The organism is Roseovarius tolerans (assembly GCF_028885395.1).
GTDB lineage: Bacteria > Pseudomonadota > Alphaproteobacteria > Rhodobacterales > Rhodobacteraceae > Roseovarius > Roseovarius tolerans.
The window spans coordinates 2,193,116-2,248,475 of record NZ_CP118494.1 but is presented as its reverse complement, the minus strand read 5'-3'; the positions used below and the strand labels follow the sequence as shown (position 1 = coordinate 2,248,475).

General features: G+C 66.1%; 57 protein-coding genes (2 of these 57 cut by a window edge). 33 read left to right on the top strand and 24 right to left on the bottom strand.

The window, feature by feature from the left end; translation table 11 throughout:
• On the top strand, positions 1–564 hold the 3' portion of the coding sequence (locus PVU19_RS11105; RefSeq protein ID WP_050663231.1) for a quinoprotein relay system zinc metallohydrolase 2. 480 nt of this gene lie to the left of the window's left edge; the window shows 564 of its 1,044 coding nt (coding positions 481–1,044); its start codon lies beyond the left edge, outside the window; it ends in the stop codon at positions 562–564.
• Positions 565–570: 6 nt separating this feature from the next.
• Here PVU19_RS11105 and PVU19_RS11100 read toward each other — a convergent pair whose 3' ends face one another.
• Positions 571–1,203 (bottom strand): hypothetical protein, encoded by a 633-nt coding sequence (locus PVU19_RS11100; protein WP_235575849.1) that lies wholly within the window; start codon positions 1,201–1,203, stop codon positions 571–573.
• Between the two features lie 183 nt (positions 1,204–1,386).
• Between PVU19_RS11100 and PVU19_RS11095 the strand changes: the two genes are divergently transcribed.
• From PVU19_RS11095 to PVU19_RS11065, 7 genes are all read left to right on the top strand, one after another.
• Positions 1,387–2,499 carry an S-(hydroxymethyl)glutathione dehydrogenase/class III alcohol dehydrogenase gene (locus PVU19_RS11095; protein WP_074787772.1) on the top strand — a complete coding sequence of 371 codons (1,113 nt, stop codon included), beginning with the start codon at positions 1,387–1,389 and terminating at the stop codon, positions 2,497–2,499.
• A gap of 1 nt (position 2,500) precedes the next feature.
• Entirely contained in the window at positions 2,501–3,352 is an 852-nt protein-coding gene (gene fghA / locus PVU19_RS11090; protein WP_050662736.1) for an S-formylglutathione hydrolase, read from the top strand.
• Positions 3,353–3,530: 178 nt separating this feature from the next.
• On the top strand, positions 3,531–5,333 hold the full coding sequence (gene xoxF5 / locus PVU19_RS11085) for a lanthanide-dependent methanol dehydrogenase XoxF5 (RefSeq protein ID WP_050662735.1): 1,803 nt from the start codon (positions 3,531–3,533) through the stop codon (positions 5,331–5,333).
• An 82-nt stretch (positions 5,334–5,415) separates the two neighbouring features.
• Positions 5,416–5,919 (top strand): c-type cytochrome, methanol metabolism-related, encoded by a 504-nt coding sequence (locus PVU19_RS11080; RefSeq protein WP_050662734.1) that lies wholly within the window; start codon positions 5,416–5,418, stop codon positions 5,917–5,919.
• Entirely contained in the window at positions 5,903–6,772 is an 870-nt protein-coding gene (locus tag PVU19_RS11075) for a substrate-binding domain-containing protein (RefSeq protein ID WP_050662733.1), read from the top strand. The genes PVU19_RS11080 and PVU19_RS11075 overlap by 17 nt, the downstream gene beginning before the upstream one ends.
• On the top strand, positions 6,769–7,311 hold the full coding sequence (locus PVU19_RS11070; protein ID WP_050662732.1) for a PQQ-dependent catabolism-associated CXXCW motif protein: 543 nt from the start codon (positions 6,769–6,771) through the stop codon (positions 7,309–7,311). The genes PVU19_RS11075 and PVU19_RS11070 overlap by 4 nt, the downstream gene beginning before the upstream one ends.
• A gap of 104 nt (positions 7,312–7,415) precedes the next feature.
• Entirely contained in the window at positions 7,416–8,207 is a 792-nt protein-coding gene (locus tag PVU19_RS11065; protein WP_050662731.1) for an inositol monophosphatase family protein, read from the top strand.
• Positions 8,208–8,222: 15 nt separating this feature from the next.
• Here the strand turns inward: PVU19_RS11065 and PVU19_RS11060 are convergent, their stop codons facing one another.
• The 4 genes from PVU19_RS11060 to PVU19_RS11045 are packed head-to-tail and all read right to left on the bottom strand — an operon-like array spanning position 8,223 to position 10,987.
• A complete protein-coding gene (locus tag PVU19_RS11060) occupies positions 8,223–9,035 on the bottom strand; it encodes a quinoprotein dehydrogenase-associated SoxYZ-like carrier (protein WP_050662730.1) in 813 nt (270 codons plus the stop codon).
• Positions 9,032–9,997, bottom strand: coding sequence for a YncE family protein (locus PVU19_RS11055; protein ID WP_050662729.1), 966 nt, complete (start codon positions 9,995–9,997; stop codon positions 9,032–9,034). Before PVU19_RS11055 ends, PVU19_RS11060 begins: the two co-directional genes overlap by 4 nt.
• Positions 9,960–10,502, bottom strand: a complete 543-nt coding sequence (locus PVU19_RS11050; protein WP_050662728.1) for an SRPBCC family protein — start codon at positions 10,500–10,502, stop codon at positions 9,960–9,962. The genes PVU19_RS11055 and PVU19_RS11050 overlap by 38 nt, the downstream gene beginning before the upstream one ends.
• On the bottom strand, positions 10,499–10,987 hold the full coding sequence (locus tag PVU19_RS11045; RefSeq protein WP_050662727.1) for a DUF3280 domain-containing protein: 489 nt from the start codon (positions 10,985–10,987) through the stop codon (positions 10,499–10,501). The genes PVU19_RS11050 and PVU19_RS11045 overlap by 4 nt, the downstream gene beginning before the upstream one ends.
• A gap of 158 nt (positions 10,988–11,145) precedes the next feature.
• Between PVU19_RS11045 and PVU19_RS11040 the strand changes: the two genes are divergently transcribed.
• From PVU19_RS11040 to PVU19_RS11000, 9 genes are all read left to right on the top strand, one after another.
• A complete protein-coding gene (locus PVU19_RS11040) occupies positions 11,146–12,333 on the top strand; it encodes an ABC transporter substrate-binding protein (protein ID WP_235575799.1) in 1,188 nt (395 codons plus the stop codon).
• Positions 12,334–12,345: 12 nt separating this feature from the next.
• Positions 12,346–13,317 carry a PQQ-dependent catabolism-associated beta-propeller protein gene (locus PVU19_RS11035; protein WP_050662726.1) on the top strand — a complete coding sequence of 324 codons (972 nt, stop codon included), beginning with the start codon at positions 12,346–12,348 and terminating at the stop codon, positions 13,315–13,317.
• Between the two features lie 32 nt (positions 13,318–13,349).
• Positions 13,350–13,787: a cupredoxin domain-containing protein gene (locus tag PVU19_RS11030; RefSeq protein ID WP_050662725.1), complete on the top strand. Its 438-nt coding sequence runs from the start codon at positions 13,350–13,352 to the stop codon at positions 13,785–13,787.
• 15 nt (positions 13,788–13,802) lie between these two features.
• Entirely contained in the window at positions 13,803–14,063 is a 261-nt protein-coding gene (locus PVU19_RS11025) for a PepSY domain-containing protein (protein ID WP_050662724.1), read from the top strand.
• A 56-nt stretch (positions 14,064–14,119) separates the two neighbouring features.
• Positions 14,120–15,070, top strand: a complete 951-nt coding sequence (locus tag PVU19_RS11020) for an ABC transporter substrate-binding protein (protein ID WP_050662723.1) — start codon at positions 14,120–14,122, stop codon at positions 15,068–15,070.
• Complete coding sequence (locus tag PVU19_RS11015) at positions 15,067–15,825, top strand: ABC transporter permease (protein WP_050662722.1); 759 nt, start codon at positions 15,067–15,069, stop codon at positions 15,823–15,825. Before PVU19_RS11020 ends, PVU19_RS11015 begins: the two co-directional genes overlap by 4 nt.
• Positions 15,822–16,427: an ABC transporter ATP-binding protein gene (locus PVU19_RS11010; protein ID WP_050662743.1), complete on the top strand. Its 606-nt coding sequence runs from the start codon at positions 15,822–15,824 to the stop codon at positions 16,425–16,427. Before PVU19_RS11015 ends, PVU19_RS11010 begins: the two co-directional genes overlap by 4 nt.
• 66 nt (positions 16,428–16,493) lie before the next feature.
• Positions 16,494–17,210: an ABC transporter ATP-binding protein gene (locus PVU19_RS11005; protein WP_050662721.1), complete on the top strand. Its 717-nt coding sequence runs from the start codon at positions 16,494–16,496 to the stop codon at positions 17,208–17,210.
• Positions 17,207–17,998, top strand: coding sequence for an ABC transporter permease (locus PVU19_RS11000; protein ID WP_050662720.1), 792 nt, complete (start codon positions 17,207–17,209; stop codon positions 17,996–17,998). The genes PVU19_RS11005 and PVU19_RS11000 overlap by 4 nt, the downstream gene beginning before the upstream one ends.
• 5 nt (positions 17,999–18,003) lie before the next feature.
• Here the strand turns inward: PVU19_RS11000 and PVU19_RS10995 are convergent, their stop codons facing one another.
• Positions 18,004–18,189 carry a hypothetical protein gene (locus PVU19_RS10995; protein WP_050662742.1) on the bottom strand — a complete coding sequence of 62 codons (186 nt, stop codon included), beginning with the start codon at positions 18,187–18,189 and terminating at the stop codon, positions 18,004–18,006.
• Between the two features lie 97 nt (positions 18,190–18,286).
• Here PVU19_RS10995 and PVU19_RS10990 point away from each other — a divergent pair, with 97 nt between their 5' ends.
• The 7 genes from PVU19_RS10990 (at position 18,287) to pqqE (ending at position 23,862) form a co-directional block, all read left to right on the top strand.
• The gene (locus PVU19_RS10990) at positions 18,287–19,924 is read left to right on the top strand and encodes a sensor histidine kinase (protein WP_338049879.1); all 1,638 of its coding nucleotides are present in this window, start codon (positions 18,287–18,289) and stop codon (positions 19,922–19,924) included.
• A gap of 11 nt (positions 19,925–19,935) precedes the next feature.
• Positions 19,936–20,619 (top strand): response regulator transcription factor, encoded by a 684-nt coding sequence (locus tag PVU19_RS10985; protein ID WP_050662719.1) that lies wholly within the window; start codon positions 19,936–19,938, stop codon positions 20,617–20,619.
• Positions 20,620–20,727: 108 nt separating this feature from the next.
• Entirely contained in the window at positions 20,728–20,826 is a 99-nt protein-coding gene (gene pqqA, locus PVU19_RS10980; RefSeq protein ID WP_050662718.1) for a pyrroloquinoline quinone precursor peptide PqqA, read from the top strand.
• Between the two features lie 21 nt (positions 20,827–20,847).
• On the top strand, positions 20,848–21,744 hold the full coding sequence (pqqB, locus tag PVU19_RS10975; RefSeq protein WP_050662717.1) for a pyrroloquinoline quinone biosynthesis protein PqqB: 897 nt from the start codon (positions 20,848–20,850) through the stop codon (positions 21,742–21,744).
• Positions 21,741–22,490 (top strand): pyrroloquinoline-quinone synthase PqqC, encoded by a 750-nt coding sequence (pqqC, locus tag PVU19_RS10970; RefSeq protein WP_050662716.1) that lies wholly within the window; start codon positions 21,741–21,743, stop codon positions 22,488–22,490. Before pqqB ends, pqqC begins: the two co-directional genes overlap by 4 nt.
• Complete coding sequence (gene pqqD, locus PVU19_RS10965; RefSeq protein ID WP_050662715.1) at positions 22,487–22,765, top strand: pyrroloquinoline quinone biosynthesis peptide chaperone PqqD; 279 nt, start codon at positions 22,487–22,489, stop codon at positions 22,763–22,765. The genes pqqC and pqqD overlap by 4 nt, the downstream gene beginning before the upstream one ends.
• A complete protein-coding gene (gene pqqE, locus PVU19_RS10960; protein ID WP_050662714.1) occupies positions 22,762–23,862 on the top strand; it encodes a pyrroloquinoline quinone biosynthesis protein PqqE in 1,101 nt (366 codons plus the stop codon). The genes pqqD and pqqE overlap by 4 nt, the downstream gene beginning before the upstream one ends.
• Before the next feature lie 7 nt (positions 23,863–23,869).
• Here the strand turns inward: pqqE and PVU19_RS10955 are convergent, their stop codons facing one another.
• Positions 23,870–26,338, bottom strand: coding sequence for a penicillin acylase family protein (locus PVU19_RS10955; RefSeq protein WP_420833227.1), 2,469 nt, complete (start codon positions 26,336–26,338; stop codon positions 23,870–23,872).
• A 106-nt stretch (positions 26,339–26,444) separates the two neighbouring features.
• Between PVU19_RS10955 and PVU19_RS10950 the strand changes: the two genes are divergently transcribed.
• On the top strand, positions 26,445–27,317 hold the full coding sequence (locus PVU19_RS10950; protein WP_050662712.1) for an NAD(P)-dependent oxidoreductase: 873 nt from the start codon (positions 26,445–26,447) through the stop codon (positions 27,315–27,317).
• Between the two features lie 10 nt (positions 27,318–27,327).
• On the opposite strand, the gene PVU19_RS10945 is transcribed toward PVU19_RS10950, so the two are convergent.
• Both PVU19_RS10945 and PVU19_RS10940 read right to left on the bottom strand, forming a co-directional pair.
• Positions 27,328–27,714: a hypothetical protein gene (locus tag PVU19_RS10945; protein WP_050662711.1), complete on the bottom strand. Its 387-nt coding sequence runs from the start codon at positions 27,712–27,714 to the stop codon at positions 27,328–27,330.
• A 61-nt stretch (positions 27,715–27,775) separates the two neighbouring features.
• The gene (locus PVU19_RS10940; protein WP_050662710.1) at positions 27,776–28,993 is read right to left on the bottom strand and encodes an MFS transporter; all 1,218 of its coding nucleotides are present in this window, start codon (positions 28,991–28,993) and stop codon (positions 27,776–27,778) included.
• A 92-nt stretch (positions 28,994–29,085) separates the two neighbouring features.
• Between PVU19_RS10940 and PVU19_RS10935 the strand changes: the two genes are divergently transcribed.
• The 3 genes from PVU19_RS10935 to xrtE all read left to right on the top strand — a co-directional run bounded on the left by PVU19_RS10935 (position 29,086) and on the right by xrtE (position 32,051).
• Positions 29,086–29,715 carry a DNA-3-methyladenine glycosylase family protein gene (locus PVU19_RS10935; protein ID WP_050662740.1) on the top strand — a complete coding sequence of 210 codons (630 nt, stop codon included), beginning with the start codon at positions 29,086–29,088 and terminating at the stop codon, positions 29,713–29,715.
• On the top strand, positions 29,712–30,377 hold the full coding sequence (locus PVU19_RS10930; protein ID WP_050662709.1) for an alpha/beta hydrolase: 666 nt from the start codon (positions 29,712–29,714) through the stop codon (positions 30,375–30,377). Before PVU19_RS10935 ends, PVU19_RS10930 begins: the two co-directional genes overlap by 4 nt.
• Before the next feature lie 66 nt (positions 30,378–30,443).
• Positions 30,444–32,051: an exosortase E/protease, VPEID-CTERM system gene (gene xrtE / locus PVU19_RS10925; protein WP_050662708.1), complete on the top strand. Its 1,608-nt coding sequence runs from the start codon at positions 30,444–30,446 to the stop codon at positions 32,049–32,051.
• A gap of 11 nt (positions 32,052–32,062) precedes the next feature.
• On the opposite strand, the gene PVU19_RS10920 is transcribed toward xrtE, so the two are convergent.
• The 3 genes from PVU19_RS10920 to PVU19_RS10910 form a co-directional block, all read right to left on the bottom strand.
• Complete coding sequence (locus PVU19_RS10920) at positions 32,063–32,239, bottom strand: VPEID-CTERM sorting domain-containing protein (RefSeq protein WP_082237580.1); 177 nt, start codon at positions 32,237–32,239, stop codon at positions 32,063–32,065.
• A 211-nt stretch (positions 32,240–32,450) separates the two neighbouring features.
• A complete protein-coding gene (locus PVU19_RS10915; protein WP_050662707.1) occupies positions 32,451–36,242 on the bottom strand; it encodes an efflux RND transporter permease subunit in 3,792 nt (1,263 codons plus the stop codon).
• The gene (locus tag PVU19_RS10910) at positions 36,239–37,477 is read right to left on the bottom strand and encodes an efflux RND transporter periplasmic adaptor subunit (protein ID WP_050662706.1); all 1,239 of its coding nucleotides are present in this window, start codon (positions 37,475–37,477) and stop codon (positions 36,239–36,241) included. Before PVU19_RS10910 ends, PVU19_RS10915 begins: the two co-directional genes overlap by 4 nt.
• 206 nt (positions 37,478–37,683) lie before the next feature.
• Between PVU19_RS10910 and PVU19_RS10905 the strand changes: the two genes are divergently transcribed.
• The 3 genes from PVU19_RS10905 to der are packed head-to-tail and all read left to right on the top strand — an operon-like array spanning position 37,684 to position 41,269.
• Positions 37,684–38,373, top strand: a complete 690-nt coding sequence (locus PVU19_RS10905; protein ID WP_050662705.1) for a tetratricopeptide repeat protein — start codon at positions 37,684–37,686, stop codon at positions 38,371–38,373.
• A 53-nt stretch (positions 38,374–38,426) separates the two neighbouring features.
• Positions 38,427–39,755, top strand: coding sequence for a PQQ-like beta-propeller repeat protein (locus PVU19_RS10900; protein ID WP_082237577.1), 1,329 nt, complete (start codon positions 38,427–38,429; stop codon positions 39,753–39,755).
• Between the two features lie 50 nt (positions 39,756–39,805).
• On the top strand, positions 39,806–41,269 hold the full coding sequence (gene der, locus PVU19_RS10895) for a ribosome biogenesis GTPase Der (RefSeq protein ID WP_050662704.1): 1,464 nt from the start codon (positions 39,806–39,808) through the stop codon (positions 41,267–41,269).
• Between the two features lie 248 nt (positions 41,270–41,517).
• On the opposite strand, the gene PVU19_RS10890 is transcribed toward der, so the two are convergent.
• Positions 41,518–42,237: a hypothetical protein gene (locus tag PVU19_RS10890; protein ID WP_050662703.1), complete on the bottom strand. Its 720-nt coding sequence runs from the start codon at positions 42,235–42,237 to the stop codon at positions 41,518–41,520.
• Positions 42,238–42,377: 140 nt separating this feature from the next.
• Here PVU19_RS10890 and PVU19_RS10885 point away from each other — a divergent pair, with 140 nt between their 5' ends.
• Positions 42,378–43,397, top strand: a complete 1,020-nt coding sequence (locus PVU19_RS10885; protein ID WP_050662702.1) for a fatty acid desaturase — start codon at positions 42,378–42,380, stop codon at positions 43,395–43,397.
• On the opposite strand, the gene PVU19_RS10880 is transcribed toward PVU19_RS10885, so the two are convergent.
• The 9 genes from PVU19_RS10880 to PVU19_RS10840 form a co-directional block, all read right to left on the bottom strand.
• Complete coding sequence (locus tag PVU19_RS10880; RefSeq protein WP_050662701.1) at positions 43,384–44,139, bottom strand: SDR family NAD(P)-dependent oxidoreductase; 756 nt, start codon at positions 44,137–44,139, stop codon at positions 43,384–43,386. The two genes, PVU19_RS10885 and PVU19_RS10880, sit on opposite strands and share 14 nt — an antisense overlap.
• 103 nt (positions 44,140–44,242) lie before the next feature.
• Positions 44,243–45,295, bottom strand: a complete 1,053-nt coding sequence (locus PVU19_RS10875) for an AbrB family transcriptional regulator (RefSeq protein ID WP_050662700.1) — start codon at positions 45,293–45,295, stop codon at positions 44,243–44,245.
• Positions 45,296–45,335: 40 nt separating this feature from the next.
• The gene (locus PVU19_RS10870; RefSeq protein WP_050662699.1) at positions 45,336–47,576 is read right to left on the bottom strand and encodes a xanthine dehydrogenase family protein molybdopterin-binding subunit; all 2,241 of its coding nucleotides are present in this window, start codon (positions 47,574–47,576) and stop codon (positions 45,336–45,338) included.
• Between the two features lies 1 nt (position 47,577).
• Positions 47,578–48,042 carry a (2Fe-2S)-binding protein gene (locus PVU19_RS10865; protein WP_274789760.1) on the bottom strand — a complete coding sequence of 155 codons (465 nt, stop codon included), beginning with the start codon at positions 48,040–48,042 and terminating at the stop codon, positions 47,578–47,580.
• A 339-nt stretch (positions 48,043–48,381) separates the two neighbouring features.
• A complete protein-coding gene (locus tag PVU19_RS10860) occupies positions 48,382–49,554 on the bottom strand; it encodes a molybdopterin molybdotransferase MoeA (protein WP_050662697.1) in 1,173 nt (390 codons plus the stop codon).
• Complete coding sequence (moaC, locus tag PVU19_RS10855; protein ID WP_050662696.1) at positions 49,551–50,027, bottom strand: cyclic pyranopterin monophosphate synthase MoaC; 477 nt, start codon at positions 50,025–50,027, stop codon at positions 49,551–49,553. Before moaC ends, PVU19_RS10860 begins: the two co-directional genes overlap by 4 nt.
• Positions 50,027–50,842, bottom strand: coding sequence for an indole-3-glycerol phosphate synthase TrpC (trpC, locus tag PVU19_RS10850; protein ID WP_050662695.1), 816 nt, complete (start codon positions 50,840–50,842; stop codon positions 50,027–50,029). Before trpC ends, moaC begins: the two co-directional genes overlap by 1 nt.
• Positions 50,839–51,861 (bottom strand): anthranilate phosphoribosyltransferase, encoded by a 1,023-nt coding sequence (gene trpD, locus PVU19_RS10845; protein WP_050662694.1) that lies wholly within the window; start codon positions 51,859–51,861, stop codon positions 50,839–50,841. The genes trpC and trpD overlap by 4 nt, the downstream gene beginning before the upstream one ends.
• The gene (locus PVU19_RS10840) at positions 51,858–52,433 is read right to left on the bottom strand and encodes an anthranilate synthase component II (protein WP_420833269.1); all 576 of its coding nucleotides are present in this window, start codon (positions 52,431–52,433) and stop codon (positions 51,858–51,860) included. The genes trpD and PVU19_RS10840 overlap by 4 nt, the downstream gene beginning before the upstream one ends.
• Before the next feature lie 141 nt (positions 52,434–52,574).
• Between PVU19_RS10840 and PVU19_RS10835 the strand changes: the two genes are divergently transcribed.
• Positions 52,575–54,107 carry a polysaccharide deacteylase family 2 protein gene (locus PVU19_RS10835; protein WP_235575796.1) on the top strand — a complete coding sequence of 511 codons (1,533 nt, stop codon included), beginning with the start codon at positions 52,575–52,577 and terminating at the stop codon, positions 54,105–54,107.
• A 3-nt stretch (positions 54,108–54,110) separates the two neighbouring features.
• On the opposite strand, the gene PVU19_RS10830 is transcribed toward PVU19_RS10835, so the two are convergent.
• Positions 54,111–54,863 carry an SUMF1/EgtB/PvdO family nonheme iron enzyme gene (locus PVU19_RS10830; RefSeq protein ID WP_050662691.1) on the bottom strand — a complete coding sequence of 251 codons (753 nt, stop codon included), beginning with the start codon at positions 54,861–54,863 and terminating at the stop codon, positions 54,111–54,113.
• A 14-nt stretch (positions 54,864–54,877) separates the two neighbouring features.
• A protein-coding gene (nirK, locus tag PVU19_RS10825; RefSeq protein ID WP_050662738.1) for a copper-containing nitrite reductase crosses the window boundary here: on the bottom strand, positions 54,878–55,360 show its final stretch. 735 nt of this gene lie beyond the right edge of the window; only the last 483 of its 1,218 coding nucleotides appear in the window; its start codon lies beyond the right edge, outside the window — the gene reads right to left on this strand; its stop codon occupies positions 54,878–54,880.

Genomic DNA, 55,360 nt, shown 5'->3' with positions numbered 1-55,360 from the left:
GCGGGTCTGGTGCGGGCGCTGGCGGACCGGCAGGCGAATTACCTTGAAAGCCTGCGCGCGCTGGTGGGCGAGGCGGAGTTTGTCGGGGTGCAGGTGCCCGGCGTGACGGACCCGGTGGCGGAGCGTGCCGAGATTGATCTGGGGGGGCGCGTGCTCGATCTGCGGGCCTGGCCTGTGGCGCATACCGGCAATGACCTGACGGTGCTGGACCGGGAGAGTGGCACGCTATTCTCGGGTGATCTGGTGTTTGACCGGCATACGCCCGCGCTTGATGGCAGCCTGCGCGGCTGGCGCGCGGTGCTGGAGGAAATGCAGGCGATGGCGGTGGCGCGGGTCATTCCGGGGCATGGTGGCCCGTCGCTGGAGTGGCCACGGGGCGCGCATCCGCTGGCGCGATATCTGAAGGTGCTGGAGCGCGACACCCGTGCGGCTATCGACGAAGGCGCGCGGCTGTCGGAGGCGGTGGAGACGGTGGCGCAGAGCGAGGCCGGGGCTTGGCAGCTGTTTGATGCCTATAATCCGCGCAACGCCACGGTGGCCTACACGGAACTGGAATGGGAATAGGGCTGGTCAGCCCGGCTCGTTGATCTGCTGTTGCAGGATCTGCGCGAGCGAATAGAGCCGTTTTTCGATCAGCGTCGGGGTTTCGCAGAGATAGGTGATCGTGCTCTGGCGGTCGGTATAGATCACCTGATCCCAGTCAAGCTGTTCCTCGAGCGCATCGACGCGGTCGAAATCGGGGCTGTCGGAGTTCATCAGCGTGCCCATCTCGGCGCGGGCGGTGTCGATCCGCTCGGAAAGCGCGATCTGGCTGAGGGAAAACTCCTCTATCCCCGAAATCACCCGGGCGCGGCGGGTCGAGAGGGTGGTGAAGACCCGCTGTAAGACGTGGCCCAGCATGTCCGGCGCGCCGTCATGACGGGTGGCGAACTTCTCTATATCGGGGCGCAACTCCTCGACCTCGAGCCGTCGCAGCGCCAGCTTGGCGGCGAGGCGGTCGATCTCGCGTTTCAGGTCCGGGTCGGCCTCTGGGGTTTCGGGCAGGGGATGCGTCCACATCAGCCCGACCGAGAGCGAGGGCACCTTGCGCTGGATGCAGGGCCATGTCGGATCGGAGAAATCGGCGGCGTGAGTGCTGCCCGCCGCAAGTATCAGCGACAGCGCGACCCCCAGTGATTTCGAGCGTGACATGCGGCCTGACATCAATTGTGCCTCCCTTGGCTACGACTATGGTCGAGCATGCGGGGGCTGTCCAGCGAACCCAATACCCACCAAGGTATGAATTGTTTGGACCGGTGCGCCGCCCGCATACTCCTGAGGACAAATCGCCGCATCGCGATTCCCGAAGGTGGGCGTGGCGTGGCCGGAATGCAAAGAGGAAGTTGGATGCGCACACGTGCTGCCGTGGCCGTTGAGGCCGGGAAACCGTTGGAGATCATGGAGGTTGAGCTGGACGGCCCGAAGGCGGGTGAGGTTCTGGTGGAGATCAAGGCGACGGGGCTGTGTCATACCGACGAGTTCACCCGCTCGGGCGATGACCCGGAAGGGATTTTCCCGGCCATTCTGGGCCATGAGGGGGCCGGTGTCGTCATTGAGGTCGGCGAGGGGGTGACGAGCCTCGAGGTGGGTGATCACGTCATTCCGCTCTATACGCCCGAATGCCGCGAATGCGACTATTGCCTGCATCCCAAGACCAACCTCTGCCAAGCGATCCGCTCGACGCAAGGCCAGGGCCTGTTGCCGGATGGGACGACGCGGTTCCGGATGCTGGATGGCACGCCGATCCATCATTACATGGGCTGTTCGACCTTCGCTAACCATACCGTGGTGCCGGAGATTGCGCTCGCCAAGGTGCGCAAGGACGCGCCCTTCGACAAGATCTGTTATATCGGCTGTGGTGTGACCACCGGCATCGGCGCGGTGATCAACACCGCCAAGGTGGAGCTGGGCTCGACCGCGATCGTGTTCGGGCTGGGCGGCATCGGATTGAACGTCATTCAGGGGCTGCGGCTGGCGGGTGCGGATCAGATCGTGGGCGTCGATCTCAACCCCGGCAAGGTCGAGATGGCGACGCATTTCGGGATGACCGATTTCGTCAATCCCAAGGAGGTGGAGGGCGATCTGGTGGCGCATCTGGTCGAATTGACCGGGGGTGGTGCGGATTACACGTTTGATGCCACGGGCAATGTCGGCGTGATGCGCGCCGCACTCGAATCGGCGCATAAGGGCTGGGGTGAGAGCATCATCATCGGCGTGGCGCCGGCGGGGGCCGAGATTTCCACCCGGCCGTTCCAGCTGGTGACCGGGCGGAGCTGGCGCGGCACGGCCTTCGGCGGCGCGCGCGGGCGCACCGATGTGCCGAAGATTGTCGATTGGTACATGCAGGGCAAGATCGAGATCGACCCGATGATCACGCACAAGCTGAGCCTCGACCAGATCAACGAGGGGTTCGAGCTGATGCACAAGGGCGAGTCGATCCGCGCCGTGGTGGAGTTTTGAGGTGACGCTCAAGGTCATCTCCGAAAACCGCAGTTTCGGCGGGGTTCAGGCGGTCTATGCGCACCGCTCGGAGGTGTGTGATTGCGACATGACCTTTGGCGCCTACCTGCCACCGCAGGCCAACGATGGCCCGGTGCCGGTGCTGTGGTATCTGTCGGGGCTGACCTGCACCCATGAGAACGCCATGACCAAGGGCGGGTTTCAGGAACATGCGGCGCGGCACGGCGTGGCGGTGATCTTTCCCGACACAAGCCCGCGTGGTGACGGTGTGGCCGATGACGAGGCCTATGATCTGGGGCAGGGGGCGGGGTTCTACGTGAATGCCACCCGCGCGCCATGGGCCGGGCATTTCCAGATGTATGACTATGTGCTGAGCGAATTGCGCAGCCTCGCGCTCGATGCGCTGCCGCTGGAGGATTGCCACGGCATCACCGGCCATTCGATGGGCGGGCATGGCGCGATCACGATGGCGCTGCGCAACCCCGATGCGTTCACCTCGCTGTCGGCCTTTGCTCCGATTGCGCATCCGGCCAATTCGGACTGGGGGCGCAAGCAGTTGGGGGCCTATCTGGGCGACGATGAAAGCGCCTGGGCGCTGCACGATTCGGTGCTGCTCATGCAGCAGAACGGCTGGAAGGGCGATCTGCTGGTCGATCAGGGGATGAGCGACAATTTCCTCGACCTGCTGATGCCCGAGGCGCTGGCGAGCGTGATGGCCAAGCGGCGGCAGGCGGGCGAAATCCGGCTGCAGGCGGGCTATGATCATTCCTATTTCTTCGTCAATTCCTTCGCCGGGGACCATGCCGCATGGCATGCCGAGCGATTGATGCGGCCTCATGCGGGGAGGCATTGAGGCGGCGGAGAGCGACATCATCGCGAGCGTTGCCGAAAGCGATCGCGAGACCAGAATTTGCCCATGTCGGTGCGGAGGAGAGACCGACCGGCAGGGGCAAGACAGACGGCCTTCCTATGGTGGACCGGTCGTTCAAAACCAGCGGCACACGTGCCGCGCCTCAGGGAGGAGGACCAAGATGAGAAAGCTACCGCTTTTGACCTCTGGGATCGCCCTTTGCGTTGCCACCATGGCATCCGCAAACGATGATCTCATGACCCAGATGGATGACCCCAAGCAATGGGCGATCCAGACGGGTGACTACGCCAACCAGCGTTATTCCGAACTCGATCAGATCAATGCCGACAACGTGGGTGACCTTCAGGTCGCGTGGACGTTCTCGACCGGTGTTCTGCGCGGGCATGAGGGCTCGCCGCTGGTGATCGGCGACACGATGTATGTGCACACACCGTTCCCGAACATCGTCTATGCGCTCGATCTTGCCGACGAGGGCAAGATCAAGTGGAAATACGAGCCGCGCCAGGACCCCGAAGTGATCCCGGTGATGTGCTGTGACACGGTCAACCGCGGCGTCGCCTATGCGGATGGCAAGATCTTCCTGCATCAGGCCGATACCAAGGTTGTCGCGCTCAACGCAGATACCGGCGCTGTCGAGTGGGAGGCCGTGAATGGCGATCCCTCCAAGGGTGAGACCAACACCGCCACGGTGCTGCCGGTCAAGGACAAGATCATCGTCGGCATCTCGGGCGGCGAGTTCGGCGTTCAGGGCCATGTGACGGCCTATGACATGAAGACCGGCGAGCAGGTCTGGCGCGCCTATTCGGTGGGCCCGGATGATCAGATTCTGTTCGATCCCGAAAAGACCACCGCGCTCGGTGAGCCGGTTGGTGCTGACAGCTCGCTCAAGAGCTGGGAAGGCGATCAGTGGAAGATCGGCGGCGGCACCACATGGGGCTGGTATTCGGCCGATATGGAAGAGAACCTCTTCTACTACGGCTCGGGCAACCCCTCGACCTGGAACCCGGCGCAGCGCCCGGGCGACAACAAGTGGTCGATGACCATCTTCGCCCGTGACATCGATACCGGCGAGGCCAAGTGGGTCTATCAGATGACGCCCCATGACGAATGGGACTATGATGGCGTCAACGAGATGATCCTGACCGATCAGGAGATCGACGGCGAGGCGCGCAAGCTGCTGACCCATTTCGATCGCAACGGTCTGGGCTACACGATGGACCGCGTGTCGGGTGAATTGCTGGTGGCCGAGAAGTTCGACCCGGTGGTGAACTGGACCACGGGCGTGGATATGGACCCCGAGTCGGACACCTACGGTCGTCCGGCGGTGGTGGCGCAGTATTCCACCGAGCAAAACGGCGAGGACGTGAACTCGACCGGCATCTGCCCGGCCGCCCTTGGCACCAAGGACCAACAGCCATCGGCTTACTCGCCGAAGACGGAAATGTTCTACGTGCCGACCAACCATGTCTGCATGGACTATGAGCCGTTCCGCGTGGCCTATACCGCCGGTCAGCCCTATGTGGGCGCCACGCTGGCGATGTATCCTGCGCCGGACAGCCATGGCGGCATGGGCAACTTCATCGCCTGGGACAATATCAACGGCGAGATCAAGTGGTCGATCCCCGAGAAGTTCTCGGTCTGGTCGGGCGCGCTGGCCACGGCGGGTGACATTGTCTTTTATGGCACGCTCGAAGGTCATCTCAAGGCGGTGCATGCCGAGACCGGGGAAGAGCTTTACCGCTTCAAGACCCCGTCGGGCATCATCGGCAACGTGATGACCTATGAGAGAGACGGCAAGCAGTATGTCGGCATCCTGTCGGGTGTTGGTGGCTGGGCCGGGATCGGTCTTGCGGCTGGCCTGACCAACCCCAATGACGGCCTCGGTGCCGTGGGCGGCTATGCTGCGCTGAGCGACTATACCGCTCTGGGTGGTCAGCTGACCGTCTTCGCTCTGCCGAACTGATCGACTGCGATCGAGACTCGACAAACTTCCGGACTGGCGCGCCAAGCGCGTGCCAGTCCGCCTGACATATCAGAGGATTTCCATGACCCCACTCCGCAGCCTCATCGCCACCGCCCTTGCCGCCGGTCTGGCCAGTGCCGCCGCCGCGCAGGACGCGGGTGACAACATCGCCGTCGCCTATGAAGAGGACGGCCGCTATTTCACGGCAGACGACATTCCCACCTATAACGTGGCCGAGGATGGCACTGTGGACTGGCTGACGTTTTCCGGGTTCCGGCGCTATCATTCCGAATGCCATGTCTGCCACGGCCCCGATGGCGAGGGCTCGACCTATGCCCCCGCGCTGAAGAAATCCGCTGTCGAAATGGACTATTACGATTTCTACAGCGTCGTGGTGAACGGGCGCGAGAACGGCAACTCGGTGATGCCGCACTTCGGCGACAACCGAAATGTGATGTGCTATCTCGACGACATCTATGTCTATCTCAAGGCGCGCGGCATGGATGCCGTGCCACGCGGACGCCCGGCGAAGAAAGAGGCCAAGGCGGACGCGATCCAAGAGGATGAAAATGACTGCATGGGCTGATCTTGCCCGGTGCGCACGGCCTGCGCGCCTTGCCCTTGGCCTCGTCGGGGCATGGCTCGCGGCGGGGTTTGCCGCAGACGCGCGGGCGCAGACATCGGACCTGGTGTCGGACAAGGCGCTGCGGGTCTGCGCCGATCCGGCCAACCTGCCGGCCTCGGCCGAGGACGAGAGCGGGTATGAGAACGCGCTGGCCGAGCTGATCGCCGGAAAGCTGGGCGTGCCGGTCGAATACACCTGGTATCCGATGGCCACCGGTTTCATCCGCAACACCCTCAAGGCCAAACGCTGCGACGTGGTGATGGGCTATGCGCAAGGCCATGAGCTGGTTCAGAACACCAATCATTATTTCACCTCGGTCTACACGTTGATCGTGCCCAAGGACGGCCCGCTTGCCGGGGTGAGCGCACTGTCGGACGCGGCCCTCAAGGGGCAGCGCATCGGCATTGTCGCAGGCACGCCGCCCTCGGCGCATCTGGCGCGTAACGGGTTGATCGGGAAGGCAAAACCGTATCGGCTATTTGTTGATCGCCGCCATGAAAGCCCGGCCACCGACATGATCGACGATCTGGAGGCGGGGGAGATCGACGCCGCGATCCTGTGGGGGCCGCTGGGCGGGCCGCTGGTCAAGCAGGGGCATCCGGGGCTGACCGTGATCCCGCTGGTCAACGAGACCGATCCGCCGCGCCTGTTCTTTCGCATCACCATGGGCGTGCGGCTGGGTGAGAAGGTCTGGGAACGCAAGCTCAACTCGTTGATCCGCCGGCATCAGGACGAGATCGACGCGCTGCTGCGCGAGGCCGGTGTGCCGCTGGTCAATGACATGGGCACGGCGGTCAAAGAGCCTGAGGGATGAAACACGCGCTGATCCTCGTGGCGCTGCTGGGCCTGTCGGTGACAGCGGTGGCGCAGACGGTGCGCGAGCCCGATGGCTACCGGATGGATCAGTATCGTGGGCCGGTGCCGGACAGCCTGACCGGGGGGCGGGTTCTCGATCCCGAGGCCGCGCATGACCTTTGGCAAGCGGGCGAGGCGGCGTTTATCGACGTGCTGCCGCGTGCGCCCAAGCCCAAGAACCTGCCCGAGGGCACGATCTGGCGCGACAAGCCGCGCCATTCGATCCCCGGGGCGATCTGGCTGCCCAATGTGGGCTATGGCGCAATTGCCGAGGTGACGGCGGATTACTTTCGCCGTGGGCTGGAGCAGGCCACGGACGGGAACATGGATCATCCGGTGGTGATCTTCTGTCTGGCGGAGTGCTGGATGTCGTGGAATGCGGCCAAGCGGGCGCTGGAATATGGCTATTCCGAGGTCTACTGGATGCCCGACGGCACCGATGGCTGGACGTTTTTCGACTATCCGACCGAAGTGATCACGCCAGAGCCGGAGCCGTGAGGCGGCTGGACCGCGCGGCCCCTGTCGCCTAGACAGGAGGGACGCCCCATTGAAAGGTCAGGTCGCTGTTTACCTCTGATCATATCGACCGTCTCTGCGATCTGATGCGCCGCGTGGGGGACGAGGAACTGATGCCGCGGTTCCGCGCGCAGGTGCCCAACCCGGTGCATGAAAAGACCTCTGCCTTCGATGTGTGCAGCGAGGCCGACGAGGCGGCGGAGGCGCGGCTGAGTGCCGGTCTGACTGATCTGTTTCCGGCGGCGCTGATCGTCGGTGAGGAAAGCACCGGCCATGATCCCGCGATGATCGCGAAGATGGGAGGGGCCGGGACGGCATTCCTGATCGACCCGATCGACGGGACCAAGAATTTCACCTCGGGCGTGCCGCTGTTCGGGACCATGATCGCGGGGCTGTCGGCGGGTGAGATCGTGTTTGCCGCGATCCATGATCCGGTCTGCGATGACACCGCGCTTGCCGTGCGGAACGGTGGCGCGTGGCTGCGGCGGGCGAACGGCGAGGAGGTGCGGCCGCGGGTGTCGCCACCCTGCGCGCCGGAACAGATGAATATCGTCGCCGGGACGAATTTCCTGCCCGCGCATCTGCGCCCCGTGGTGCAGGAGAACCTGCCGAAATTCGGGATGAATTTCTGGCTGCGCTGTGCCGCGCATGAATATCGGCTGGCGGCGAGCGGGCATTGCGAGTTGCTGGCCTATAACAAGCTGATGCCCTGGGATCACGCGGCGGGCTGGCTGTTGCACCGCGAGGCCGGGGGTCATAGCGCGCATTTCGACGGGTCGGACTACAAGCCGGTGCATACCACCGGTGGTCTGATCTGCGCGCCTGACCCGGATAGCTGGCAGGTGGCGCGCGATTGCCTGTTGACCGACCGTCGCTAGCGCGGTCCGGGGGCGTCAGTAGCCCGGCAGGGTGGCTTGGGCGTGGCTGACCGTGCCGTCGGTGTCGGTCATAGTGACGTCCACCGCCTGTGTGCGCCCGGGCACCGAGAGGCTGACGCGGGGGTTTTCGGACAGCGAGATAGAGCCGGTCATTTCCACGTAGCCGCCGCCATCGAGGTCGATATCGACCGTTTCCACATAGCGCAGCGGGATGAACAGCAGGCTAATCTGGTCCATCTGCATGCCCGAATGGCTGGGATGACTGATGTCGAGATCGACCTGCCGGTCGCGGGTGGTGAGGGCGGCAAGCCGGTCCTGCACGCGGCTGACCGCAGAGTCGGTGATGGCGATGCGCATCTGGCCGAGGGTGGCGAGGGCAACGTCGGGGTCGGTGCCCGGCGGTGCGGCGCAGGCACCCTGGCCGGAGGTCTTGACGAAGGTGTCGGCGACGTACAACTGCCCGTCCGTCGTCTCGCCGACCACATGAAGCGGCGTCGGGCCGTTGATCCGCATGGTGACGTCGAAGGTAAAGCGCGGCTGCGGGGCCTTGAAGTCGAAGACCGCCGAGACCGGCATCGGGTTGTCGTCAAGGATCACCTCGACCCTACCCCAGAGCCGCCCCGGCGGGGCCGCGAGGGTGGCCTTGACATGGGTACGGGCGTCCTCGGTGGTGCGGTAGGGGGTGTCGATGGCGATATGCTCGGTACCATCGAGCAGCGGGCGGGTGCCGTAGAGATCCTGCGCGAGGTCGGGCCAGACCGGCTCGGACGCGGCGGCAGGCAGGGCGAGCGCCGCCATGAGGGCGAGGGGCAGGAGCGTGTGTTTCATCGGTCATCCTCCGTGATGAACAGGCCGAAGGCGCGCGGCCCGTCGCCGGTCTCGATCTCGTTCACCACCTGCAATGTGGTCGCGTCGATTACGCTGACCGTGTTCGAGAACCAGTTTGCCACGATTATGCGGGTGTTGTCATGCGTGGCGTCGATGCCCTCGGGATATTCGCCCACATCGAGGGTGGCTGTGAGTATCAGATCGTCGAGGGATATGACGCTGACGGTGTCGGCATATTGGTTGGTGACAAAGGCGCGGCCTTGCGCGAAGGCCACGCCATAGGGGCGCGCGCCGACGGGCACGGTGGCGAGGGTCGCGCCACTGGCGGGGTCGAGAACGGTGACGTCATCGCTGCCGACATTGCCGACGAAAAGCCGCCCGTCGGGGGCGAAACGCAGCCCAAAAGGGCGGGTGCCGACGCGGGGCTGCGCGAGGATATCGAGCGTGTCGGCGTCGAAGACCGTGACCCGGTCGGCGTCCCGCTCGGCGGTGGCGAGGTGGCGGCCGTCATCGGAAAGGGCGATGCCCGCCGGGGCGGCGGCGGTTGTGAGGTCGGTCTGATGGGCGAGGGTTTGGTCGTCCAGCACCCAGAGCCGGGCGTTGTACCAGTCCGAGACGTAAAGCCGCCCGCGCGCCGCGTCATGCGCGACGCCGATTGGGCCGCCATCGAGCACGGTTTCAGCCAGCACCGCGCCGGTCTCTGTATCAAGGCGGCGGACGGTCTTGCTGTCGGGAGAGACGGTGTAGAGCGCGTCCCCCGTTACCGCCACGCCCGCCGGTTTGCCGGGCAGGGGCCAGCGGGCGCGCTCGACCCCTTGGGCGATGTCGATGACGCTGAGAACCTCGCCGTTCTGGCAGGTTATATAGGCGGTTTGTGCCGATCCCGGCCCGGCGAGAGCCAGTCCGAGGATCAGCAGCGTGGCGTCAAGAGCCCGGCGCACCGAACCGCTCGACCAGGGCATCGAGCCCTGCCTGATAGACGCCGGTCACGGCGGCGATGGCGGCGGCATCGTTGAGCTCTTCGGGCGGGTCGTTGTTGGGATAGCCGCGATAGAAGGCGCCGCGCCATTCCACCAGCGAGCCGCCGCCGTCGCGCGGTTTTACGGTCAGGTGCGAGGAATAGTTAGTGACCGGCAGAACCTCGACCTTTACCTCGGTGATGCGGTAGGAATAGCTCATCTTCTCGGCGCTGTATTTATAGAGCACCTCGTCGATGGTGGGGCCGCCTTCGGCGCCCAGAACCAGCCGCCGGGTGGCGTCGATGTCGTTGCCGCCCTCGCCGGTCGATGAATGCACCGCAGGGTGCCAGGACATGTCCTGGAAATTGCCGATCGCGGCCCAGACGTCCGCCGGGTCGGCGGCGACCTCAGCCGTGACGATGACCTTTTGCCGGGTCGGGCCGTGGGCGAGTGCCAGTGACGGAAGTGTCAGTGACGCAGCGGCGATCAGGAATAGACGTCGTTTCATTTTTCCTCCTCACGAAAAATGCGGTTTTTCAGGATATAGCGCATGCCGCGCTGCCAGCTTTCGTCGGTGTTCGAGCGGATATCGACCACGCCGCCGCGCACCAGATCGCCGGTCGCGGCGTCGCGCAGTTGCAGGTTCATGGCAAGGATCAGGTTGGAGACCTTCTGCACCTCGCCCACGAGCGAGAAATCGGCCCCCAGATCGGTCGCCATGCGGGTGTCACAGCCATAGCATTTGGCGGGATTCACGATGCGGTCGAGATCGGCCTGCACGGGGGTGATGTCGAGCAATTCGTAGCCTTCGGCGAGAAATCTGTCGCGCACGATCTCTTCGAGCATGGCGATGCGGGCGACCTGCGCCGGGTCCTCGCCCTGCATCTGGCTTTGCAGGGACTCGTCGAGCAGGGTGAGGCCGAAAAACGCCACTTTGTCGCCTGCGGTCGCGGCCGAGGCGAATCCAAGAAACAGCAGTGTTATCAACCTCATGGCACGCTCTTATAAAATAAGAATAGAGCCATAGTCTGGGCCTGCTAAGGTGATTCCAGCAACACGGCCAAAGGTAGCGGTTTCGTCCAAAGCGGTCTTCACGGCAGCTTGGGGCAGATGGAACGGCATCGAAAAAAGGCCGGGCAAGGGAGGATACCGTGCTGAAATATGCTCAGGCGCTGCTGGCGTCGCTTACCTTCTGTTTCTGGGCCGGGTCCGCGCTGGCGGTCGATGTGCGCGCGGCGGTGCTGCGGGTGGATTATCCCACGCTGTTGCCGGTGTCGCGCCATGATCTGCGGGCCGAGGATATCGGCTTTGCCGGGGCGGCGCTGGCGGATGAGGATAATGGCACCACGGGCAGTTTCATGGGGCATACCTATGAGACCGTGACACGGGCTGTGCCGCCCGAGGGGGCCGATGCGGCGCTTGAGGAATTGCTGGGTGACGGTATTCGCCTGATCGTGGTGCAGGCCGAAGCCGAGGATCTGTTGCGCCTGTCGGACCGTGCGGCGGAGGTGGGCGCGCTGGTGCTGAACGCGGCCGCGCCCGACACGGGCCTGCGCGATGATCAGTGCCGCGCCAACCTGCTGCATATCGCGCCGTCCGATCAGATGATGGCCGATGCGGTGGCGCAATTCGCGGTCTGGAAGAAATGGGGTGACTGGCTGCTGATCGAGGGGTCGAACCCCGCCGATATGGCGCTTGGCGCGGCGTTCCGGCGGGCGGCGGCCAAGTACGGGGCCGAGATCGTGGAAGAGCGCACGTTCGAGGATACAGGTGGCAGTCGCCGGACGGATTCGGGCCATGTTCTGGTGCAGCGGCAATTGCCGACCTTCATGCAGGGGGCCGCGGATCATGACATCGTGATCACGGCGGATGCCACCGACTATTTCGCCAATTACCTGCCCTATCACCTGTGGACGCCACGCCCGGTGATGGGGTCGGGCGGGCTGAAACCCGTCACCATGCACGGCGCGCATGAGGCCTGGGGCGCGACGCAGTTCCAGACCCGGTTCGAGGAGTTGACCCGGCGCACCGTCACCTCGGAGGATTACAACGTCTGGCTTGCGCTGCGGGTGGTGGGTGAGGCGGTGACGCGCACCGGGTCCGCCGAGCCGGAGGCGATCCGCGAGTATGCGCTGTCGGATGCGTTCGAGCTGGCCGCATTCAAGGGGCAGAAGGTGACGTTTCGCCAATGGAACGGGCAGATGCGGCAGCCGATCCTGCTATACGATGGGCGCATCACCGTGAGCGTCAGCCCGCAGGAGGGCTTTCTGCATCAACGCTCGCCGCTCGACACGATGGGGCTGGATCAGCCCGAATCTCAATGCACAGCCTTCAACTGAACGGAGACAGGTATGAAAACGCTGCTACTCTCAACGGCGCTTGTTGCGCTCAGCCTCTCGCCCGCGCTGGCCGGCAAGGCGTTCATATCGAACGAGCGGGGCAACACGATTACGGTCGTGGATACCGACACATGGGAGGTCCTGACCGAGTTCGATGGCGGCAACCGCCCGCGCGGCATCATCGTCAGCCCGGATGGCAAGAAGCTCTATGTCTGCGCGTCGGATGACAATCTGGTGCGGGTGTTCGATACCGAGACCTATGAGGAATTGCCGAGCCTGCCCTCGGGGCCCGACCCTGAACTCTTCACCATCGAGGAAAGTGGCACGCGGCTCTACATCGCGAACGAGGATGACAACCTTGTCACCGTGACCAATACCGACACGCGCGAGGTGCTGGCCGAGGTGCCGGTGGGGGTGGAACCAGAGGGGATGGGGATCAGCCCCGACGGCAAGTTCGTGGTCAACACGTCCGAGACGACGAACATGGCGCATTTCATCTCCACCGAGGATTACAAGATCAAGTATAACGTGCTGGTCGATCAGCGCCCGCGCTATGCGCAGTATACCGCCGACGGCACGCGGCTTTACGTCTCGTCGGAGATCGGCGGCACCGTCACGGTGATGGATATCGCCGAGGATGGCGCGCCGACGGTGGTCGGCAAGCTCACCTTCGAGGTGCCCAATGTGCAGCCCGAATGGCTGCAGCCGGTGGGCGTGAAGGTGACAGAAGATGGCAGCCGCGTCTTTGTCGCGCTCGGGCCTGCGAACCGGGTGGCGGTCGTGGATGGCGAGAGCCTTGAGGTGCTGGATTACATCCTGGTGGGACAGCGCGTCTGGCAGCTCGATTTCACGCCGGATCAGAAATACCTCGTGAGCACCAACGGCAATTCCAACGACATCACCGTGATCGACGTGGCCGCTGAAAAGGCGATCCGGTCGGTGGAGGTGGGACAGGCGCCCTGGGGCGTGGCGATCATCGACTGAAGACCATTGAGTGATAAAAAGGGAGACTGACAATGAAACGACTGGTAACGGCCTTTTGCCTGGCCTTTGTGGGGGCCCCCGTGGCCGCGGCACCGCTGTGCGATGATTTCGGCTTTGCCGGGCTGCTGGCCAAGTGCAACCGGGGCGAGACGATTGAGCTGACGCTCGCGTCTGGGCAGCCTCTGGGCGAGGATCAGACGCTGGAATCCGGGGCCTATTATACACTGGAAATCACCGCCGACGGGTCGGCGGAACTGGCGGTGTCCGGCCCCGATTTCTTTCGCGCGATCTGGATGAACGAGATCGTGATCAACAGCATCGAGATCCGGCCGATGGCGGTGGATTCCATCGAGTTCGACAAGGCGGGCACGGTTGAGATGTCGTTCGTCGCGATCAAGCCGGGCCGCCATGTGCTGCGCATCCCCGGCTCGACCGGCGAGAGCCAGCAAGTCACATTCAGCATTCAGTAACCAGGAGGACTTCCCATGAGAGTTTTGATGACGCTTGCCCTGTCCGGGCTCTTGGCCATGCCGGCGTTTGCCGACCACGAACACGACCATGCAGATGCCGAGACCATCACCAAGATCGAGGCGATGCTGGCTGATATGGAATGCCAGATGGACCCGGATGATATCGAGAAAAGCGACGATGGCTACGAGCTTGACGATGTGATTTGCAAGGGTGGGTCGCAGTTCGACATCGACCTGGATAACGATCTGAACGTGGTCGGGAAACGCGAGGAGTAAGCCGAGTGACGGATCGTGCCGGTCAACGCAGTGCGGGCGGCACGGTGTCCCGGCGGATGCTGCTGGCCGCGCCGATGGTTCTGGCGTGGCCGGTCTTTGCCGACGATCTGCCGGTGATCCGGGCTGCCGTGCTGAAGGTCGGCACGGTTAACTGGGAATTGCAGACCATCCTGCGCGAGGGGCTGGACCGCGAGCACGGGTTCCGGCTGGAGGTGCAGCCTTATGCCGATACCGCCGCCACGCATCTGGCGGTGCAGGGCGGGGCGGCTGATCTGGCGGTCGCAGACATGATCTGGCTGGCGCGGCAGCGGGCGGCGGGGCGCGATTACGTCTTTATCCCCTATTCGCGCGCGGTGGGCGGCGTGGTGGTGCCCGAGGACAGCACCGCGCAGACATTGGCCGATCTGCGCGGCGGCAAGATCGGGATTGCGGGCGGGCCGCTGGATAAATCATGGCTGATCCTGCGCGCCTATGCGCGGGCGGAGCACGGCATGGATCTGGAGGCCGAGACCGAACAGGTTTTTGGCGCGCCGCCGTTGATCTACAAATCCGCGCTGCGGGCGGATTATGCGGGGGCGATCAACTACTGGCATTTCCTGGCGCGGATGAAGGCGGAGGGGATGCGGGAACTGATTTCGGTGGGCACGGCGGCAGAGGCGCTGGGCCTTGATCCGGCGACGCCGCTTTTGGGCTATTACATGCGCGAGGCGTTCATGGCCGAGCATCCCGGGCTGGCGCAGGCGTTCTATGACGCGAGCCGCGCGGCCAAGGATGTTCTGGGCCGGTCGGAGGCGGCATGGCAGGCGCTGCGCCCGCTGATCGCGCCGCAATCGGAGGCGCAATTTGCGCAGTTGCGGGCCGATTGGCTGGCCGGGGTGCCGCCGCGCGGGCCGGTTGATCCTGCGGGCGCGCAGGCGATGTTCGCGCTGATGCATGAGTTGGGCGGGCGCGATCTGGTGGGCGATGCGGCGCGGCTGCCGCCGGGCCTGTTTGCAGAGATCGAATGAGCGAGACCGCGCAGAGCCGCGCGGTGCCTGCCTTGTCGCTGGCGGTGCTGCTGGGGGTCTGGGCGGTGGCCGCGCTGCTGACGCGCGATCCGCAGCTTTTGCCCGCGCCGTGGCAATTGGCGGTGCCGTTCTGGGGCGAGTTGCGGTCGGGCGATCTGCTCTATCATCTCGGCATGACGCTGTGGCGGGTGGCCTGCGCCTTTGTGCTGGCGATGTCGATCGGCGTGGCGCTCGGGCTGGTGATGGGACGCTCGGAGAGGCTCGATCGCTGGCTCGATCCGTGGCTGGTGGTGTTCCTGAACCTGCCCGCGCTGGTGCTGATCGTGCTGTGTTATCTTTGGATCGGGCTGACCGAGGTGGCGGCGATTCTGGCCGTGAGCCTGAACAAGATCCCCAATGTGGCGATTGTGCTGCGCGAGGGCGCGCGGGCGCTGAGCCCCGATCTCGATGCGATGGCGCGGGTCTATGCGATGCCGCGGGGCGCGCGGCTGCGCCATGTGGTGCTGCCGCAGCTGGCGCCGTTCATCGCGGGGGCGGCGCGGTCGGGTGTGGCGCTGATCTGGAAGATCGTGCTGGTGGTGGAATTCTTGGGCCGGTCCTCGGGCGTCGGGTTTCAGATCCACATGCATTTTCAGCTCTTCGATGTGGGGATGGTGCTGGTCTATGCGCTGTCGTTCATCGCGGTGATGCTGGCGGTGGAATGGGGCCTGTTGCAACCCTGGGAGCGGCGCGTGCGGCGCTGGCGGGCGGCATGATTGAGGTCGGGATCACGGACAAGCGGTTCGGCGCGGTGCAGGTGCTGGGGCAGGTGACGTTCACGGTTGCACCCGGTGAGGTGTTGGCGATCCTCGGGCCGTCGGGGGTGGGGAAATCGACCTTGCTGCGGATCGTGGCGGGGGTGGATGAGGACTTCACCGGCCATGTAAGCGGCCCTGCGCGCCGCGCGATGGTGTTTCAGGACCCCACATTGCTGCCGTGGCGGTCGGCGCTGGATAATCTGCGGATCGTGCATCCGGGGCTGGGCGCGGACGAGGCGCGGGCGATACTGGACAAGGTCGGGCTGGGCGACCGGGGCGCGGCGTTTCCGGGGCAGTTGTCGCTGGGGCAACAGCGCCGGTTGAGCCTTGCGCGGGCTTTTGCCGGGCGACCGGAACTGCTGATCATGGATGAGCCGTTCGTGTCGCTGGATGCCGCCACCGGAGAGGAGATGCTGGCGCTGACCGAGCGGCTGATCGCCGAGACGCGGCCTGCGACCCTGCTTGTCACCCATGCCCGCGCCGAGGCCGAGCGGCTGGCGAGCCGGATCATGCATCTGGCGGGGCAACCGGCGGCGTTGCGTGACGGGGCCGGGCCGTGAGGCGCGCGCGGGCTTGTTGCCGCGCGCCGGACGGGGCAGGGTGCGACGGAGCAGGAGAGGGACGGCATGGCAGAGCTTGAGGTGCGCGATCTGAGTTTTCGCTATGGCGCTAAACAGGCGCTGGACAAGGTGTCCTTTGCCCTGCCTGAGGCGACGTTCTGCGCGCTGCTGGGCCCTAACGGCGCGGGCAAGTCGACGCTGGTCTCGCTGTTGACGCGGCTCTTGGTGTCGTCCGAGGGGCAGGTGGTGGTGGCGGGCCACGACATGGCGCGCGCGCCGCGCCGGGCGCTGGCGCATCTGGGCGTGGTGTTTCAGCAGCCGACGCTCGATCTGAACCTGACGGTGCGGCAGAACATGCGCTATTTCGCGGCGCTGCACGGGCTGCCGCGCAAGGGGCTCGATGGGCGGATTGACGCCGCGCTTGAGCGGTTGGGCATGGCGGAGCGGGCCGGCGAAAAGGCGGCGGATCTCAATGGCGGGCACAGGCGGCGGATGGAACTGGCGCGGGCGCTGTTGCATCGGCCCCGTGTGCTGTTGCTGGATGAGCCGACCGTGGGCCTCGATGCCGCCGCGCGGGCGGCGATCGTGGGGCATGTGCATGATCTGGCGCGTGACGGGCTGTGCGTGCTTTGGACGACGCATCTGACGGACGAGGTGCGCGACGGCGATCACCTGCTGGTTTTGCATCGGGGCCGTATCCTGGCGGATGGTGTGACCCGGCACATCCGCGGAGAGATGCCGCTGTCGGATTGGTTCCTGAGCCGGACGGAGGTGGTGGCATGAGCGGGCTATGGGGCGTCGCGCGGGCGATCATGGGCCGCGAGTTCCTGCGCTTCGTGCATCAGCGCGAGCGGTTTCTGGCGGCGTTGGTGCGGCCCCTCGTGTGGCTGCTGGTCTTTGCGGCGGGGTTTCGCGCGGCGCTTGGCCTGTCGATCATCCCGCCCTATCAGACCTATATCACCTATGAGACCTATATCGTGCCGGGGCTGTGCGCGATGGTGCTGCTCTTCAACGGCATGCAAAGCTCGCTCAGCCTTGTTTATGACCGCGAGATGGGGTCGATGCGGCTGTTGCTGACGAGCCCCTATCCGCGCGGCTGGCTGCTGTTTTGTCGGCTGTTCGGGGCGACGCTGATCTCGGTGTTGCAGGTCTATGCGTTCCTCGGGATCGCGGCGTTGTTTGACATCACCATGCCTGTCTGGGGCTATGTGGCGGTGCTGCCGGGGCTTATTCTGGGGGGACTGATGCTGGGTGCGCTGGGGCTGGTGTTGTCGAGTTTCATCAAGCAGTTGGAGAATTTCGCAGGGGTGATGAATTTCGTGATCTTCCCGATGTTTTTCCTGTCCTCGGCGCTGTATCCCTTGTGGAAGATGCGCGAAAGCTCGGAGCTTTTGCACGATATCTGCGCGTTCAACCCGTTCACCCATGTGGTCGAATTGATCCGCTTCCTGCTGTACCTGCAGATGAACTGGCAGGCGCTCGCGTGGGTGGTGGGATCGACCGTTGTGCTGGGGGCGGTGGCGCTCTGGGCCTATGACCCGTCGCGTGCGCTGATGAAGCGCAAGGGGTGAGCGGTTCAGGACAGGCGGCTGCAGTGCCAGCGGCGGATACGCAGATCGGGGTGGTTTTCCATCCAGCGGGCAAGTTCGGGCTGCGCCATGCGCAGGCAGGCGGCGGGGGTCATGTCGCCGAGGATCAGCCTGTGGTCTTCGCATTGCGCCGGGGCGGCGGCCATGCAGGTGACAAAGAGCAATTGGATCATGCGGCGTCCTTTCTCGCTTGCGTCCATCCTCCCTGGGATCAGTCTAGCGCGGCGGGCCGTGATTGCACGCCCCGAGAGGTGGTTCGGCGCAAATCTGTTGCTTTTGCGCGCCGCAGGCCGGATTTTCCGGCATGAGGAGGAGCTGCGCGTGCGTCTGAGACAGACCGAATCGCTCAAGGCGAAACTGGGGATCGGCGCGGCGCTCTTGGGCGGTGTCACGCTGGTGCTGGCGGCGATCCTCTATCTGGGGATGACGCGGGTTGCGGACCGGCTGGAGGCGGCGCTGGCCACCGAGACGCGGATGGCGCGGTATTCGACACTGTCGCGCGAGGCGTCGACCTTCATCGTCATTGCGACCGAGACGGTACAGACCGAACGCCCGCCCGAGGTGCGCGCCGAGCGGCTGGAGCCGGTGTCGAAGGCGATTGCGCGGACGTTCACGCTGTTGCGGTCGGATCTGGAAAAGGCGGTGGAGGAGGCGCGTGCGTTGGGCCTTGATGCGCAATCGCGGCAGGCGACGCAATCGCTGGGCCTCGCGCGGATGGAGGCGCTGTTGCAGAACACGTTGCAGGCGCTGCGCAGTCCCGAGCGCGACCGCGACCGGCTGCGCGCCTATATCGACAGTTTCGCGAGCGGGTTCGATCCGCTGCTCAATCAGGCGGTCAATACCGAGATCATCCTGCGCAACGAGGTGCTGGCCGGAATCGAGCGCCTGCGCGCGCGGCTGAGCCGGATCGCGATTGTCACCGGTATCGTGAGCCTTGTGCTGGTGGCCGGGTTCTACCTGTTGCTGATCCGCCCGCAATTTCGCCGTCTCGACCGGCTGCGCAGGGCTGCGCGCGAGATCGGGCAGGAGAATTTCGCGGTCGCGCTGCCGGAAGGCGGGCGCGATGAGATCGGGCTGCTTTATGCCGAGACGGATCGCATGGCGCGGGCACTCTCGGAGCGGCGGGACGCGGTGCAGGCGGAGTGGGACCGGCTGAACGAGACCATCGCGCAGCGCACCGAGGAATTGCGCGCGGCCAACACGCGGCTGGAGGAGATCGACGACAATCGCCGCCGGTTCTTTGCCGATATCAGCCATGAGTTGCGCACACCGCTGACCGTGATCCTGATGGAGGCGCAGATCGGGCGGCAGGGCGGTGAGGGTGCGTCAGACGCCTTTGCCACGATCGAGACGCGGGCCGCGCGGCTCAACCGGCGGATCGACGATCTGTTGCGCGTGGCGCGGTCGGAGAACGGGCAATTGGCGCTTGATCCTGTCGCGGTGCCGCTGGAGCGGATTGCGGCGGAGGTGGTGGAGGAGGTGCAGGCGGAAATCGACACCGCCGGGCTGAGCCTTGAGGTTGCGGAGATACCGGCGGTGACTGTCATCTGCGATCCCAACTGGGCGCGGCAGGTGATTGTCGGGCTGGTGCGCAACGCGATCAGCCATGCCCGCGAGGGCGGTGCGCTGCGGCTTTCGGCGGAGGTGGATACGCAGGGTGCGGGTCTCACGCTGACGGATAATGGCCCCGGCATCGCGCCCGAGGCACAGGCGCTTGTGTTCGAGCGGTTCGAGCAGGCGGGGCGCGGGCGCGGGCAGGGATTTGGCATAGGTCTGGCGCTTGCGAAATGGGTGGTCGAGGCGCAGGGCGGGCAGATCGCGTTGCTCAGCCCGGTGCCCCGCGAGGCGGCCATCGGCGACGCACCCGGTACCAAGATATCGGTTCGCCTGCCGCGCGGATCGGGTTAGGCTCTGGCCTCATGAGCAAACAGTTGTTGATCGTCGAGGATGACCCGGAAATCACCTCGGCCCTGATGCGGGGCCTGGCGCTGCACGGTTATGAGGCCGAGGCCGAGAACCGCGCGGGCCGGGCCTTGGCACGGCTGGAGCGCGGGCGGTTTTCCTGTGCCATCGTGGATGTGATGCTGGGCACCGACAGCGGGCTTTCGCTGGTGCGCGAGGCGCGGGAGAGGGGCCTGACACTGCCGATCCTGATGCTGTCGGCGCTGTCGGATGTGGAGGACCGCGCGGCGGGGCTGGAGGCGGGGGCGGATGATTATGTGGTCAAGCCGTTTTCGTTTGACGAATTGGTGGCGCGGCTGCGGGTGCAGGAAGCGCGCGCCGATCACCGGCAGGTCGCGGCGGCGACGCTCTGCCCGCGCGAGCGGGTGCTGCGCCGGGGCGGTGATGCGGTGACGCTGACCGAGCGGGAATATGCGCTTTTGGCGCTGCTTATCGAGCATGGCGGAATGGCACAGCCGCGCCACGCGATCTTTGACGCGCTTTGGGCGGCCGAGGGATCGGCCAGCGAAAACGTGGTGGATGTCTATATCGGTTATCTGCGCCGCAAGCTGGCCGAGGGCGATTTCGGGTTCGAGATCAAGACGATACGCAGCAAAGGGTTTTGCCTGGATGGGGTTGCGCCGCGCCTGAAGACCCCTTGATGCAGACCAAAGTCTGCATATCTCTTATAAAATAAGAGTCGCCCGAGTACGAGTGATCTGGCAGTCTTGAGCTGTCAAAACGACACATAAATGAGGAGGACCCTTGTCATGGCATGGACCAAACCCACGCTCCGCGAAATCGAGTGCGGCATGGAAATCAACATGTACGGCCCGGAATTCGAAGACGACCGCGAAGTACTGTTCTGATCCAGGGCGCGCGGAATGACGATGAGTTTCCGCGCGCGCATACTTGGGGCGGCTGCCGGTGGCGGCCTGCCGCAATGGAATTGCGGCTGTCCCAACTGTAACCTCGCGCGAGCGGGGGACATCCCCGCTCAGACGCAGTCGTCACTGGCCGTGACGGCAGATGGTGCGACCTGGGCAATTCTCAATGCCTCTCCTGATATTCGAGAGCAGCTTGCGTGTGCCCCGTCTCTCCATCCTAGTGGGCTGCGCGAGCTGCCTCTTGCGTCCGTGCTTGTGACCAATGGTGACATTGATCATGTGGCGGGGCTGTTGACGCTGCGCGAGATGCAGGCGTTCACACTGTTTGCGACGCCGGGCATTCACGAGGTGCTGGACGCCAATCCGATTTTCGATGCGCTGAACCGTTCGGTCGTGGACCGGGCGGCGATTGCGCTGGACACACCCTTTGAACTGGTGCCGGGGCTGGAGGCGACGCTGTTTGCCGTGCCGGGCAAGGTGCCGCTCTATATGGAGGCGGGCGATGTGCAGACAGATCTGGTCGGTGAGCAGACCGTGGGGGTTGAGTTGCGTTCGGGTGATACCCGGGTCTATTACATTCCCGGCTGCGCGATGCTGAGCGACAGGCTGGCCGAGCGGCTGGTGGGGGCGGATGCGGTGTTTTTCGACGGCACGCTGTGGCGCGACGATGAGATGCGGCGCGCGGGCCTGGGCGAGAAGACCGGCAAGCGCATGGGCCATATGTCGATGAGCGGGGCGGATGGCTCGATCGCTGCTTTTGCCGGGCTTACCATCGGGCAGAAGGTCTTTGTGCATATGAACAACACCAACCCTGTCCTGCGCCCCGACTCGGATGAGCGCGAGGAGGCTGAGGCGGCGGGATGGATCATCGGTCAGGATGGAATGGAGATCACGGCATGACCCCGTCGAAAGAGGAGTTCGAAGCCCGGCTGCGGCAGATCGGGGCGGAGCGGTATCACGACCGGCACCCGTTTCACGGGCTGCTGCACGGTGGGGATTGCACCCCCGATCAGGTGCGCGCCTGGGTGATCAACCGGTATTATTATCAGCATTCGATCCCGATGAAGGATGCGGCCTTCATGAGCCGGGTCGAGGACCCGGATTTGCGCCGGATCTGGCGGTCGCGGATCGAGGATCACGACGGCACCGACACCAATGAGGGCGGCATTCGGCGCTGGCTGCGGCTGGCCGAGGCGGTGGGGCTCGATCCCGATTACGTGGCCTCTTGCGAGGGGGTGCTGCCTGCCACGCGCTTTGCCGTGGATGCCTATGTGCGGTTCGTGCGCGACAAGACGCTGCTGGAGGCGGTCGCGGCCTCGCTGACCGAGTTGTTTGCGCCCAAGATCCACGCGCAGCGCATTGAGGGGCTGTTGCAGAATTACGAGTTCGCGGATGACAGTTCGCTGTCCTATTTCCGCAACCGTCTGAAGGAGGCCCCGAAGGACGTGGCCTTCGGCCTGCAATGGGTGCTGGATCATGCCGATACCGCCGAGAAACAGGATGCCGCCGCCGCCGCACTGATCTTCAAGACCGATGTGCTGTGGTCGCAGCTGGATGCGCTTTACGGGGCCTATGTGGACCCCGCCCGCATTCCACCCGGCGCGTGGCAGCCCGGGGAAGGCCTGATGATGCAGAGGGCGTCATGATGAAACCTGCCGATATCCCAACCCTGCCGCGTGGTGTGAGGCTGCATTTCGACCGCGTCCGCGAGACCTGGGTGTTGCTGGCCCCCGAGCGCGCCGTGACGCTCGACATGGTGGGGCATGCGATATTGTCCGAGGTCGACGGGCGGCGCAGTTTCGGGGAAATCACGCAGATGCTGGCCGCGAAATACGATGCACCGCCCGAGCAGATTGCCGAGGATAGCGCCGGGTTTCTGTCGGCCTTGCGCGACCGGCGGTTTCTGGACGTGACGGCATGACCAAGGTGAATCCGCCCATCGCCATGCTGGCCGAGCTGACGCATCGCTGTCCGCTCTCGTGCCCCTATTGTTCGAACCCGCTGGAACTGGCCCGGCAGGAGAGCGAGGTTGATACCGCGACCTGGGTGGATGTGTTCCGGCAGGCGGCTGATCTGGGGGTGTTGCAACTGCACCTGTCGGGGGGCGAGCCGGCGTCGCGTCGCGATCTGACTGAATTGGTTGCGGGGGCGCGCGAGGCGGGGCTTTATACCAATCTCATCACATCGGGCATTGGCCTGACCGAGAGGCGGCTGCGCGAGTTGGACGAGGCGGGGCTGGATCATGTGCAGCTGTCGCTACAGGGCACCGACCCGGCCATGGCTGACGAGATCGGCGGCTATCGCGGTGGTTTTGCCCGCAAGATGCAGGTGGCCGAGTGGATCGGCGAGATCGGCTTTCCGCTGACGCTGAACGCGGTGCTGCACCGGCGCAACCTGCACCAGTTGCCGCGCGCCATCGAGATGGCCGGGGAAATGGGCGCGCGCCGGATCGAGGTGGCGACGGTGCAATTCCACGGCTGGGCGCTGGAAAACCGCGACGCGCTGATGCCAACGCGCGAGCAGGCGCGCGAGGCGACACGGCTGGTGGCCGAGGCGCGGGCGCGTCTCAAGGGGCGGTTGGTGATCGACTATGTGCCCGCCGATTATCACGAAGACCTGCCCAAGCGTTGCATGGGCGGCTGGGGCAGCAGCGGTCTGAACATCACGCCTGACGGGCAGGTTCTGCCCTGTCACGCGGCGCAGAGCATTCCGCATCTGAGCTTTGACCGGGTAACCGAGCGGCCCCTGCGGGAGATCTGGTACGAGGGCGCGGCGTTCAACGCCTATCGCGGCACCGACTGGATGCAGGAGCCGTGCAAGAGTTGCGAGCGCAAGGAAATCGACTTTGGCGGCTGCCGCTGTCAGGCGATGGCGATCCTCGGTGATCCGAATGCGACCGATCCGGTCTGCGTGAAATCGCCCCATCACGGCGTCTTGCAGGCCAGTGCCGATGCCCATGCCACGCGCGATGACGCGGCGTTGGTTTACCGGACCATGCCGCAGAAAACGAGCGTCTGAGCCGAGGTCATTCCGCGCGCGGCGCCAGCACCGTCACGCCGACCGAGGCGGCGCGTGCCAGATCCGGGTCGAGCGACATCGGGATATATTCGCCGCGCCGCCAAAGCTGGGCCAGATCGTCGTAATGGCGGCTGAGGAAATGGCCCGACTGGCCGGTCGCGATGATGAACACGCTGCTGTCGGGATCGGCGAAATCATAGACCCCGCGAAAGCCCGCGCCGTGCACGTTCTGGAACGGGTCCGGCCCCTCGCCGCCGCGTGTGCGCCCGCGCAGGAGCGTGTTGTCGCCGCCCGATGTGGATTGCCGGATGTTGACGAAATAGCGCAAGAGCGGCACCTCGCCCAGCACCTGATGGTCATGCGTCGCCTGATGCGCGTCGCCCCATCGCAGGCTTTCGAGCGAGGTGCCGTAGCGTTCCTCGATCCAGATCAGCGCATCGTCGAGCGCCATGCGCGAGACGTCCGAGCAGGTTTCCTGCGCCGCCGATTGCTTGACATCGCACCAGGCCGAGGCCCCGTCGACATCGCGAAAGACGCGCTCGATGAAGACCGGGTCAGGGTGGTCGAACTCGCGCGAGAGCGGCCCGAGATCGTCGCGGATGAGCCGGTCCATCAGCGCCCGCATCCAGGCGGCATAGATCAACGGTTCGGGCAGATGCTCGTTCATCTCGCCGTTCCAGTCGGCGAGCATGGTGAGCGCGCGCTCGCGCAGGCGTTCGGGGGTGCCTTCGGGCGCGGCCTCGCCGGTGAACCACAGATCGGCCCCGATCAGCGGCAGGATCGAGCGGGCGGTAAAGCTGACGGTATCGAGCTGCGCCTCGATGAAGCTGTCGCGGGTATGCACCGCGCGGCCCTGCATCAGGCGGCGCCAGCGATGCACCCGCTGCGTGTCGCCCCAGAGGTAGCTGACATGCATCGGAAACGGGCGATCCACCACCTTGTTGTTGGTATTGCCGAGGATGCCGCCCTTGGGGGCCACGAATTCAGGGTTTGCGGCGAAGGGCAGCATGCCCTGCCAGCGGTTTTCCGGCAGCCAGCCGCGCGAGGGCATGCGCCCCTCGCTCTCGTGCCGGGCGCTGCGGCGGGGCATGGCACCGATCAGGCGCAGGGCGATGGTATCCTGTCCCACGAGCGTGAGGTTCTGCGACGGCGCGATGTAGAGGCGGCTGAGGTCAATTGCCTGTTGCACGGTCTGCGCCCGCATCAGCCCCATGGCCGAGGTCATCGTCGTGTCTTCGCCGCTGAGCGCGGTCCAGGCGACCGAGGCGACATGGCCGGGCGGTGTCACCTCTGAAAGGTTGTAGTGGCTGCCGGGCAGGACCGGGCCGTTATCGGTCCAGCGCAGGGTGAGGGTGACCGGATCGGCATCCTTGATCTCGATGATCGAGCGGCTGGTGCGAAAGCTCTTCCAGCCGTCGGGCGTGCGGTATTCGTTGGTGTTGTCGGGGTTCAGTTCCTCGATGAACACGTCCTGATCGTCGAGATAGGACGAGGTCACCCCCCAGCCCAGCCGCGCACTGCGCCCCGTCAGGATCACCGGGATGCCGGGGATGGTGCCGCCGATCACGCCGCCCGATTGCAATTCCAGCCGGGCCAGATACCAGATGTTCGGGGCCGAAAAGCCCAAGTGCGGATCATTGGCCAGCAGCGTGCCGCCCGCCGCCGAGCGCGAGGGGGCGGCGGCAAAGGCATTGGAGGCCCCGGCAAAGGCGCGCCGTTTGAAGGGCGAGAGCGGATCGCCGGTCAGGTCTGGCTCTGCTTGCGCATGGCGAAATTCCGCACCCGGAAAGAGGCTGGCATATTCCGGCAGTGCGGCGATGCCGCTGCCCGGCGCGAGCGGCATGATATCGTCGAGCCGGGCGGGATCGTCGAGCGCGAGCGAGGCGCGGGCGAAGGTCACCTCGTTGTCGAGATGGCCTGAGAGCTGCACCGCCATCAGCTTGATCAGCGCGATCGAATCGGCGGGCTGCCAGGGCGCGATCGGGGCGTTGAAGAGGAACTGCTCGGGCGCGCCGCGCCCCAGCGCGTCCTGATTGATCTCGGTGATCCGCGCGTTGACGCCATCGGAATAGGCCTTGAGCGCCGCCAGCGTCTGCGCATCCTGTGCCGCCACCGATTGCCGCGCGAGATTGTAGAGGTCGAAGCGGCGCAGCGTGCTGTCGATCTTGACGGTGCGGGTGCCGAACACCTCCGACAGACGCCCCTGCACGGTGCGGCGCATGGTCATCATCTGCCACAGCCGGTCCTGCGCATGGGCATAGCCGAGGCCGAAAAACACATCGGTGTCCTTGGTGCCGAAAACATGCGGCACATTGGCGTTGTCGCGCACGATTTCGAGCGGCGCATCCAGCCCGCGCACGGTGAGGCGCTTGTCATACTCGGGCAGCGAGCGTGAGAGCAGCATATAGGCCACCAGCACCGCCACCAGCGCCAGCACCACCACCGCGCCCGCCACGCGCAAAAGCCATTTGATCATCACCGCCACAGGGGTCGCCTCATCCGGGTTTCTGCTTGCATCTCCTGCGGGGATAGTCAGAAATCCCCCCTGAGACAATGGCAACACGCGACAGGAGGAGAGAAGAATGGCAAAGCTGGCATTTCTGGGATTGGGCGTCATGGGCTATCCGATGGCGGGACATCTGCAGGCGGCGGGCCATGATGTCTGCGTCTACAACCGCACCGCGTCGAAGGCCGAAAAATGGGCAGCGCAGCATGGCGGGCGCCACGCGCCAAGCCCGCGCGAGGCCGCAGAGGGGGCCGAGTTCGTGTTGGCCTGCGTCGGCAATGACGACGATCTGCGCAGCGTCTGCCTGGGCGGGGACGGGGCCTTTGCGGGCATGGATGATGGCGCGATCTTTGTCGATCACACCACCGTCTCGTCCAAGGTCACGGCAGAGCTTTATGCCGGCGCGCGCGCGGCTGGGCAGCAATTCGTCGACGCGCCCGTGTCGGGCGGTCAGGCGGGGGCCGAGAATGGCCAGCTGTCGATCATGTGCGGCGGCGATCAGGCCGCCTATGACGCCGCCGAGCCGATCATGAACACCTATGCCAAGCTCTGCCGCCGGATCGGCGAGAGCGGGGCCGGTCAGATGACCAAGATGTGCAACCAGATTGCCATCGCGGGGCTGGTGCAGGGCCTCAGCGAGGCGCTGCATTTCGCCGAGAAGGCGGGGCTTGACGGGCGCGCGGTGGTCGAGGTGATCAGCCAGGGCGCCGCCGGGTCGTGGCAGATGAACAATCGCTACGAGACCATGCTGGACGACAAATGGGAGCATGGTTTCGCCGTCGACTGGATGCGCAAGGATCTGGGCATTTGCCTCTCGACCGCCGACGAGACCGGGGCGAGCCTGCCGGTCACGGCTCTGGTCGATCAGTTCTACAAGGACGTGCAGGCCATGGGCGGCGGGCGTTGGGATACCTCCAGCCTCTTCGCGCGGCTGCGCAAGCTGGGCTGATAAACTTTCGTCAGGCGATCTTGCGGTCGCCTGACAGCCATTTGCGGGTGTCGATCACGTCGAAGACCAGCGAGACCACATCGACCGCCAGCAGGATCAGCAGGTAGATGCGATAGGCGGGCGCGATGTCCTGCGACAGCAGCCAGAGCACCAGCCCAAGCATCGGTGTCCAGATCAGCACATGCGGCAGTGCCATCAGCTTGGAAAAGCCGCGCTCGGCCAGCATGATCACGCCGTTGCAGAGCATCGCCCCCACCGCCATCGCCGCGAGCCACAGGCCCCACGGCTCTGACAGGAACGCGAGCGACGCGGCATTCACCGGGACGAGGATGACTGACACCCAGGCCTGCACCCAGAGCGGCAGGCGGCGGTAGCTGTGCCAGATCTCGGAAATCATGACGCGCCCCTCCTGTTTCTTTATGGCAAAAATACTCAAAAAACCCGGCTGACGCCAGCGGTCACGCCGTGCGGGGGCGCATCACCAGCCAGATGAGCGCGGCCCCCGCCAGCATCAGGAACGGGGCCATGGCGAGGTTGACGGCGGTCCAGCCCGCCTGTGCTGAGCTGCCCGAGCAGTTCATCAGCCCGCCCGAGGCGAGCGAGGCGAAGGTCACCCCGCCGAAGACTAGCAGGTCGTTGAGCCCCTGCATGCGCCCGCGCTCATGCGGGGCATGCGCGCCCGCCAGCATCGTGGTCGCGCCGATAAAGCCGAAATTCCAGCCCAGACCGAGGAGGATCAGCGCCACGAAGAAATGCTCCAGCTCCACCCCCGAGAGCGCCACCGCGCCCGCACCGGCAAGGATGATCAGCCCGGTGGCGACGATCTTTTCCACCCCGAAGCGCACGATCAGGTGGCCAGTGAAAAACGAGGGGATATACATTGCCAGCACATGCGCGGTGACCACGTCCGCCGCGTTGCCCTCGTCAAAGCCGCAGCCGACCACGGCGAGCGGCGTCGAGGTCATCACCAGGTTCATCAGCGCGTAGGAGACCATGGCGCAGATCACCGCCACCGCGATGCGCGGGGTCTTCAGCAGTTCCATGCGCGAGCGCCCGCGCGGCGCGTCCTCCGACGGGATCGGGGGCTTGGGGATGTCGAGGAGCAGGAACAGCAGCGCGCCCACAAGGTTGAGCGCGATCACCGCCAGATAGGTGCCGAAGAACGGGATCACCATCGCCTGCGACGTGAGCTTGACCAGTTGCGGGCCGATGATGGCACTCAGCAGGCCCCCGGCCATGACGTAGGAAATCGCCTTGGGGCGGAAGGTGTCGCTGGCGGTGTCGGCGGCGGCGAAACGGTAAAAGCCCTGCGCCGACATGTAGGTGCCGGTGATGAAGCTGCCCGCCAGGAAGATCGGGAAGGAGGCCACGTAGAGGCCATAGGCCCCGACAAGACCGCCAATCGCCCCCGCAAGCGCCCCGATCATGAAGCCCGCACGACGGCCAAAGCGTTGCATCATGTGCGACACCGGCGTGGCCGAGAGCATCGAGCCCAGCACGATCAGCGAAATCGGCAGCGTGGCGAAACAGACATTCGAGGCCAGCGATTGTCCGGCGAGCCCGCCCACCACGAAGATCATCGGCATCTGCGCGCCGAGGATCGCCTGCGCCGCCACTAGAACGGCCACGTTGCGCTTGGCGCGACTGTCGTCGATATGCAGGGCGGTGTCGGTCATGGCCAGCTTGCTAGACCCGGGCGCGGGCGGGTGCAAGCGCGATTGCGTCCGCACCCCTTGGGTTTTGCCGCAAGCGGCCTATGATCGCGGGCATGACAGGACGCATCATCGAAACCCATGACGACGTCGCCGAAGGGGCTGCGCATCTGGCCGCCGTCTGCCCGCGCATGGCGCAGGCCTATGCGCAGACCGGCGCGCTGCCCCTGCGGCGCAGCGAGGACGGGTTTACCCGGCTTTTGAGTGCCATCGTCAGCCAGCAGGTGAGCGTGGCCTCGGCGAATGCGATCTGGGGCCGGGTCGAGGCGGCGGGCTATGCCGATCCGCAGACGATTCGCGCGGTCAGCGACGACGACCTGCGCGCCGTGGGCCTGAGCCGTCAGAAGGCGCGCTATGCAAAGGCGCTGGCCGAGGCCGAGATCGACTATGCCGCGTTGCGCGATGCGCCGGATGACGAGGTGATCGCCACACTGACGGAAGTTTCGGGCATCGGTGTGTGGACCGCGGAAATTTACGCGATGTTCAGCCTCGGGCGGGCGGATGTGTTCGCGCCGGGCGATCTGGCGTTGCAGGAGGCGGCGCGCATTCTCTACGATCTGCCGGAGCGGCCCAAGCCGCGCGCCTTTCGCGAGATGTCACTTGCGTGGTCGCCGTGGCGGTCGGTTGCGGCGCGGCTGCTCTGGGCCTATTACCGGGTGGCCAAGGACAGGGAAGGGATCAGATGACACGGGTATTGAAGGCGGACCGCAGGGAGCCCGTGTCGGGCGAGACCCGGTCAGCGGTGGTGTTTCTGCACGGCTACGGGGCCAATGGCGCGGATTTGCTGGGGCTGGCGGACCCGTTGGGCGAGCATCTGCCCGATACGCTCTTCGTGGCACCCGATGCGCCTGAGAGCATTCCCGGCATGCCGATGGGCCTGCAATGGTTTCCGATCCCGTGGATCGACAATTCCAGCGAGGAAGAGGCCGAGCGCGGATTGATGGCGGCGGCGCAGGATCTCGATGCGTTTCTCGATGCGCTGATGGTGGATGAGGACCTGCTGCCTGAACAGGTGGTGCTGTTCGGCTTTTCGCAGGGCACGATGATGGCGTTGCATGTGGCCCCGCGCCGCGAGGATCCGGTGGCGGGGATCGTGGCGTTTTCCGGTCGGTTGCTGTCGCCGGACCTCTTGGCCGACGAGACCCGCAGCCGCCCGCCGGTTCTGCTGGTGCATGGCGATGCCGATGACGTGGTGCCGGTGCAATCGCTGCCCGAGGCCGCCGAGGCCTTGCAGGAGGCGGGCTGGAAGGACGTCTATGCCCATATCATGAAGGGCACCGCGCATGGCATCGCGCCCGACGGGTTGTCGGTGGCGCTCGCGTTCATGCGCGACAAGCTGGGCCTCTGAGGGCGGGGCCGCAAAATGCCCCGGCCGTGCCATATTGCGATCACGCGCGCGGGCTAGGCGCGGGGGATGGAGCAGACATCGGCACATAGCGGCCTGCCGCATCGCGCGCTCTGGCTGGGTGCGCTCTATGTCGCGGAGATGGCGGTGCTGGTCGCCGCCTTTCAAGTGTTCAGCGATATCGAGTGCCGCGCCACGGCAGTCGAGACCGCCTGTCGCGGGTTGCGCTGGGTCGCGCTTTGGGTGGTCTGTGCGGCCTCGCTTCTGGGGGTGTATCTCTGGGCGCGGCCCGAGGCGCGGGCAGGCTTTGCGCGGGTCACCGGCACGGCCCCGGGTGGCCGGGGTTGGGCGCTGCTGCACGGGGTTGGGCTGGCCGTGACATTCGCGCCGCTTGTCATCGTGCCTGCGGGCGGGATGAACGCCAGTTTTCACCTCGTCTTGCCGGTGCTCTGCGCGGGGGCGGCAATGGCGGCGGCGGGCGGGCTGTTCTGGCTGGCGCGGCCCGGGGCATGGTCCGGGTGGCTGTCCGGGCGGGCCGCGTCGGTGCTGGCGATCTGCGGGGTTGCGGCGGCGATTCCGGGCATTGTGGTGCTGGCCGGGCCGCTCTGGACGGTGCAGGCGCTGACCGATGTGACCTTTATCGCGGTCTACCTGATGCTGCGGCTGTTCTCGGATGTGGTGGTGGTCAATCCAGAGGCCTATATCATCGGCACGCAGGAGTTTCGCGTCGAGGTGGCGGAGACCTGTTCGGGGATCGAGGGGCTGGTGCTGATCACCACGTTCCTTGCGCTTTATGCGGTGCTCTTTCGCGATGATCTGCGGTTGCGCCGGTTCGGGCTGGTGATCTGGCCGCTGGCCTTGCTGGCAAGCTGGGTCTTCAACACCGTCCGGATCACCGCGCTGATCCTCATCGGCGCGCATGTCTCGCCCGAACTGGCGGTCAACGGGTTTCACAGTTTCGCCGGTTGGATCATGTTCACCGCGCTGGCCGTGGGGGTGCTGGTCGTGGTCAACCGCAGTCGCTATGCGCTTCAGCATGACGCCCGGCCCGAGGCACGGCCCGCGCTGCCGCCGCTGGCGCAGGATGATGTGGCCGGGCGCATCGTGCCGTTCATCGTCTTTGCGTTGTCGGGAATGCTCGTGCAGGCGTTCTGGGCCGCGCCTGCGCTGGGCTATCCGCTACAGGTGGGTTTGATGTTGGGCGCGCTCTGGTGGGCGCGGGCCACGGTGGCGCGCTATCTGGACTGGCCATCGCCGCTGGCAGTGCTGGCGGGGTTGGGGGTCGGTGTGGCGTGGATCGTGACGGCACCACCCGCAGAGCCGGTGCCCGAGGCGCTGGCAGGCTTGGGTGCGGGGGCCTTTGCGCTCTGGGCCGTGTTGCGCATTCTGGGTACGGTGGCGCTGGTACCGGTGATCGAGGAGTTGATCTTTCGCGGATATGTGCAGGCCCGGATCGACCGGGGCACGCCGCTGAGCCGGGTGGCGGCGATCGCGGTTTCGGCCGGATTGTTCGCGCTGGTGCATGGCCGCTGGATCGAGGCGGCGCTGGCGGGGGTGGTGTTTTCGTTGCTTTACATGCGAAATGGGCGGCTGGCTGATGCCATGGCCGCCCATGCGAGTGCGAACGCACTGATCGCTGCCGTCGCCCTTTGGAGGGGAGATTGGGCGCTGATCTGAGGGGCTAGCCCTCAGCCCCGCGCGCGACGGCGGCGTTTGATTTCCCAGGTCAGGACAAGTGCGGCCAGAACGACGGCGATGGCCAGCGTGCCGCTGGCGGCGTCCATTTCCGGCACGGCCGATGCCGACCCGGTATCACCCCCGGATGTGCCGCCGCCGTAATAGCCGCCGAAAAACCAGTTCCACATTGTGCCGTCCCCCAGAATAGATGTGCTTTAATGCTTGCGCATATTGATGCCCAAAAGTCGCTTTTTTTTTGCCATTTTTCAAGACCCGAGGTGTGATTGACCGCGATTTGTCAACGACGTGGTGGTTTGAACCGGTATTGTTTCCATCCTGCTGCACGCGATTTCGGCGATCCGGCCAAGCCGCGCCGTTTTGGGAGCGCGCAGGGCAGAATCACTCGGCGGCGCGCAGCGGCGGCTTGGGGGCGCGCTCGTCCAGAACGCGCTTGAGGTCGTCGAGATGCGGGGCCTCGGTGGTCTCTTCCTCGACATAGCCGGGGCGGGGGGCGCTCTCATCTGGCCAGACGAGTTCGGTGCCCGCCATGCGCCGGGCCGCGCGTTGCAGCGCCCAGTCGCGCGCGGCGCGGCTGGAGCGGCCCATCGACAGCATCGCCATCAGCCGCGCGCACCAGAGAACGTAGGTGGTGGCCCAGACCCGCAGGGCCAGCATCGCCGGGGTGAAGATCAGCGTCAGCACCGTGGCGATGCCGAGGCCGAAGACCACCGCCGTCGCCAGTTGCTTCCACCAGAGCGCGGTGGGGCTGTTGAAGGCGTAGCCGCCATTGAAGAAATCGAGGCTGAGGCCGAACATCATCGGTGCCAGCCCTGCCATGGTGGTGATCGTGGTGAGCAACACCGGGCGGATGCGATCCTGAGCCGTGCGGGTGATCGCGGAAATCCGCGGCATGTAGCGGGCGTAGTCCTGATAGGTGTCGATCAGCACGATATTGTTGTTCACCACGATGCCCGCCAGCGCGACGATGCCCGTGCCGGTCATGATGATCGAGAACGGCTGGTTCATCACCAGCATCCCGATCAGCACGCCAGCCGTGGACAGGACCACCGCGAGCAGCACCAGAACCGCATTATAGACGCTGTTGAACTGCGCCAGAAGGATGATGAACATCAGGCCGAGCGCGCCCGCGAAGGCCTTTTGCAGGAAGGCGCCGGATTCCTCCTGATCCTCTGCGTCGCCGGTCCATTCGTAGCTGATGCCCGGCGGCACGACGCCTGATGAAAGCCACTCGGTCAGCCGTTCGATCCGTTCATTGGCGGTGATCGGCACGGTGGTTTCGGCCCCGTCGGGCCCGGTCACGGTTCGGGTCATCCCGTCCGCCACTGCCGCCTTGACATCAAAGAAGCGGGTCTGGTCGATGCGGTCGATCTGTGCCAGCTGCTGCACCGGTTTGCGGCTGATGAAGTTGGACAGCGGCACCAGCCCGTCCTCGGTGCGCACCTTGAGGCTGTCGAGGGTGGAGAGCACGCGGTTTTCCTCGGGCAGGCGCACGCGGATCTCGATTTCCTCGTCGCTGCTGTCGACGCGCATCGTGTCGAGCAGGATGCCGCGCGTCACAAGCTGCACCATCGCGCCGACGATCGCCACATCCGCGCCGAAGCGACCGGCCTTTTCGACATCGACGTCGATCTGCCAGTCGATGCCGGGCAGGGGCAGGGTATCTTCGATCTGGCGCAGGCCTGCGGTCTCTTCGAACTGCGCGCGGGCCTGTTCGGTAAACGCCTTGAGCGCCTGCCAGTCGTCGCCCTTTATGCGCAGATGCACCGGTTTGGCCGAGGCGGGACCGCGCGATTGTGCGAGGATCTCGATCTTGATGCCGGGGATCTCTTCGAGTTGCCGGGTCAGGTCGGCGATCACCGCGTCGCCGTCAAAGGCGGGGGCGACCACGTGGCGGTTCACGGGAATGTCGAGCAGCGGAATGGTGAACCAGGTTTCGGTCGCGCGCGGGCGGTCCTCCCACGGGATGGTTTCCAGTTGCACCTGGCCGATGGTGTCGCGCGGCGGCTGCGCGCCGCCGGTATTGTTGTCGAGCCCGCCATCCCCGGCAAAGGCAAAGGCGGTCTCGATGCCGGGATGGGCGCGCACGACATCCTCGACCTGTTTGACCAGCCGGTCTTTCTGGTCGATCGACAGGTTGCCGCGTCCGCGCACGTAGACGATGGCCTGTTCGGGTTCGCTGTCGACGAAGAATTCGGTGCCGTTGTTGTTGTTCACGTAGAACATCAGCACCGACCCCACGAGCACGAAGATCGCACCGAATGCCACCAGCGGCATCACCGGGTTGCCGGTGATCGCGTGGATCACCCAGCCGAAGGCGGAGCGGCGATAGCCCGCGCGCACCCGCGTGCGGCGGCGGGGCAGGAGGGCACGGCCGATGGCGCGCAGCAGGTTGCCACAGCGGCGCGGGATCGCCATCAGCCCCAGCAGCGTGGTCAGAACGCTGGCCACGCCGACGCCGATCAGCGCCACCACGCCCAGCAGCAGGCCGAAGACCGTGGCCAGCACCGGCATCACCGAGCCGAGGATATCGTCACTGTCCATGCCGGAGAATTCCGCCGTCACCTGATCGAACAGCACCGGCGCGGCTTGCCCTGCGAGATAGACCGCCCCGAGCGCCAGCGGAAAGAGCAGGATATGCCAGAGCCAGAAGCCGCCCGCGATCTGGTCGATCCGGTCGTTGAACCACCGCTCCAGCCGCCCGGTGACGCCGCCCAGAACCGGCAGGTACACCAGCGCCACCAGGAGCGAGGCGGAGAGCACGAAAATCAGCGTGACCGGCAGCATCCCCATGAACTGCCCCGGCACGCCGGGCCAGAACAGCATCGGCAGGAAGGCGCAGAGCGTGGTGGCGGTGGAGCTGACCACCGGCCAGAACATCCGCTTGGCGGCCCCGACATAGGCATGCATCGGGCCTTCGCCCTCGGCGATGCGCTTGTCGGCGTATTCGACCACGACGATGGCGCCGTCGACCAGCATGCCGACGGCCAGGATCAGGCCGAACATCACGATATTGGAGATCGCCACGCCCATCACGGCCAGCAGGGCAAAGCACAACAGGAACGAGGTCGGGATCGCGAAGCCCACCAGCAGTGCCGGGCGGATGCCAAGGGCGGCCAGCGTGACGATCATCACCAGCGCGATGGCGGTGAGCACCGAGCCTTCAAGCTGGCTGACCATCGAGGCCACGGTGCGCGACTGATCGTTCGAGGTGCCGACATTGACCGCGACCTGCAATTCCTCGGGCCAGCGGATTTCGGCCTCGGCCACCACCTCGCGGACCAGATCGGCGGTGTCGATGATGTTGAAGCCCTTGCGCTTGACCACCTGCAGCGCGACCGTCGTTTCGCCGTTGAACCGCGCTGTGCCGATCCGGTCCTCGAAGGTGAGGTTGATCGTGGCCAGATCGCCCAAGCGCACGATCCGGTCGCCATTGGTCTTGATCGGCAATTCGTAGATATCGCGGGTTTCCTCGAAGGAGGAGGGGATCTTGACCGCGAAGGTGCCTTGGGCGTTGTCGACCTCGCCCGCCGGGATCAGCTGATTGTTGTTGCGCACCACTTCGACGAATTCGTTGACGGTGACGTTGTAGGCTTCGAGGCGGAGCGGGTCGATCACCACCTCGACCATCTCGTCGCGATTGCCCGCGATGCCCGCCTCGAGCACCGGTTCCAGCCCTTCGAGCGTGTCCTGAAGATCCTTGGCCAGCCGCGACATGGTGCGTTCGGGGACCGGACCCGAGAGATTGACAATGACGATCGGGAATTCGCTGAAATTCACCTCGTTGATGGTGTATTTCTCGAACCCGTCGGGAAAGTCGGCCTCGGCGGCATCCATCGCGTCACGCACATCGGCGAGGATCTTGGTCTTGTCCCAGCCGAATTCGAATTCGAGCGCCACGCCGCCGAAATTCTCGGCCGCGGTGCCGGTCATTTCCTTGAGCCCGTCGAGATCGCTGAGCTCGGTCTCCATCGGCTTGACCAGCAGTTTCTCACTGTCCTCGGCGGAGATGCCGGGGAAGGGCACGGTGATGAAGAGCGCGGGGATTTCGATATCGGGCTCGCCCTCCTTGGGCAGGCCCATATACGAGAGCGTGCCCGCGAGGATCGACAGCACGATGAAGGCCAGCACCATCCGCGCCCGGGCGGCGGCCCAGTCGACGATGCCGGTCATTGGCCAAGCTCCTGATAGACCGGGCGCACGGGCACGCCGTCGCTCACGTATTCCTGCCCGATCACGATCACGTCGGCGGTCTCGGGCAGGCCGGTGAGCCAGACGCCGTTGGGCGTGTCGCGCAACACCGTCACCGGTACAAACTGCGCGCGGGTCTCTGCATCCACCAGGCGCAGGCCAAGCGTGCCCTCGTCATTGAGGGTGAGCGCCGATTGCGGCAGCAGATGCGCGGCCTTGCCCTCGGCGCTGATCCGGATTTCGGCGGTTTCGCCGTCGCGCAGGCCGAGGTCGGGATTGGGCACGCGCACCTCGACCCGGAAGGTGCGGGTGGTGTCATCTGCGGCGCGGGACAGAAAGCTGACCGTGCCCTCGACCTCGCTGCCGGAGGTGGTGCGCGCGGTGGCGGGGGCATCATACTCGACCCGGGCGACCTGCATTTCCGACACGAATCCCACCAGCGTGATCGGGTCGAGTTGCAGCACCGTGGCGCAGAGCGCGCCGGGTTGCAGCAGGCTGCCGATTTCGGCGGTGTCTGTCTCCAGCACGCCGGAAAAGGGCGCGGTGATGCTCAGGCGGTCGATTTCCTTTTCGGCGCTCGCCACGGCGGCGCGGGCGGATTCGATCCCGGCGCGGGCGGCCTCGAGCCCCGAGGTGGCCGATTGCACCGCGGCCTTTGCGGAACTGACGGCGGCGCGGGTAGCGGCGACGCGGGTCTGCGAGGCGAAACCGTCGGTGACGAGGTTCTCGGCGGCGTTGCGGTTGATTTCGGCCTCTTCGAGTTGCGCGCGGGCCTCTTCGACGCGGGCCTCGGCCTCGGGGACGCGGCTTTTGGCCTCGGCCAGCCGGGCGCGGGCCTCTTGCACTGTGGCCTGCCGCGCCGCCGGATCAAGCTGGCATAGCTCGTCGCCCTCATCGACGAAGGCCCCCTTGCGCAGCGGCTGGGAGATCACGAGGCCGGAGGTTTCGGCGCGCAGTTCGACGATGCGGTCGGCCTCGGTGCGGCCCCGCACGATCACGGCGCTGTCCACGTCGCGGGCCTTTGATCGCTGCACGACAACGCGCATCGTCTCGGTCTGCGATTGCGCCGATTCGCCGGTGTCGGCCCCGGTGGCGGAGCTCTCGCTGCTCTGCGCTTCGGTTTGGGGCAGCAGGGCGAGCAAGCGATCCCGTTCGAACACGAATGCATAGATCAGCCCGGAGACCAGCACGGCGATCAGAATGGGAACCAGGCGCATGAGTGAACTTTCAGGACTTGTGACAACGGTCGGCACGCCAAGTGGCGCACCGCCGGGCAATAAGACGGATACGCTGAACTGACCGGTTCAGATTAATCTTTTCCGCGCGTCACTGCAAGCGTCAGACATGGCAGCGCACCGCCGCCCCTTGGCAGGGGGCGGGCTTCGGGTTAAGAGGAGCGGAAATTTCGCAAAGGGGCGACGGCGTGAGCGACACCGACAGTTTCATCGAGGAAGTCACCGAAGAGGTGCGGCGCGACCGGTTGTTCCGGCTGATGCGGCGCTATGGCTGGATCGCCATTCTGGCGATTCTGCTTTTGGTGGGCGGGGCCGCGTGGAACGAGTGGCGCAAGGCGCAGGCGCGGGCGACGGCGCAGGACTTCGGCGACAGTATCCTTTCGGCGCTATCGGCTGAGGACCGTGCGGCGCGCGCGACGGCGCTGGCTAATGTAGATGCACCGAACCCCGAGGCCGCTGCGGTGGTGGACCTGCTGGCCGCCGCCGAGGGCGCGGATCAGGACCCGGAAGCGGCTGCGGCGCGCCTGCTGGACATTGCCGACCGCGATGCCACCCTGTCGGTCTATCGTCAGATCGCCACGCTCAAGGCGGTGACGCTGCCGGGATCGGGGCTGAGCGTCGAGGACCGTCGCACGCGTCTTGAGGGGATGGTGTCGGAGGGCGGCGTCGTGCGCCTTCTGGCCGAAGAGCAATTGGCGCTGCTCGCGCTCGAAACCGGGGATCGCGCGGGGGCGCTCGAGGCTCTGACGCGGATCGCGGTGGATGCCGAGGCTACAGCGGGCTTGCGTCGGCGCGTCACACAAGTGATTGTGGCACTGGGAGAAGAGCCGCCGGACACACCGATGGCCGACCCCGATACAGCGACCGTGCTGCAATAACACGCGCGGCACCACGGGGCAGGCGGCAAGAGGCGACAAGTGAGGGCGATGCAGTGACGGCGAAAACGGTATTTCTGGGGCTGGCGGTGGCCCTTGCCCTGACGGCCTGTTCCAAAAATGAGCCGATCCTGAGCGGCGAGCGCGAGGGCATTCGCGAGGTGCTGCAAAGCGAGGTGCGCCGCGCGCAGGCCGAGGAAACCCCCGAAAATCAGGTGGTGGCGGTCACGCTTCCGGCGGCGGTGAACAATGCCGAGTGGACGCAGCGGATCGGCACGCCCTCGACCCGGGTGGCGCATCCGGCGCTCTCGGTGGCGCCGCAACTGGCGTGGTCGGTGAATATCGGCGCAGGCGACGGGCGCCGCGTGCGCATTACCGCCGATCCGGTGGTGGCGGGCGGACGTGTGTTCACGCTCGATGCAGAGGCGAAGGTCGCGGCGGTCTCGACCAGCGGATCGCTGCTGTGGACCACCGATCTCACGCCGCCGAATGACCGATCCGATCATGCCAGCGGTGGCGGGCTGGCGTTCGGCGATGGCAAGCTCTTCGTGTCCTCGGGGTTCGGCGTGCTGAGCGCGCTTGACCCTGAAACCGGCGCGACGCTGTGGTCACAGGACCTTGGGTCGCCCGGCACCGCGACGCCCACGGTTTATGACGGGCGGGTCTATGTGGTGGCGGGCGACGATGTGGCCTGGGTGCTGGATACCGCGACGGGCCGTGTCGATTGGCAGCTGAGTGCGACGCCTGACATTCACAACGTTCTGGGCGGACCGGCCCCGGCGCTGACCGAGAAATATGCCGTGCTGGCCTTTGGCGCGGGCGAGTTGCAGGGCGCGTTCCGCAAGGGTGGCTTGCGGCTCTGGGATGCGCAGGTCGCGGGGCAACGCTCTGGTGTGGCAAGCGCGCAGGTGCTGGATATCACCGGCGATCCGGTGGTGGTCGGCGACCGCGTCTATACCGGCAGCCATGCGGGCCGCACCGTCGCGCTGCGGCTGGGCAGCGGCAAGCGCATCTGGACGGCCAACGAGGGCCCGCTGAACCCGGTCTGGCCTGCGGGCGACTCGCTCTTCATGGTCACGGATCGCAATGAGCTGGTGCGGCTCGCGGCGCAGGACGGCACCCGCATCTGGGGCCACTCCCTGCCGCTCTTTGACGAACGCAAACCGCGCAAGCAGGCGCAGATCATCGGGCATTTCGGCCCGATCATCGCGGGCGGGCAGCTGGTCCTTGCCTCGGGCGACGGGCGGCTGCGGTTCTTCGATCCGGCCTCGGGCCAGATGATCCGCAGCGTCGATCTGCCGGGCGGGGCCACGTCCAATCCGGTGGTTGCGGGCGGCACGCTTTATGTCGTGTCGAAAAAGGGTCAGTTGCTGGCTTTCCGTTGACCGCGCGATCCTGTATCAGACCGGCTTGACGCCGGAGCGGAGCCTGATCCATGTCTTTCACCCTCGCCATCGTGGGACGCCCCAATGTGGGCAAATCCACGCTATTCAACCGCCTTGTGGGCAAGCGCCTGGCGCTGGTCGATGACCAGCCCGGCGTGACGCGCGACCTGCGCGAGGGGGCGGCGCGGCTTGGCGATCTGCGCTTTACCGTGATCGACACGGCCGGGCTGGAGGATGCCACGGATGACAGCCTCGAAGGCCGGATGCGGCGGCTGACCGAGCGGGCGGTGGAGATGGCCGATGTGTGCCTCTTCGTGATCGACGCGCGCACCGGGGTGACGCCGGTGGACGAAATCTTTGCCGAGATCCTGCGCAAGCGGTCGGATCACGTGATCCTTGCGGCGAACAAGGCCGAGGGCTCTGCCGCCGATGCCGGGGTGATCGAGGCCTGGGGCCTGGGGCTGGGTGAGCCCATTCGCCTGTCGGCGGAGCATGGCGAGGGTCTGAACGATCTTTATGCGCAGTTACAGCCGCTGGCCGATGCCTATGAGGAGCGCGCCGAGGCGGATGCCCCGGTCACCGATATCGAGGTCAATGAAGAGGGCGAGACGCCCGCGCAGTATGACCATACGCCGACAAAGGCGCGGCCCCTGCAGGTGGCTGTGGTGGGGCGGCCCAATGCCGGAAAATCCACCCTGATCAACACGATACTGGGCGAAGAGCGGCTGCTGACCGGCCCCGAGGCGGGGATCACCCGCGATGCGATCTCGCTCGCGCTCGACTGGGACGGGCTGCCGGTGCGGATTTTCGACACGGCGGGCATGCGCAAGAAGGCGCGGGTGCAGGACAAGCTGGAAAAGCTGTCGGTGTCGGACGGGCTGCGGGCGGTGAAATTCGCCGAGGTGGTGGTGGTTCTTCTGGATGCCGCCATTCCCTTCGAGCAACAGGATCTTCGGATCGCCGACCTGGCCGAGCGCGAGGGGCGCGCGGTGGTGGTGGCGGTCAACAAATGGGACGTGGAGCCCGAGAAGCAGCAGAAACTGCGCGAGTTGCGCGAGGCGTTCGAGCGGCTTTTGCCGCAGCTGCGCGGCGCACCGCTGGTGACGGTGTCGGCCAAGACCGGAAAGGGTCTCGACCGGCTGCGCGCGGCGGTGGAAAAGGCGCATGAGGTCTGGAACCGGCGGATCACCACGGCGCAGCTCAATCGCTGGCTGGTGGGGATGCTGGAGCAGCACCCGCCGCCCGCGCCGGGCGGACGCCGGATCAAGCTGCGCTACATGACGCAGGCCAAGACGCGGCCCCCCGGTTTCGTGGTGATGTGCAGCCATCCCGACAAGCTGCCGGAGAGCTATTCTCGCTATCTGATCAATGGGTTGCGGGACGATTTTGATATGTCGGGGACGCCGGTGCGCCTCTATATGCGCAGCCAGTCGGACAAGAACCCCTACAAGGCCAAGAAGAAGCCGGGCCCGTCGAGCCTGCGCAAGCACATCTCGGGGCGGTCGTCGAAATAGGGGATGGGTGGTTTTGGGCCTTGAACTGCCGTTGCCGCATCCCGCGCGAAACGCACCGAAGGTGCCGCGCGATCGCCGGGCCGTCCCGCGGCCTGGCGATTCGATAGGGCGCGCAACGTGATGAGTTTAGAATGGCTTGGCTGGGATAAAGTGCGGGCAATAACCGTTGCATCGCCAGTCCCCGGCCCTGCGATCACGCAACACCTTCTGGCGGGGTGCTATGACCGCTCCAGACCACCATCGCCACGCTAGACTGCGCTTCCCCTGCGCCGCAGGGCATATCCGGCCTTCGCCGTGATCAGCAGCGCGCCGCCTGCCGCCAATCCGAGTGTCAGCGGGCTGCCGTCGCCCATGTTCTGCACAACCACACCGATCAGGGCCCAGATCACGCCCGCCGCGTAGGTGAGCGCGCGGGGGCGGAGCGTCAGGACCGCAGCCGCGATCACGAGGGCAATTGCGAGGGCCACGACCGCCGCCGCAACCTCGGGCAGCCAGCCATAGCCGCCCAGCACCAGCCCGACCGAGACCGAACTCGCCGCCGTCAACCATCCGGCATAGAGCCCGACCGGACCGGACAGCCACCAGACGTCGCGAGAAGGCGCGCGCAGGAGCGCCAATAGCGCCGTGGCCAGCATCGCCCAGATCATCACCGTGGCCCAGGGCACCGAGGCATTGGCGACCGGAATCCACGCGGCCCCCACCAGCAGGCTCGCCACCAGCGGTGCGCGCACCTGCGACCAACCCGCATCCTCCCTGCGCGCGATCACGCCGAACACCGCGCCGAGGATGAGCCAGAGATAGATCACCCCCCAGAGCGCAAAGGCATATCCGGCGGGCTGCACCGCCGGGTCGCTTTGTGGCACGGGAAACTGATCGGGGCTGAACCCGTTGAAGCCGTCGCCGAGGAACGGTGAGGCGGCGAAACCGAGTGCAGCGGCGAGATGGGCGAAAGCGAGAAACCGGATCATGCTCCTTCCATCGTCCGCGCACCGCGCCGCGTCAATCCCCATGCGCGCCGAAAAAACCGCGCCGCCCCTTGCATTGCATCACGAGAAGTTCAAATCTTGCAGGGTAAAAGGTTGATATCCCTTTCACAAAGGAGGCTGCCATGACCACCGCCAGAGACCAGTCCCTGCGCGCATTTCTGAAGCCCTACACGGCCAAGAGCGATCTGCGCGGCGGGGTGTCCTTCGCAGGGACGCTGGTGGTCTATGCGGCGGCGCTGGCGGGCGCGGGGCTGCTGGCGGGGCAGGGCGCGTGGCTATTTGCGGCGCCGCTGGTGCTGATCCTGGCCTTCGCGACCGTGCGGCTTTACGTGCTGCAGCACGATTGCGGGCATTATTCGCTTTTCGCGACGCGCTGGCTGAACGATGTGGCGGGGCATGTTCTGTCGGTCTTTTCGCTGACACCGTTCCGGGTCATGCAGTACAATCACAACCTGCATCACGCCTATCTCGGCAATCTCGATCACCGCGAGACGACCGAAGTCTACACCATGACGCTGCGCGAATGGCAGGCCGCCCCGTGGCACCGGCGGCTGTGGTACCGGATTTACCGCAACCCCGTGGTGATGTTGTCACTGGGCGGGATCGTTACCTATTTCATCGCCTATCGCTGGCCGCGTAACACGGGCCGGGTCGGGGTGTGGGGTGTGATCGCGCATAACGCGGTGCTGGCGGGGTTCGTGGCGCTGGTCTGGGCCACGCTCGGCTGGCCCGGTGTCGGGGTGCTGGCGCTGAGCGCGGTGATTGCCGGGGTGGTCGGGGTGTTCCTCGTCTATCTCCAGCATAATTTCGAAGAGACCTACTGGGACCGCAAGCCCGATCTGGATTTCCGCAAGGCGACGCTGGAGGGGTCAAGCTCGCTCGATCTCGGCTGGCTGTGGGATCTGGGCAGCGGCAATATCGCCTATCACGACCTGCACCATTACAACCCCGGCATCCCGTCCTACAACCTGCGGCGTTGCCAGAACGACCTTCCGGATCATCTCAGGTCTCATGACGTGATCCGCTGGCCAGAGGCGCTTGCGAGTTTCCGGCTCAAGCTCTGGGACGAGGAGAGCGGGCGGCTGGTGCCGTTTCCCGCGCCGCGCAGGCGCGCCTCGGCCGCGCGCGTCACTGCATCCTGAGCGCCCCGTCGAGGCGGATCACCTCGCCGTTGAGATAGCCGCATTCGACGATGAAGCGTGCCAGCCGCGCGTATTCCGCCGGGTCGCCCAAGCGCTTGGGAAAGGTCACCTCGGCGGCGAGACTGTCCTGCACGTCCTGAGGTAGCCCACGCATCATCGGGGTGGAGAAGATACCGGGGGCGATCGCCATCACGCGAATCCCCTCGCGCGACAGATCCCGGGCCATCGGCAGCGACAGCCCGACGATCCCGCCCTTGGACGCCGCATAGGCCGCCTGTCCCTTTTGCCCGTCAAAGGCGGCGATGGAGGCGGTGTTGACGATCACGCCGCGCGCGCCGTCGGCATCGGGGGCATTTTCGGCCATGGCGGCGGCGGCGAGGCGGGCCACGTTGAACGTGCCCACGAGGTTGATATCAATGGTGCGGCGGAACGCGTCGAGCGGGTGCGGCCCGTCGCGGCCCAACACCTTGGCCCCGGTGGCGATGCCGGCGCAGTTCACCGCGGCCGTGATCCTGCCCATTTCTGTCTTGGCGCGGGTGATCGCCTCGGCGACGGAGGCCTCGTCGGTGACGTCGGTCTCGGCGAACCCGGCGCCGATTTCCTCAGCCAGCGCGCGCCCGCGTTCGGCGTCCCGGTCAAGCAGCGTGACCTGCGCGCCTGCCTCGCGGAATTGCCGCGCCGTCGCCTCGCCCAGCCCCGAGGCCCCGCCCGTAATGATCGCCGCCGTGTCCTCGATGCGCATGCCGCTCTCCTGCGATTAAATGAACATATGTTCAAATACCGCCTGTGCGCCAGACTGTCAAAGCCCCGGTTTCTTCTTGGCAAAAATACCCATGATCCGCCGCTTACCCAATGCGCTGCCGCAGCCGGGTGATCACCCCGAGGGCCACGACCGTCAGCAAGATCCGGTAGATGTGGTGCAGGGTGACGAAGGCCGGGTTGGCCTGCAGGCTGAGCGCCACCAGCGCCATCTCGGTGACGCCGCCGGGGGCGAGGCTGATCACCAGCACATCCACCGGCTCGTCTGTCATGCCGTGCAGCAGCGCGGCGAGCCCCACGCCAATTGCCAGCATGCCGCCCACCGACACCAGCGCCAGCCCCGCGCCGCGCAGCAAGAGCCCCCGGCTCAGCCCGGTGAAGCGCATGCCGAGGGCTGTGCCCAGCACCATCTGCGCGAGGTTCACCAGCCATTGCGGGATGTCGAAACTGAGCCAGCCGGTCAACGAGAGCAGCGCCGCCACCGCCATCGGCCCGGTCATCTGCCCGGCCGGCAGGCGCAGGGCGTGGCCCAGAGCCAGCCCGGCCAGCCCCGCCACCGCCACCAGTGGCAGGTCGGACCACGGCACATCGCCGCGCGCCAGGCTCTGGCCTGCCGCACTGCCCACCGGCTCCCCAAGCCAGAGCGACAGGCCGAGGGGCAGCAGCGTCACCACGACGATGATCCGCAGGAATTGCTGCATCATCAGCCGGGTCATGTCGGCGCCTGCCGCCTCGCCCATCTCGATGCTCTCGTATAGCCCGCCGGGGGTGCTGGCGTAAAAGGCGGTGGTGCTGTCATAGCCACCCAAGGCGCGGAAGACCGCGTAGCCCAGCCCATGTGCCAGCCCGACGAAGAGCGTGACCGCGCCAAGCGTCAGCGCGTAGTGATGCGCCTCGGTAAAGAGCGCGGTCGTGACCTGCGATCCGATCATCAGCCCGATGATCGCGATGAAGCCGAGCCGCAGCCATGTGGGAAAGCGGTAGCCCTGCGGCAGATGCCCGGGCAGGGCGGTGGCGATCAGCGCGGAAGCGGCCAATGGCCCCAGCATGAAGGGCAGCGGCGTGCCGATGGCCTGCGCGCCGAACCCGGCGAGACCCGAGAGCGCGAGCAGCGCGAGAGTGGTCAGGATATGCGGCATGCCCCTCTTGAACCACCCCGCGCGGGCGGGGGCAAGGGGCTCAGGCGAAGGTCACATGTTTGTCGAACGGCATCTCGCGCAGGCGCGTGCCGGTGGCGGCGAAGATCGCGTTGGCGAGGGCTGCGGGGGCCGGGGGCACGGGCGGCTCACCGATGCCGCGGATCTTGTCGGCGGTCTCAAGCCCGCGCACCTCGATTTCGGGGCATTGATAGAGGCGCATGCCCTGATACTGGTCGAAATTGCGCTGTTCGGCTGCACCGTCTGCATAGGTGACCTGGCAGTTCATCGCGTGGCCCAAGCCGAAGATCACGCCGCCCTTGACCAGCCCGTCGAAATTCACCGGGTCGATGATGCGGCCGACATCGGCGGCGACGTAAACCTTGTCGAGGCGGATGCCGTCCCCGGTGTCGCTGACCTCCACCACCTGCGCGCAGGGCACCCCGAACGACAGGCAATAGGCGACGCCGCGCCCCGCGCCGGGGGCCATGGCGCTGCCCCAGTTCGACATCTCGCCCACCGCCTCGAGCACCGCACGTGACGGGGCGTGATTGCACAGGCGCAGGCGTTCCTGCAGCGGGTCGGCCCCGGCGGCGTGAATGAGCTCATCGAGCAGGCAGTCGTGGAAAAATCCGTTGGAGGAGGCCCCGACCGAGCGCCAGCTTGAGATCGGCGCGAGTTCCGGCGCGCGGTAGCCGGTGACGCGGTAGTCGGGGATGGCAAAGGGCTGATCCCATGCGCCTGCCACGATCTGCAGGTCCGGTCCCGGCGCGGGTATGTTCTGGCGACCCATCTGCGACGACAGAACCGAGGGCATGGCGATGCCCAGATCATAGGCGGTGACGCGGCCGTTTTCGACCCGCCCGCGCCCGCGCGCCATGGCGATCTGGCGGGGGAAGTCATGCGCCATGTCCTCTTCGCGCGAATAGGTAAGTTTCACCGGGCGACCCGGCATTTCCATGGCGATATGGGTGGCGTGGCGGACCACGTCATCCTCCAGCCGGTGGCCGAAACTGCCGCCGATCATCTCTGCGTGGACATGGATGTGGTCGCGGTCAATTCCGGTAATCCGGGCGACATTGGTCTCGATGAAGCGCGGCACCTGCGTGCCGGTCCAGATGTCGATGCGCTCGGGCGTGTAGCGCACGGTGGCGTTGAGCGGCTCCAGCGGGGCATGGGCGAGATAGGGCGCGCGGTACTCGACCTCGATCTCCGCGCCGCCTGCCAGTGCGGCCTCAACATCGCCCTCGTCGCGGAATTGGCTGTCCTGTGCGTCGCTTGTGAAGCTGTCCGCGAGTGCCTGCCAGTGGTCGGCCATGTCGGCAGGGTAGGGTGCTGCGGCCCAATCGCAGGTGATCGCCTCGGCGGCGCGGATGGCGCGCCATGTGTTGTCGGCGATCACCGCGATACCGCCGGGGATCTCGACGATCTTTTGGACGCCGCGCATGGCCTCGGCCTCTGACGCGTCATAGCCGATGAGCGCCGCGCCCTGTCCGGGGTTGAGCCGGATCGCGGCGTGCAGCATCTCGGGCAGGTCGATGTCGATGCCATAACCCTGCGTGCCGGTGGATTTCGGCACGATATCAATGCGCTGCATCGGTTTTCCGAGCAGTCGCCACTCGGACGGGTCACGTAGGGTGACATCGGTGATCGGGTCGGTCTGCGCGGCCTCTGAGGCAAGGCTCTGGTAGCTGAGCCGTGTGCCGTCGGGCAGGATCACCGCGCCAGTCTCGGTGCTGAGCGCGGACCGCTCCACCCCGTGCAGCCGCGCCGCCGTGGCCTTGAGCGTTTCGCGCGCGACGGCGCCGGCATGGCGCAGTTTGTCATAGCCGTCGGGCACCGTGGTCGAGCCGCCGGTGATCTGCATGCCGAGAAATTTCATCGGCGCGTCGGCGAGGTCACGCACGGTTTCGGCGAGCCAGCTATCGTTAGTGGCGCGGAACGGCACCGCGTCGCCTGCAAGGGCGGTGTTGTAATAGGCGGGGCTGGGCGGGCCGAAATCGGTCGCGATCTGATCGAGCGAGACGTCGAGTTCCTCGGCAATGAGCGCCGCCTGCACCGAGACCGCGCCCTGGCCCTTGTCAGCGCGCGGCGTGATCAGGGTGATCGTGTCCGCCGTTATCCGCACGTAAGGTGTGAGCGCCGCCGCGCCCTCGGGCAGATCGGCGAGCAGGGGGTTGGCATAGGGTGTCTTGTAGCGCCAGAGCCCGAAGGCGACGCCGCCCGCGATGGCGACTGAGCCGATCAGGAATGTGCGGCGGGCGATGGTTTTCACGCGTCCCATCTCAGGCCCCCTCGCTCATGGACTTGGCGGCGGCCTTGATCGCGGCGCGGATGCGCGGATAGGTGCCGCAACGACAGAGATTGCCGGACATGGCGTCGTCGATGTCCTCGTCCGTGGGGTCGGGAGTTTCTGACAAAAGGCTCGCTGCCTGCATGATTTGGCCGGACTGGCAGTAGCCGCATTGCGCCACCTGCGCGTCGATCCATGGAGCCTGCACCGGGTGCGGGGCGTCGGGCGTGCCGAGCCCCTCGATCGTGGTCACCGGACCCCAGACATCGCCCACCGCCACTTGGCAGGAGCGCACGGCCTGACCGTCGATATGCACGGTGCAGGCCCCGCATTGGGCGATACCGCAGCCGTATTTCGGACCCTTGATGCCGAGCACGTCGCGCAGGGCCCAGAGCAGGGGCATCTCGGGTTCGAGATCTTCGAGAGAGTGGTCGGCGCCGTTGACGCTGAGTTGCATGGGGCAGGCTCCTTTCGCGCGGGGGCTGCGATGGAAGATAAACCGTTCGGTTCAGGTGTAAAGCGGGATTTGGGGGGAGGGGGTGGTCTGAAGCGAACTTTGGTAGTGAGCCGCGTATCGAAGGGCCGCGGTACGGCGATCCAACGTCAGTTTTGTAGCGCTTTATCCCATCCAAATCCGAAAAACATCAGAGCGCAGAGCAGGTTGCAGCCAAATCGCCGTGCCGGCGGGCGGCCCGGCGATGCGCGGCGGGCTTCGCCCTTGATTCCGCGCTGGGGTATAACGGCAACGACAGTTCCAGGCCAGAACCCACCCGCCCGGCACGGCACTGCGTCCCAGTCAGATCGGCAGATACGCCACCGTCTCGCCCGCGTCTCGCGCCGGGTCATGCGGGGGGCGCACCAGGAGCGCGTCGGAATGGGCAAGGATGCTGAGCAATGAGCTGTCCTGCTTGTCCTCGGCGATGAGGCCCGCATCGGTGAGCCGGGCGCGCATGTAATGCTCGCGCGGGCCGTTGGCGGGCAGGGGGGCGGCCAGCACCGTCTCCCGGCGTGGGGCTGGCCCCTCGCCCAGCCCCAGCATCTTATTAATCATCGGTGCGACAAAGACCTGGCCGCAGACCATGGCCGAGACCGGGTTGCCCGGCAGGCCGACCATCGCAGCCCCACCCATGCGCCCGGCCATCAGCGGTTTGCCCGGCCGCATCGCGACCTTGTAAAAGGCGCGGTCCATGCCGAGATCACCCGCCACGCGGCCCACCAGATCGTGATCGCCGACCGAGGCCCCGCCGATGGTGATGATCAGGTCCGCGCCCTCGGCCAGCCCGAAGGCGGTAGTGAGCGAGGCCACGGTATCGCGGGCAATCGGCAGGATGCGCGCCCGCGCGCCGCGCGCCTCGAGCAACGCCTTTAGGCCGAAGGTGTTGGAGGCGATGATCTGGTCGGGGCCTGGGGCCTCGCCGGGCATCACCAACTCGTCCCCGGTGGAGATCAGCGCGACCTGTGGTTTGCGCCGCACCGGCACCGAGGCGATGTTCATCGAGGCCATGAGCGCGATATCGGCGGGGCGCAGCGCGCGCGGGGCGGTGATGCTCTGGCCTTGCCGGAAATCGCAGCCAAGGGGGCGGATATGGTCCTTGGTGCCGATATCCGCGCCGAGGGTGATGGTGTCACCGTCGCGCGTCACGTCCTCTTGGATGATGACGCGGGTCGCGCCCTCGGGCAGGGGCGCGCCGGTGAAGATGCGCACCGCCTCGCCCGCGTTGGCGGCGCGATGAAAGCCATGCCCCGCCGCTGCCTCGCCGATGACGGTGAACCGCGCGCCGGGTGTGGCCTCGTCGCCGCGCAGCGCGTAGCCATCCATCGCCGAGGCGGAAAAAGGCGGCTGATCGCGCCGTGCGGTGACGTCGCGCGCTAGGATGCGGCCCGCGGCCTCGGCCAATGGCACTTCTTCGATCTCAAGCGGTTCGACGAGGGCGAAAAGATGCGAAAGGGCGGCGTCTACCGTGATCATTGTGCCTGATACCGGCCTGATTTTCCACCATCTTTCAGGATTACGCGGATGCCGCCGATTTCCATGGCGCGGTCGACCGCCTTGGCCATGTCATAGACCGTGAGTGCGGCCACCGAGACCGCCGTCAGCGCCTCCATCTCGACGCCGGTCTGGCCGGTGGTCTTGACCGTGCCCTCGATCCGCACGCCGGGCAGGTCGGGGTCGAGCGTCAGGTCCACCGCCACCTTGGTGACGGGAAGCGGGTGGCAGAGCGGGATCAGGTCGGGCGTCTTCTTGGCCCCCATGATGCCCGCAAGCCGCGCGACCGAGAGGACATCGCCCTTCTTGGCGCGGCCTTCTGCAATGATATCATAGGTTTCTCGGGCCATCTTGATGTGCCCTTCCGCGACGGCCACACGTGGCGTCACGTCCTTGTCGGACACGTCGACCATATGGGCGTGACCCTGACCGTCGAAATGCGTCAGATCGCTCATCAGACGCCGCCTGCCTTCATGGGGTTGGCCAGAAGATCGCGGGTGGCCTGTGCGACGTCATCGGCGCGCATCAGGGTCTCGCCGATGAGGAAGCTGCGCGCGCCGTAGCGGGCCATCTCGGCCAGATCGTCGGGGGTGGACAGCCCGCTTTCGCTGACGATCAGACCGTCGGGCGCGACGAATTTCGCCAGCTTGCGGGTGGTATCGAGCGAGGTCTCGAAGGTGTTGAGATCGCGGTTGTTGATGCCGATCATGTTGGAATTGAGCGTGTGCGCGCGGTCAAGTTCCTCGCGGTTATGCACCTCGATGAGCGCGTCCATGCCCCAGCGGGTGGCGGCCTCTTCCAGTTCCAGGGCCTGCGCGTCCGAGACGCTGGCCATGATGATCAGGATGCAATCGGCGCCCCAGGCGCGTGCCTCGGCGACCTGGTAGGGGTCGTACATGAAATCCTTGCGCAGCACCGGCAGATCACAGGCGGCGCGCGCCTGCCCGAGATATTCGGGCGCGCCCTGAAAGCTGGGCGTGTCGGTCAGCACCGAGAGACAGGTGGCCCCGCCACTCGCATAGGCCTCTGCCAGGGCGGCGGGGTCGAAATCTTGACGGATGAGGCCCTTGGAGGGGCTGGCCTTCTTGATCTCGGCGATGAGGCCATAGCCGGTCTTGCTGGCCTGCAAAAGCGCGTCGCCAAAGGGGCGCACCGGGGGGGCGTCGCCGGCCTCGGCCTCGATCTCGTCCTGCGGGCGGACGGCCTTGGCGGCGGCGATCTCCTCCAGCTTGTAGGTCTTGATCTTGTCGAGGATGGTGGGGGTGGTCATGCGGCCTCCGATGTGAGTTTCGCCAGAGCGGTGAGTTTCGCGCGCGCGGACCCGCTGTCGATGCTTTCAGCGGCCATGGCGACGCCTGCGCGCAGATCGGGCGCGCGTCCCGCGACGGTGAGTGCGGCCGAGGCGTTGAGCAGGACCGCGTCGCGATAGGCGCCGGGCGCGCCGTCGAGCAGCGCGCGGAGCGCGCGGCCGTTTTCCTCTGGTGTGCCGCCAAGGATGGCCTCGAACGGATGCACGGGCAAGCCGAAATCCTCGGGGTGCAGTTCGACCTCGCGGATGCTGCCGTCTTCCTCCAGCGCGGCGACCCAGGTGAGGCCGGTGATCGTCATCTCGTCGGTGCCGTCGGAGCCATGCACCAGCCAGGCGCGCTCTGACCCCAATTGCCCAAGCGTCTCGGCCATGGGCCGGATCAGATCGCGCGAGAAGGCGCCGGTGAGTTGACGCTTGACGCCTGCCGGGTTGGTCAGCGGCCCGAGGATGTTGAAGATCGTACGGGTGCCCAATTCTGCGCGCACCGGGCCGACATGGGCCATGGCGGGGTGATGCATCGGCGCCATCATGAAGGCGATGCCGACCTCCGAGAGCGCGCGTTCCACCACCTCGACGCCGACCATCACGTTGAGGCCCAACTGGCTGAGCGCATCCGCCGCGCCGGATTTGGAACTGAGGTTGCGGTTGCCATGCTTGGCCACCGGCACGCCCGCGCCTGCCACGACGATGGCGGTCGCGGTGGAGATGTTGAGCGTACCCTTGCCGTCGCCGCCGGTGCCGACGATGTCCATCGCACCCTGCGGCGCGCGGACCTTGTTGCATTTGGCGCGCATCACGGCGGCGGCGGCGGCGTATTCGTCGACTGTTTCGCCCCTTGTGCGCAGGGCCATCAGGAAGCCGCCGGTCTGCGCCGGGGTGGCCTCGCCCTCAAAGAGGATCTGGAACGCGGCTTCGGCCTCTGTGCGGCTGAGCGCGCGGTCGGCGGCGGCCCCGATCAGCGGTTTCAGCCGGTCGCTCATGCCGGGACCTGCATCAGGTTCAGGAAATTCTGCAACAGCTTGTGGCCGTGCTGCGAGGCAATCGATTCGGGGTGGAACTGCACGCCGTGGATCGGCAATTCGCGGTGCTGCAGACCCATGATCGTGCCGTCCTCAAGCTCTGCCGTGATTTCCAGACAATCGGGCAGGCTGTCGCGTTCCACCACCAGCGAGTGATAGCGGGTCGCCTCGAAGGGCGAGGGCAGACCGGCGAAGACGCCTTTTGCGGAGTGCTGGATATGGCCCATCTTGCCATGCACGATTTCGGAATGGCGGATAACCTTGCCGCCGAAGGCCTGCCCGATGGTCTGATGCCCGAGGCACACGCCGAGCAGGGGAATCCCCGCCTCGGCGGCGGCTAGGGTGAGCGGCAGGCAGATGCCCGCCTGATCCGGGTCGCAGGGGCCGGGCGAGAGCAGGATACCGGCGGGGCGCATCGCCATCGCGTCCTGCACATTGAGCGCGTCGTTGCGCATCACGCGGGTTTCGGCCCCCAATTCGCCCACGTAATGGACGAGATTGTAGGTGAAACTGTCATAGTTATCGATCAACAGCAGCATTTGCGCCTGTCCTCATGCAAAGGGGGCTGGAGGCCGAGGGCCCGGTCGCGGTATACTTGTTCAGGCTTGCGCGGCACCGTCAAGGGGCGCTAGGCCGGTAATAAGGTAAAACAGGCGGATACGGGGGCAAAGGCAGTGGCACGCGGACTATTTGCGGGGATGATCACCGGCACCGTCGTTTCGGGGCTGGTGCTTGGGATGGCATCGGTTCTGACCGAGGTGCCGGGGGCGAAGGCACCCGAGGCGGAAACGGTCGAGGTGACACCCGGGTCGGGGTTCGATCTGCGGCGCGAGGATCGGCAGGCGGCCCTGCCGGATGTCGAGGACAGCCCCGAGGCGACGGGCGCGCCGCAGGTGGTTGCCCCGGAGCCCGACGATCTGTCATCGCTCAGCGGGGCGGACACCGCCCCGGCGCGGGCCCCGACCACCGGCAGTGACGTGGATGCGCTCGGTGCGGCCCCCGAGGCGTCGGGCGGCACGGGCGGTGTCGCGGTCGAGAGCGATAGCCCGGTGCTGCCCAGTCCTCAGTCGCAGGCACCCGAGGTCCCGCAGGATGAGGGTCAGGTGGCGATCTCGTCCGACCCGGCGCAGCCGCCTGCCCCTGAACCGGGCGAGACGGATGCCGGGCTGACGGGCAGTGAGACAGGTGGCGAGACCGATGGTGAGACGGTCGGCGAGACGGGCGGCGAGAGCCGTAGCGCGGTGCCGGATTTCCCCGAGGAGGAAGAGACACCGACGCTTGCGCCCGATGCGACACAAGAGGCCCCGGCCCGTGACGACACGATAACGCCGATCGCCCCCGATGAGGGACCGGTGCCCGAAGCGGTGCAGACCGCCGAAGACACCTCCGAGACGCCCAAGACGCTACCGCCCTCGGGCACGATCAGTGACCGCGTCGAAGGCGTGCGCAGCAACCGGCTGCCCCGTATCGGGGATGCGCCGGAGACCGAGGCGACGGCGGAAGACCCCGACGAGACCCCGGCACCCGAGCGCGCGATCCTGCGCAATGCCGCCGATTTCGAGAACCCCGAGGGCAAGCCGCTGATGTCCATCGTGTTGATGGATGACGGCAGCAGCCCCATCGGTCTGGAGGCGCTTGCCAGTTTTCCCTATCCGCTCAGTTTTGCGGTGGATGCCGATTGGCCGGGCGCGGCAGAGGCCGCCGAGCGTTATCGCGCGGCGGGGTTCGAGGTGCTGTTGACCGTCGATCTGCCTGAAAGTGCGGCGGCGTCGGATACCGAGGTGGCGATGCAGGCCTGGCTGAACCGGGTGCCGCAGGCGGTGGCGCTGCTGGAAGGCGACGAGACCGGTGTGCAGGCGAGCCGTGAGGGCAGTGCGCAACTGGCCCCGATCCTTCTGGAGAGCGGGCACGGGATCGTCATGCATCCCAACGGGCTTGATATGGCGCGCAAGCTGATCGGGCGCGAAGGCGTGCCGTCGGCGACGCTGTTTCGCGATTTCGACGGGCAGGGGCAGGATGCCTCGGCGATCCGCCGCTTTTTAGATCAGGCCGCGATGAAGGCGGGTCAGCAGGAGGAGGGCGTGATCATGCTGGGCCGGTTGCGCGCCGATACGATCAGCGCGCTGATGCTCTGGGGATTGCAGGACCGGGCCAATCGGGTGGCGTTGGCCCCGGTTTCGGCAGTGCTGATGGCGGGGGCGCAATAGCGCTCAGATCGGGCTATCCGAGACGAGGCGCATGCCCAGATGTGCGGGTGGCGTGCCGACGGCGCAGCCGCCGCGCGCGGGGTCGCGCACCAGATAGGACATCGCCGCGACATGCTCGCCGCCGACAAAGAATGCCGGGCAGCGGGACGCGTCCATGCCGTCGCTCGCACCTGCATAACATTCCTGCGTCCATTCCCAGACACTGCCGTCGAGATCGGCAATGCCCTCGGGCGAGGTGGTGAAACTGCCCTGGGGTTTGAGCGCCCGTGGGGCGGTGCCCTCGGTCAGGTAGGCCGAGGCCCATGTCAGCGAGGGGTCGGTGAAGATCGGATCGGGTTCGTCCGGCAGGACCGAGGCGGCCATGATGGTCCATTCCCCGGCTGTCGGCAGGCGAAACGCGTGGCCCGTGGCGTCATTGATCCAGGCGAGGTAGTCCTGCACGTCGATATAGCTCAGCCCGGTTGCGGGCGTGGTGGCGGGATCCTGATCGGCGCGGGCGCGGACGACCTGTGCGCAGGCATCCTGCGCGAAGCAGCGCGCCCATTCGGTGACCGTGACCTCATGGCGCTGCACATAAAGCGCGCGCCCGTTTGGGAGCATTACGGGCCGGTCGGCCATCACTGGCAGAAAGATCGGATCAGGGGCGCGCTGCAAGAGCGCGCCCCCGGCGATGACCGCCGCCAGAAGGCCCAGAGCCGCAAAGCCAAGCGCGGTCTTGAGCGGGTCGATGTGAGTGGTGGCGGCGGCGGTCGTCATGTCATGCGCTCCTCTTATGTCGCGAAGGGACGGGGCGGGACGACCTGTTCCATCAACTGGTTGTCCCAGTCACCCTCAACCACGAAATGCGCAGTGGCCCCCAGCATCGCGCCCTCGATCAGGTTGTGGTTGACATAGGCGTAGACGCCCGGCTGCTCGAAGGTGTACATCGCCGCCACCGCGCTGCCGCCGCGCACGAACCATGTCTCCATGCCGGTCATCGGCGCGTCGGAGAAGGATGTCTCCCAGACGAAGTTGCCATGGCCGCCGATCAGGTGCGGGCGCGAGTCGCGGTTGGCCTGATTGTGGATCATCAGAACCGTCTCGCCGACCTTGGCGCGCAGGGCGTGTTCGCCGGTCAGGGCACCGACCGCGCCGTTGAACACCGAATGCGTCGGGATCAGGGTGCGCATCGCGTCCAGGCTGTCGGCATAGTCGTCACCGGCGGCGTCATAGCTCTTGTAGTCGCCGTTGTCGTCCTTCGGCAGGTAGTAGTC

Coding starts and splice junctions, on each gene's coding strand:
- PVU19_RS10875 (WP_050662700.1), bottom strand. CDS start 45,295: ATGCCGCATATCCTGACCACTCTCGCGCTGCTCGCGCTCTCGGGTCTC.
- PVU19_RS10910 (WP_050662706.1), bottom strand. CDS start 37,477: ATGCGCCTGGTTCCCATTCTGATCGCCGTGCTGGTCTCCGGGCTGATC.
- PVU19_RS10950 (WP_050662712.1), top strand. CDS start 26,445: ATGGCAAAGCTGGCATTTCTGGGATTGGGCGTCATGGGCTATCCGATG.
- PVU19_RS10935 (WP_050662740.1), top strand. CDS start 29,086: ATGACAGGACGCATCATCGAAACCCATGACGACGTCGCCGAAGGGGCT.
- PVU19_RS10860 (WP_050662697.1), bottom strand. CDS start 49,554: ATGATCACGGTAGACGCCGCCCTTTCGCATCTTTTCGCCCTCGTCGAA.
- PVU19_RS11060 (WP_050662730.1), bottom strand. CDS start 9,035: ATGAAACACACGCTCCTGCCCCTCGCCCTCATGGCGGCGCTCGCCCTG.
- PVU19_RS11015 (WP_050662722.1), top strand. CDS start 15,067: ATGAGCGAGACCGCGCAGAGCCGCGCGGTGCCTGCCTTGTCGCTGGCG.
- pqqE (WP_050662714.1), top strand. CDS start 22,762: ATGACCAAGGTGAATCCGCCCATCGCCATGCTGGCCGAGCTGACGCAT.
- PVU19_RS10885 (WP_050662702.1), top strand. CDS start 42,378: ATGACCACCGCCAGAGACCAGTCCCTGCGCGCATTTCTGAAGCCCTAC.
- pqqB (WP_050662717.1), top strand. CDS start 20,848: ATGAGTTTCCGCGCGCGCATACTTGGGGCGGCTGCCGGTGGCGGCCTG.
- PVU19_RS11065 (WP_050662731.1), top strand. CDS start 7,416: ATGCGCCGCGTGGGGGACGAGGAACTGATGCCGCGGTTCCGCGCGCAG.
- PVU19_RS11055 (WP_050662729.1), bottom strand. CDS start 9,997: ATGCCCTGGTCGAGCGGTTCGGTGCGCCGGGCTCTTGACGCCACGCTG.
- PVU19_RS11025 (WP_050662724.1), top strand. CDS start 13,803: ATGAGAGTTTTGATGACGCTTGCCCTGTCCGGGCTCTTGGCCATGCCG.
- PVU19_RS10930 (WP_050662709.1), top strand. CDS start 29,712: ATGACACGGGTATTGAAGGCGGACCGCAGGGAGCCCGTGTCGGGCGAG.
- pqqA (WP_050662718.1), top strand. CDS start 20,728: ATGGCATGGACCAAACCCACGCTCCGCGAAATCGAGTGCGGCATGGAA.
- PVU19_RS11080 (WP_050662734.1), top strand. CDS start 5,416: ATGACCCCACTCCGCAGCCTCATCGCCACCGCCCTTGCCGCCGGTCTG.
- PVU19_RS10865 (WP_274789760.1), bottom strand. CDS start 48,042: ATGCAACTCAGCGTCAACGGCGCCGACCACTCTCTCGAAGATCTCGAA.
- PVU19_RS11070 (WP_050662732.1), top strand. CDS start 6,769: ATGAAACACGCGCTGATCCTCGTGGCGCTGCTGGGCCTGTCGGTGACA.
- trpD (WP_050662694.1), bottom strand. CDS start 51,861: ATGAGCGACCGGCTGAAACCGCTGATCGGGGCCGCCGCCGACCGCGCG.
- xrtE (WP_050662708.1), top strand. CDS start 30,444: ATGGAGCAGACATCGGCACATAGCGGCCTGCCGCATCGCGCGCTCTGG.
- moaC (WP_050662696.1), bottom strand. CDS start 50,027: ATGAGCGATCTGACGCATTTCGACGGTCAGGGTCACGCCCATATGGTC.
- PVU19_RS11095 (WP_074787772.1), top strand. CDS start 1,387: ATGCGCACACGTGCTGCCGTGGCCGTTGAGGCCGGGAAACCGTTGGAG.
- trpC (WP_050662695.1), bottom strand. CDS start 50,842: ATGACCACCCCCACCATCCTCGACAAGATCAAGACCTACAAGCTGGAG.
- PVU19_RS10880 (WP_050662701.1), bottom strand. CDS start 44,139: ATGCGCATCGAGGACACGGCGGCGATCATTACGGGCGGGGCCTCGGGG.
- PVU19_RS11030 (WP_050662725.1), top strand. CDS start 13,350: ATGAAACGACTGGTAACGGCCTTTTGCCTGGCCTTTGTGGGGGCCCCC.
- PVU19_RS10870 (WP_050662699.1), bottom strand. CDS start 47,576: ATGGGACGCGTGAAAACCATCGCCCGCCGCACATTCCTGATCGGCTCA.
- PVU19_RS11035 (WP_050662726.1), top strand. CDS start 12,346: ATGAAAACGCTGCTACTCTCAACGGCGCTTGTTGCGCTCAGCCTCTCG.
- PVU19_RS11005 (WP_050662721.1), top strand. CDS start 16,494: ATGGCAGAGCTTGAGGTGCGCGATCTGAGTTTTCGCTATGGCGCTAAA.
- PVU19_RS11000 (WP_050662720.1), top strand. CDS start 17,207: ATGAGCGGGCTATGGGGCGTCGCGCGGGCGATCATGGGCCGCGAGTTC.
- PVU19_RS10915 (WP_050662707.1), bottom strand. CDS start 36,242: ATGACCGGCATCGTCGACTGGGCCGCCGCCCGGGCGCGGATGGTGCTG.
- PVU19_RS11100 (WP_235575849.1), bottom strand. CDS start 1,203: ATGTCAGGCCGCATGTCACGCTCGAAATCACTGGGGGTCGCGCTGTCG.
- pqqD (WP_050662715.1), top strand. CDS start 22,487: ATGATGAAACCTGCCGATATCCCAACCCTGCCGCGTGGTGTGAGGCTG.
- der (WP_050662704.1), top strand. CDS start 39,806: ATGTCTTTCACCCTCGCCATCGTGGGACGCCCCAATGTGGGCAAATCC.
- PVU19_RS10945 (WP_050662711.1), bottom strand. CDS start 27,714: ATGATTTCCGAGATCTGGCACAGCTACCGCCGCCTGCCGCTCTGGGTG.
- PVU19_RS11045 (WP_050662727.1), bottom strand. CDS start 10,987: ATGAGGTTGATAACACTGCTGTTTCTTGGATTCGCCTCGGCCGCGACC.
- xoxF5 (WP_050662735.1), top strand. CDS start 3,531: ATGAGAAAGCTACCGCTTTTGACCTCTGGGATCGCCCTTTGCGTTGCC.
- PVU19_RS11010 (WP_050662743.1), top strand. CDS start 15,822: ATGATTGAGGTCGGGATCACGGACAAGCGGTTCGGCGCGGTGCAGGTG.
- PVU19_RS10830 (WP_050662691.1), bottom strand. CDS start 54,863: ATGACGACCGCCGCCGCCACCACTCACATCGACCCGCTCAAGACCGCG.
- pqqC (WP_050662716.1), top strand. CDS start 21,741: ATGACCCCGTCGAAAGAGGAGTTCGAAGCCCGGCTGCGGCAGATCGGG.
- PVU19_RS11020 (WP_050662723.1), top strand. CDS start 14,120: ATGCTGCTGGCCGCGCCGATGGTTCTGGCGTGGCCGGTCTTTGCCGAC.
- PVU19_RS10920 (WP_082237580.1), bottom strand. CDS start 32,239: ATGTGGAACTGGTTTTTCGGCGGCTATTACGGCGGCGGCACATCCGGG.
- PVU19_RS10995 (WP_050662742.1), bottom strand. CDS start 18,189: ATGATCCAATTGCTCTTTGTCACCTGCATGGCCGCCGCCCCGGCGCAA.
- PVU19_RS11075 (WP_050662733.1), top strand. CDS start 5,903: ATGACTGCATGGGCTGATCTTGCCCGGTGCGCACGGCCTGCGCGCCTT.
- PVU19_RS10985 (WP_050662719.1), top strand. CDS start 19,936: ATGAGCAAACAGTTGTTGATCGTCGAGGATGACCCGGAAATCACCTCG.
- PVU19_RS11050 (WP_050662728.1), bottom strand. CDS start 10,502: ATGAAACGACGTCTATTCCTGATCGCCGCTGCGTCACTGACACTTCCG.
- PVU19_RS10940 (WP_050662710.1), bottom strand. CDS start 28,993: ATGACCGACACCGCCCTGCATATCGACGACAGTCGCGCCAAGCGCAAC.
- PVU19_RS10890 (WP_050662703.1), bottom strand. CDS start 42,237: ATGATCCGGTTTCTCGCTTTCGCCCATCTCGCCGCTGCACTCGGTTTC.
- PVU19_RS10955 (WP_420833227.1), bottom strand. CDS start 26,338: ATGATCAAATGGCTTTTGCGCGTGGCGGGCGCGGTGGTGGTGCTGGCG.